Here is a 56405-nt window from a genome sequence, read left to right on the forward strand (position 1 = left end):
CGACCGAGGGCCGGGGGCGGATCCGCGGGATCGCTCGGGCGAAGAAGGCTCGGACGGCGGCGGTCGCGGAGGGGACGGGCTGTCTGCAGACGGTCTGGTTGACGAGTGCCTGACCGGCCAGTGGTTGTCAGGGCTGCGTCGGCTCGCGCGAGGCCGCCTCGGTCCGGGAAATCAGCCGAGGACGCGCACCGGGTCCCCGACCCGGATCGTGCCGGGGGAGCGTGGTACCAGGTTCTGGCCGAAGACCAGCTGATTGGCGAACCTGCGATGCCGTGCGAGCGTACGCAGCGGCTCCTTGCCGCGCTCGGCGGTGACCTGGTCGGTCGTGGTCACGACGCACCGTCCGCACATCTTCGTCACCCGGAACTCGACCTCGCCTATGGCGATCCGCGTCCAGTCGTCCTCCGCCCACGCCTCCGTGCCCCGCACGACCACGTTCGGCCGGAAGCGGTTCATGGGAAGCGGACCCTCCTGGGCGTGATCACCCTGCGCGATGAGGGCGTTGAGGGCGTCGAGCGAGGCCTGCGTGGTGACCAGCAGGGGGTAGCCGTCGGCGAAGCTCACGGTCTCGCCCGGCAGCGCGTGGTCCGGATCGATCGGGCGGCGGACGGCGGGATCGTCCATGTGGGCGAGGCGGACCTCGGCCCCGAGATAGTCGCCGCACCAGGCATGCGCGGCCTCCGCCGCGAGGACCGCCTCCACCTTCGTACCGAAGATCTCCACCGGCACCGTGGTCCCCGGCTCCGGGACCGGCACCGTCAGGGGCTCGCGCCCGGGCGCGGACAGCCGTATACCGCCGCCGGACAACAGCTCGGCGGCGGCCAGTGCAAGGCGCGGCTCCTCGCGCTGGGTGACGACCTTTCCCCCGTCGTCGACCAGCACCCAGCGCCGGTCACCGGCCAGCCCCCAGGGCTCCACGACGGCCTGCCGGGGCGAGAAGCCCCGGAACGCCTTGACCGGATGAACGTGAATCGACTGCAGTTCGGCAATCCCCATGACGCCATCGTGCCAGGCCGCACGGACATCCGGGGGTGCCGGTCAGTAGCCGCGGTACTGCTGCTGTTGCTGGTTGTTGTACGGGTCCTGGTACGGGGCCGACTGCGCGGGGCGCGGAGCCGCCGGACGCATTGCCTCGTACCCCGTGCCGCCCATCATCGGGCGCGGCGGCTGCGGCTGGGGCTGCTGCGCGGGGTAGCCGCGCGGTCCCGTCGCCTGCTGGGGGATGTACGCCGTGGGCGCCTGCTGCAGCGGCGCGGGCTGCTGCATCTGCTGCGGGTAGCCGTAGCCCGGGGCCGGCTGGGAGGGTCCCGCCGGGAGGGCGGGCAGTGCCGACGGCAGTGCGGGCAGGTTGCTGAGGCTGCTGCCCGTGTCGTAGGCGGGAGGGACCCGGATCGGGGCGATCTGCGGGGTGCCTCGCTCGGCCACGAGGGAGTCGTAGATCGGGGTGTCCGGGAAGGAGGCGGAGTAGTAGCCGCCGCCATAGGTGGAGCGGGGGGAGGTCATGGCACATAAGTTAAGCCCACGATGTGCTGGTTGGGGAGACCGATAAGAGGGTTGTTTTCCGTGTCGGCGGTGACGTCGGATCCCCAATCCGAGCGAACTCGGCAAAAAAGGACGACAATCAGCGTTCTGATCGTGTAAAGGCCGAGTTCCGGGCTGGTTACCAGGGGTTGGACGGGGATCTTCCTGTGCCGCTCGTGGGAGTTCCCTGTCCCCGGGAATAGGTTGTGCGGGTAGGGATGACCTGGGGCTGCCGGGGCGTGCCCGGCATGCCGACACGTGATGGGGGCGGACATGTCAATGTCGAAAGGATCGAATACGCCGGTGCCGACGACGGCGCTGCGTGTCGAATTGGGCTGGCACTCCGGCCCGGGTGTCCCCGACGCGGACGCCTCGGCACTGCTCCTGGTAGCCGGGAAAGTGCGCTCCGACGGCGACTTCGTCTTCTACAACCAGCCGGCGCACGCCTCCGGCGCGGCCCGGCACGAGGGCAAGCGGCGCTCCGGCGACCGGGTCACCGACACCCTTTTCGTCGACCTCGCGCGAGTGGAGGCCCCGATCGAGCGGATCGTCCTCGCGGCCTCAGCCGACGGCGGAACGTTCGGGCAGGTCCCCGGCCTCTACATCGAGGTCCGGGACGCGGCGGACGAGAGCACGGTCGCCCGGTTCGAGAGCACGGGCGCCACGGTGGAAACCGCTTTCGTGCTCGGTGAGTTGTACCGCCGCCAGGGCGGCTGGAAGTTCCGCGCCGTGGGACAGGGCTACAGCAGCGGCCTCGAAGGACTCGCCACCGACTTCGGGATCACGGTGGACGAACCACAGCACCAGGCGCCGTCCGCCCCGGTTCCGGCGCCCGCCCCGGTGGTGGTGCCCCCCGCCGCCCCGCCGCCCCCGGCCGGTCTCCCCGTCCCCCCGCGCGCCACGCCGACCTCCGGCGGCCTGCCCGTCCCGCCGCCCCCGTCGACCGCTCCGGCAGCGCCCGTACGGCTGTCCAAGGTGACGCTCACCAAGGCGGCGCCCTCCGTCTCCCTGGCCAAACAGGGCGGCACCTCCGGCGCCCTGCGTGTCAACCTCAACTGGCAGGTCCACAAGCAGTTCCCGGCCTGGGGCGGCCGGCACGGCGGGGCCGACCTCGATCTCGACCTGTGCGCCCTGTACGAACTAGCCGACGGCCGCAAGGGCGTCGTGCAGGCGCTCGGCAACGCCTTCGGCTCCCTGAGCCGGCCGCCGTACATCCACCTCGACGGCGACGACCGCACCGGTGCCGTGGCGAGCGGGGAGAACCTCACCGTCAATCTCGACCACAAACAGGACTTCCGGCGCATCCTGGTCTTCGTGACGATCTACCAGGGCGCCACGTCCTTCGCCGACCTGCACGCCACCGTCACCCTCCAGCCGCAGCACGGCGCCGCGATCGACTTCTCCCTGGACGAGTGCACGGTCCCCTCGACCGTGTGCGCCCTCGCCCTGATCACCAGCACCGGCGGCGACCTCGTCGTGCAGCGCGAGGCGCGCTACCTGGTCCCGGAGCGCGGGGTGAGCCCGCAGCGGACCGTCGACCGCGCCTACGGCTGGGGCATGAACTGGACACCCGGACGTAAATGACGGTGGGGGACAGGGCGGGGAACGAGGTCAGCCCTCGTCGCCCACCGTGCCGGGACGCGCGTACGTACGCCCCTTCCAGGCCGCCCCGCGCCCCCGGTAGTGCTGCACCGCCGAGTCGACCGTCATCAGGAGGTAGAGGAACGCGGTGAACGGCAGCAGCGGAGCGAGCCACAGCGGCTGCCGGTAGTAGTGGAGCATCGGCACATATGTCGCCGCCATCACCAGCCAGGCCGCCCCGCCGACGAGCGCCGCCGGCGCGCTGCCGGTGACCGCTCCCGCCACCACCGCCGCCGGGGGCACCAGGTACACGAGCGCGAGACCGGCGACCGTGCCGAGGAGCAGCAGCGGGTTGTGCCGCAGCTGTGCGTACGCGCTGCGGGAGACCATCCGCCACAGGTCGTGCAGCCGTGGATAGGGACGCACGCTGTCCACGCTGTCGGCGAGCCCCAGCCAGACGTGCCCTCCGGCGCCCTTCACCGCGCGGGCCAGCGCCACGTCGTCGATCACGGCATGCCGGATCGCGTCCGGGATGCGTGCCTTCTCCGCCGTGTCGGCACGAAGCAGGACACAGCCGCCTGCCGCTGCCGCCGTACGCGAGCCCTTACGGCCGATCCGCCGGAACGGATACAGCTGCGCGAAGAAGTAGACGAACGCGGGGACCACCAGCCGTTCCCACAGGCTCTCCACCCGCAGCCGGGCCATCTGCGACACCACGTCGAAACCCCCGGTACGCGCGGCCGCCACCAGCAGCCGCAGGCTGTCCGGCGCGTGCGCGATGTCGGCGTCCGTCAGCAGCAGATACTCGGGGCCACGCGCGCGTGCCAGACCGATGCCGTGCCGTACCGCCCACAGTTTGCCCGTCCAGCCCGCCGGCGGCTCACCGGGCGAGTCCACGGTCAGCGGCAGCCCGCCGTACCGCACGGCCAGTCGCCGGGCCAGCTCCCCGGTGCCGTCCGTACTGCCGTCGTCGACCAGGAACACCTCGGCCCGGCCGGGGTAGTCCTGCGCCAGCAACGACGGCAGACTCAGCGGCAGTACGGCGGCCTCGTCCCGGGCCGGGACCACCACGCACACATCCGGCCATTCCTCGAGGTCGCGTCGGGGCGGGAGCCGGACGTCGGTGCGCCAGAAGAAGCCCTGGCAGAGCAGCAGCCACAGCCAGGCGGCCAGGGATACGGCGGCGGTCCACACGATGGCGCTCACGCGCGAAGTCTGCCCCACCGGACCTGCTCCCAACGGGCCATCGTCTATCGTGGCCGGGTGAAGATCGCGCTCATGGACTCCGGAATCGGCCTGCTGGCGGCCGCCGCCGCGGTACGGCGGCTTCGCCCCGACGCGGATCTCGTCCTCTCCTTCGATCCCGAGGGCATGCCCTGGGGACCCCGCACCCCCGAGGATGTCACCTCGCGCGCCCTGGCCGTCGCCGACGCCGCGGCCGCCCGCCGGCCCGAGGCCCTGATCGTCGGCTGCAACACGGCGACCGTGCACTCCCTGCCCGCGCTGCGCGCCCACCTGGAACCCGGCATTCCCGTCATCGGCACGGTCCCGGCGATCAAACCGGCCGCGGCCGGCGGTGGTCCCTTCGCGATCTGGGCGACCCCGGCCACCACGGGGAGCGCCTACCAGCGCGGCCTCATCGAGGACTTCGCCGACGGCGTGCCGGTCACCGAGGTGCCCTGCTGGGGCCTCGCCGAGGCCGTGGAGCACGCCGACCAGGCGGCCATCGACGCCGCCGTCGCCGCGGCGGCCGAGCTCACGCCGGACGATGTGACGACCGTCGTCCTGGGCTGCACCCACTACGAACTCCTGGCGGAACGTATCCGCGCCGCCGTCCAGCGCCCCGGCGCCGCGCCCCTCGTCCTGCACGGCTCCGCAGGCGCGGTGGCCGCCCAGGGGCTGCGCCGGATCGGCGCCCGGCCCGCCCCCGACGCGCCGGCCACCGGCACGGTGACGGTGCTGCTCAACGGCCGCGAGGGCGAGCTGCCCGAGCCCGCGCTGACCTATGCCGAGGGCCGTCTGCTGCGGACGGTCAGCCCCGCCGCGTCCCAGTGAACCCCGCGGGGGCCCTGGATACCCCCGATGTGAGCAGTCACCCTCCGCGACGCGGTACCCGCGCAGCGAAACCTGAGTAATCTCGTAGACATGAGGGACCACCCCCACGACCGCTCCCCGGACGAGGACTCCTCACACCCCGACGTCTGGACCGGGCGCGCCACCAACCGGGTCCAGTGGCTGCTGGCACTGGTCGGCGCGGCCTGCATGGCGCTCGGCATCGAACTGGCCGTGGACTCCGCCTGGTCCTCCGGCATCGCCCCGCTGGTGATGTCGGTCGTGGGCTGTATCGCCGCCGGGCTGCTGGTCCTCTTCGGCACCCTCGCCTTCGTGCACGTCGATCTGAGGCTCGACAAGGAGTGCCTCGAAATCCGTTGCGGTCATATAGGAGTACCGCGCCGCCGTATTCCGCTCTCCCAGGTGGTCGGGGCGGACTTCACCCCGCAGATCACCCCGCGCCACTGGGGCGGCTGGGGCTACCGCTGGCGCCCCGAGAAGGGCACCGCCGTCGTGGTCCGCAGGGGCGAGGGCATCGTCCTGCGCCTGTGGGACGGCCACACCTTCACGATCACCGTGGACAACGCCGAGTCGGCGGTCCGTGTGATCAGGGAACGCCTGCGGACGATCACACCCGGTACGGCGCACTGACACAGGCCGCTGCGGTGTGTGGCGCGACCATGTGTGCCTCCGTATCTGTGCTTGGGCATCCGTGCCTGAGCACATGTGCGTGGGTATATGTGCATGGGCACATGTGCCGGGAGACATCTCAGCTCTGTGGGACACCCGCCGCCCATGGGCGTGCCGTCGCCAGGCCCGCCAGCAGACCGGCCCCCACCGACACGGTCGTGAAACTCAGCGCGTCGCCCACCGCGGCGATCACGGCCAGCGCCGTCAGCGCCGCGCCCGCCGTGAGCGCGACCGGTGTGGAGCGGGGTGAGCGCCACAGGGCGTACAGGAGCCAGCAGAACGCGGTGACCAGCAGCAGCGCACCGGCCAAGCCCTGCTCCGCCGCCTGCTGGAGCGGCGCGGAGTGCGGCTTGCCGTCGGGCAGCAGGGCCTCGGACGCGGTGCCGCTCAGCTCGCCGAAACGGCCCGGGCCGACACCCAGGGAGATGTTTTGGCGGGTGAGATGCACCGCGTCCCGCCACAACCGGACGCGGTGCTCGGTGAGAGGGCCTTCCAGGGCGGAGGTCAGGCCGGCGGGCAGGACGTTCGCGGCGACCGCCCACACCGTGCCGGTCACCAGCGTGGCCGTCAGGGCCAGCCCCGCGATGCCCGGACCACGGTGAATCACCCGGCCGGCCGCGAGCGAGCACAGCAGTACGGCGGCACTGGCCGCGCACCCGGGCATCGAGCCCATGACCGCCCCCGCCACCGCGATGCCGACGGCCAGCATCCGAAGCCCGAAGCGCAGTGCCGGAACCGACGTCGCCCAGGCGGCGCAGCACGCGCTGCCCGTCGCGAGGGCGAGCAGCGCGGCGACGGCACCGGCATGGCCGAGCGGAGTCGCGAACTGGGGACCGGGCGCCACATGGGGCATCGCCACAGCGAGTCCCAGCCCGGCCAGCGCTCCGACACAGGGCGCGGCCACCGGCAGCAGTGCCCCGGACATCCGGCCTGCGGCATAGCCCGCGGCCACGGCGAGCACCGCCAGCAGCACACCCTCGGGCCGTGCGTCGCGCCCGGCCGCCGAGATCAGCGGCCACACGGCACACGCCCCGAGCACCACGACGCCCACCGCGTCAGAAACGTTTCGTCTGTCGATGTCCGCTTCCGTACCGGCAGCGGACGTCATCCCGGTCGACCCCACCGTCGCCCCCCGTACCCGGTCCCCCGACCTGAGGCGGGCCCCGCCGCCCGCCTCGGCACACCGTAACCGCTGATGCCCACTTTGTGGACGACTTGAGCGGGAACGGTGCGATTCCTGCATGACGAGACCGTGCTGTCGGCCGCAAGGTCAACCGCCGTACACTCCCGGAGTGACCGTCACCGCAACTTCCGTGGACCAGTCGGACCAGCTCACGCCACGCCCCGTGCCCATCGCACGCGGCCTGCGCCTGCTCCGCCGCCTGGCCCCGGCCGCCGCCTCCGCGCTCTGCGGAGTGCTGCTGTACGTCAGCTTCCCGCCCCGCACCCTGTGGTGGCTGGCCCTGCCGGCCTTCGCCGGATTCGGATGGGTGCTGCGCGGACGCAGCTGGAAGGCGGCCCTCGGCCTCGGCTATGTCTTCGGCCTCGGCTTCCTGCTCCCCCTGCTGGTGTGGACCGGCGTCGAGGTCGGCCCCGGGCCCTGGCTCGCACTGGTGGCCATCGAGGCGATCTTCATCGCGCTGGTCGGCGTCGGCGTCGCCGCCGTCTCCAAGCTGCCCGCCTGGCCTGTATGGGCGGCCGCCATATGGATCGCGGGGGAGGCCGCACGCGCGCGTGTGCCCTTCCGCGGCTTCCCCTGGGGCAAGATCGCCTTCGGCCAGGCGGACGGTGTCTTCCTGCCGCTCGCCGCGGTGGGCGGCACCCCGGTGCTCGGCTTCGGTGTCGTCCTGTGCGGATTCGGTCTCTACGAGGTCGGGCGCCTTGTCGTCGAGGGGCGCCGGACGCGTGAGATCCGGCGCGGTGCGGCGGCCGCGGCCCTGCTGAGCGTCGCCGTCCCCGTTGTGGGCGCGGTCGCCGCACAGGCGCTGGTGAGCGACAAGGCGGAAGACGGTTCGGCCACCGTCGCGGTCATCCAGGGCAACGTGCCGCGGGCCGGCCTCGATTTCGCGTCCCAGCGGCAGGCCGTGCTCGACTACCACGTCAAGGAGACGCTGAAGCTCGCCGCCGACGTCAAGGCGGGCAAGGCGGCCAAGCCCGACTTCGTGCTCTGGCCGGAGAACTCCTCCGACGTCGACCCGTTCGCCGACGCCGACGCGGCCGCCGTGATCGACCAGGCCTCCAAGGCGATGGGCGTGCCCATCTCGGTCGGCGGCGTCGTCGAACGGGGCGGCAAGCTCCTCAACGAGCAGATCCTGTGGGACCCGGTCAAGGGACCGACGGCGACCTACGACAAGCGGCAGATCCAGCCCTTCGGCGAGTACCTCCCGCTGCGCGGTCTGGTCGGCGCGATCAACAAGAACTGGACCAGCATGGTCCGCCAGGACTTCAGCCGGGGCACCAAGCCCGGCGTGTTCGACATCGACGGCACCAAGGTCGGCCTGGCCACCTGCTATGAGGCCGCCTTCGACTGGGACGTGCGGGACACCGTCACCCACGGCGCCGAGATGATCTCCGTACCGAGCAACAACGCCACCTTCGACCGCAGCGAGATGACCTACCAGCAGCTCGCCATGTCCCGGATCCGCGCCGTGGAGCACAGCCGGACCGTGACCGTGCCGGTGACCAGCGGTGTCAGCGCGATCATCATGCCGGACGGGAAGATCACCCAGAGGACGGGCATGTTCGTGCCCGCCTACCTGGTCCAGAAGGTCCCGCTGCGCACCTCCGAGACGCCCGCGACCAAGCTGGGCATCCTGCCCGAGATCGCCCTGGTGCTGGTCGCCGCGGGTGGTGTCGGCTGGGCGATCGGGGCCGGAGTGCGCGGTCGGCGCGCCGGTGACGCGTAGCCGTACACCCGCCGTACGCCCCGTGGTAATCGTCGGTCCGGGGGAACCGGCCCGTTAGGGTCGGTTCCATGGCTACTCCTGACTTCATCCACGAGATTCGGGCCTCCGCCGGCCACCAGTTGCTGTGGCTTCCCGGGATCAGTGCCATCGTCTTCGACGACGAGGGCAGAGTGCTGCTGGGCAGGCGCGCGGACACCCGTAAGTGGTCGGTCATCGGCGGCATCCCGGAGCCGGGGGAGCAGCCTGCGGTCTGCGCCGTGCGGGAGGTCTACGAGGAGACGGCGGTGCGCTGTGTCGCCGAGCGGGTGGTCCTCGTCCAGGCGCTGAACCCGGTCACCTACCCGAACGGCGACGTCTGCCAGTACATGGACATCACCTTCCGCTGCCGGGCCGTCGGCGGTGAGGCACGCGTCAACGACGACGAGTCGCTGGACGTGGCCTGGTTCGACGTGGACGCCCTGCCGGAGATGAACGAGTCCGGCCTCTTCCGGATCAAGCAGGCCATGTCGGATGCACCCACATGGTTTGACGCTACGACTTTGAGCTGAAGTATGTGGACTGGCCCTATGCGATCCGGGGGGAGGGCCGCCTAGGGTCGGTTCATGAGTTCGCTCGGCGCCGTCCCCGGTCCCCACGCCCCCGCCCTCGACCTCCAGGGCCGTATCGCCCTGGTCACCGGTGCCGCCGGTGGTATCGGCCGCGCCTGCGCCCTGCGCCTCGCGGCCGCGGGCGCCCGGGTCAGAGCCGTCGACCGGGACGCGGCGGGACTGGCCGAGCTCGTGGAGCAGGCCAGGCGGGCACCGGACCCGGCGGGCGGTGCCGTCGAGCCGCACGTCGTCGACCTCACCGACCTGGACGCGGCCGAACAGGCGGCAGCCGGCACCGACGTCCTCGTCAACAACGCGGGCATCCAACTGGTCCGCCCCATCGAGGACTTCCCGCCGGACGTCTTCCACACCGTACTCACCGTGATGCTGGAGGCACCCTTCCGGCTCATCCGCGGCGCCCTGCCGCATATGTACGAGCAGGGCTGGGGGCGGATCGTGAATGTGTCCTCCGTCCATGGGCTGCGCGCCTCCGCCTATAAGTCGGCCTATGTGGCCGCCAAACACGGTCTGGAGGGACTGTCCAAGACGGCCGCCCTGGAGGGTGCACCCCATGGGGTGACCTCTAACTGTGTGAACCCCGGCTATGTGCGCACCCCACTGGTCGAGAAGCAGCTCGCCGACCAGGCCCGGGCCCACGGCATCCCCGAGGAGCGGGTGCTGTCCGAGGTCCTCCTGACCGACAGCGCCGTGAAACGGCTCGTAGAACCGGCGGAGGTCGCCGAGGCCGTGGCCTATCTCTGCGGCCCCCAGGCATCCTTCGTCACGGGCACCTCGCTGGTGCTGGACGGCGGCTGGACGGCCCACTGAACAGCTCATTGAACAGCTCATTGAACGGCAGGACAGCTGTCGGTGCGCGAGTTTTCCACAGGCCCGACGGGTCGGAGGCACGATGCGGAATCCTGTGACCATGTCTCGCGATCACGTGCAGTCCGCCAGGAGGCCGGCCCCGGCAGCAGCGGCCGACGCCCTCGACGAGGGCGCCGCCAAGGCGCCCGGGGACGCCGAGTTGCCCTACCTCGAACTGCTGGCCAGAGGCGCCTCGGCGGAGACGTACGAACAGCCGGTGCTGGTCGCCCGTGCCGAGGACCGGGCGCCGGAGCTGATCGCCGCGCTGGAGCGGGCCAAGCTCCTCGCGCTGCGGGTCCGCACCGAGCTGGAGGGCAGACGGCGGCGCGAGGCGGAGCTGTCCGCACTGTTCGAGACCGCCCACGACCTGGCAGGCCTGCGGGACGTGGACGCCGTGCTGCAGGCGATCGTCCAGCGCGCCCGCTCGCTGCTCGGCACCGACGTCGCCTATCTGAGCCTCAACGACCCGGCGCGCGGTGACACCTATATGCGGGTCACCGAGGGGTCGGTCGCCGCCCGCTTCCAGCAACTGCGGCTCGGCATGGGGGAGGGGCTGGGCGGACTCGTCGCACAGACCGCGCGGCCGTACGTCACCGACGACTACTTCAAGGACGACCGCTTCCAGCACACGCTCACCATCGACTCCGGTGTGCGCGACGAGGGCCTGGTCGCCATCCTCGGGGTGCCGCTCATGCTCGGGCCGCACGTCATCGGTGTGCTGTTCGCGGCGGACCGGCGGGCACGCGTCTTCGAACGCGAACAGATCGCGCTGCTCGGCTCCTTCGCCGCGCTCGCGGCGGCCGCCATCGACACGGCGAACCTGCTCACCGAGACCCGTTCGGCCATGGCAGGACTGGAGCGCGCCAACGAGATCATCAAGGACCGCAGCGCGGTCATCGAACGTGCCTCGGACGTCCACGACCGGCTCGCCGAACTCGTGCTGCGCGGCGGCGGAGTCCATGACGTGGCTGCCGCCGTCTCCCAGGTCCTCGACGGCACGGTCGAGTTCACCGACACCGCCGACACACGGGCGCTGGAGACATCGCGCACGGAGGGGCACGCGGTCCGGCACCGGAGCGACTGGATCGCCGCCGTCGCCGCGGGCGGCGAACTGCTCGGCGCGCTGGTGCTGCGCGGTCATCCGGAACTCGACCCCGTCGACCAGCGCACCCTGGAGCGCGCCGCCATGGTCACCTCGCTGCTCCTGCTGGCCCGTCGCTCGGCCGCTGAGGCCGAACAGCGCGTGCGCGGCGAACTGCTGGACGACCTCCTCGATGCCCGGGACCGTGATCCACGCCAACTGCGCGACCGCGCGGCCCGGTTGCACGCCGATCTCGACGCCACCCACGTCGTCCTCGCCGCCCGGCTGGAGGGCCCGGCAGCCGGCGCGGAGGACGCGGCGGCCGCCCGCCGCCGGCTGTGGTCGGCCGCCACCCACCTCGCCACCACCCGCCGCGGTCTGGCCGCCGCCCGTGACGGCGGCACCGTCCTGCTGCTGCCCCTGGACCCCGGCGACACCGCCACCGACGTGGCCCGGCGCACCGCCCGCCACCTCGGCACCGCCGTCCACCAGCCGGTGACCGTCGGCGCCTCCGGGCCCCTCCCGGACCTCGCCGCCCACCCCGACACGGTGGCCGCCGGGTACACCGAGGGCCGCCGCTGCCTCGACGCGCTGAACCTCCTCGGCCGGGGCGGAGACGGCGCCGCCGCCCAGGACTTCGGCTTCCTCGGCCTGCTGCTCGCGGGCGAACGGGACGTCGCCGGATTCGTCGAACGCACCATCGGCCCGGTCGTCGCCTACGACGAACGACGCGGCACGGAACTGCTGCGCACTCTCGACGCGTACTTCGCCTCGGGGATGAGCCCGGCCCGCACGAAGGACGAACTCCACGTCCACGTCAACACGGTGGCCCAGCGGCTGGAACGCGTGGCCCGCCTCCTCGGCGACGACTGGCAGAGCCCCTCGCGTGCCCTGGAAGCCCAACTGGCCCTGCGCCTGCACCGGTTGGTGACGCAGCCGGAACGCCGCTGATCCCGCCCGGGACCAGCGGCGCGCGCTCAGACGGTGTGTACGTCCCTGCTGCTCGCCGCGGCCGAGGCCGGCGCGCCGTCGTCGGCCAGGTCCCGCTGCCGGGTCTCCTTCGCCACGGCCAACGCGACCAGGGTGAGCAGGGACGCCGCGATCACGTACAGGGCGATCGGGGTCGAGCTGCCGTAGTCGGACAGCAGCGCGGTGGCGATGAGCGGGGCCGGCGCCCCGGCGGCGACGGAGGCGAACTGGGCGCCGACGGAGGCACCGGAGTAGCGCATCCGGGTCGCGAACATCTCCGAGAAGAAGGCGGCCTGGGGCGCGTACATCGCGCCGTGCAGGACCAGGCCGACGGTCACCGCCAGCACCAGGTACCAGAACCGCCCGGTGTCGACCAGGGCGAAGAACGGGAACATCCACACTCCGATCCCGGCTGCGCCCAGCAGGTAGACGGGCCGCCGCCCGACCCGGTCCGACAGCGCGCCCCAGGCCGGGATCACGGCGAAGTGGACGGCGGAGCCGATCAGCACGGCGTTCAGGGCGGTCTGCTTGGAGACGCCGGCGGACGTGGTGGCGTAGACCAGGATGAAGGCGGTGATGACGTAGTAACTGATGTTCTCCCCCATGCGCGCGCCCATCGCGATCAGCACATCGCGCCAGTGGTGCCGCAACACCGAGACGAGTGGCGGCTGTTCGGCGTCCCCGGCATCGCGCCGGGCCTCGGCCCGCGCCAACGCCTGCCGGAACACCGGCGATTCGTCGACCGACAGACGGATCCACAGACCGACGACGACCAGGACACCGGACAGCAGGAACGGAATCCGCCAGCCCCAGGCGGCGAACGCGTCGTCCGACAGTACGGCGGTGAGCAGCGACAGCACACCGGTCGCGAGGAGTTGCCCGGCGGGCGCACCGGTCTGCGGCCAGGACGCCCAGAAGCCACGCCGGCGCGCGTCACCGTGCTCGGACACCAACAGGACGGCGCCGCCCCACTCACCACCGAGAGCGAACCCCTGGACGAGGCGCAGGAGTGTCAGCAGAACAGGTGCCGCGCTGCCGACCGTCGCATGCGTCGGCAGCAGCCCGATCCCGAAGGTCGCCCCACCCATCAACAGCAGACTCAGCACGAGCAGCCGCTTGCGCCCGAGCCGGTCCCCGTAGTGCCCGAACACCAGGGCCCCGAGCGGCCGGGCGGCGAACCCGACCGCGTACGTCAGGAACGACAGCAGCGTGCCGACGAGCGGGTCGGAGTCGGGAAAGAACAGCCTGTTGAAGACGAGGGCGGCCGCGGAGCCGTACAGGAAGAAGTCGTACCACTCGATGGTGGTGCCGATGAGGCTGGCGGCGACGATCCGGGGGAGGTGGGACGGAGCGGGCGGGGAACTTGCCGGTGACGACATCGGCACCACTTCCTGGCGTTCGACGGGGACGATTGCGTGTCGCCATACCGTAGGAACGTGCAGGTGAGAGGCGTATGTGGCCGGACGCCATAGTTTCGAATGCGAGAGTGCGCGTGCCCACCATGAAGGCGCCGTTGAGGCCTCGCGACTGCTTCGGCACCGCCGCGAAGGAGGCTGTCCAAGTTGCGTCATTCGGGCATGATTCGGTGGCGTGGTGCTGACTCCCGTGCTGACTTGGTGCTGACTACGCTGCGGAGAACTCCGGCATGATTCGCAGATCGGACGCTGCGGTGCCTGGGGGCTGGCACCTGCGATGGCCGACTCCGTCGGCACCGTTGAATCGAGCGGGCTCGGTGTGGGCCCGTGCTCGTGCATCTGTCCTTCCGAAGCGCGTTGGGCGTATGAGATCGAGGCGGGTGAACGAATCCGTAGCCCGCGGGCAGGCTACGGATTGGCGCTCGGCGCATGCTCATCCAGGGCGATCGCCGGGCGCAGGCCCAGGAGTTGGGCGAGTATCCGGTCGCCGACGGGCGCCTGTCAGCGATGTGGTGCGTAACCCGGTCAAGAGGGATCGCCGGGAGCAGCACGCCGCCGACCGGTCGCGCGGAGTGCCCAGCAGGTTCTTCGTCTGCTGGTGGTACATCTACTTGCGTGGCTCTGACCAGCGCGAATGAGGGTTCGTGAGTCCAGCGTCGGAGTTATTGGCCGGTGCGTGGTCCGGATCTTGGTCATGGATCGGTCAGGGTTGGTGTGCGGTACTCACTCACACAACCGGCAAAGCCGTTGGCCGCTCACGGTTCCGCGGAAGTAGGTTGAGCGGATGTCGACGCTGCCGCTGATCCTTTTGCTGTCGGGGAGCCTGCGAGCCGGGTCCACCAATGAGGCCGTCCTGCGCACCGTGCACGCCGTGGCGCCGCCCGCGCGGATGCGGGCAGTCATGTACGACGGCCTGGCGAAGCTTCCGCATTTCAACCCGGATGACGACACCGACTCGTTGCCGGCGCCCGTGTCCGAGCTGCGCGCGGCGATCGACGGGGCGACCGGCATCCTGATCTGCACGCCGGAGTACGCGGGCACGCTGCCGGGTTCGTTCAAGAACCTGCTGGACTGGACGGTCGGCGGCACCGAGATCTGCGACAAACCGGTTGCCTGGATCAATGCAGCCGCCCCTGGGCGCGGTCAGGGCGCGGAGGCCACGCTGCGAACGGTCCTCGGGTACACAGGCGCGCACATCGTGGAGTCGGCCTGCGTGAAGATCCCGGTGGGCCGGGGGACAACGGGCAGGGATGGCCTCATCGACGACCCGGAGATCCGTCGCCAACTCGGCAACGCGCTGGGCATCTTGGCGGCAACGGCGTCCGGTGACCGGACCGCTGCGCCCGGCCGGGCGTAACTCTTCGTCGGGACTGACCCGCTCGCATGCTCAGGAAGGGATCAAGCTGTGCCGCACGTACTGAACTTATGGCGTCGACAGCTGGGCAAAGTACCCGAGTCCGTCTGACAGCGCACTGAGCTTCAGGTACTGATCCTCGCGGACAACGGGCTCACGGACCTGCCGCCCGAGGTCGGACGGCTGCTCCGGCTGACCACTCTGGACCTCGGCCACAACCACCTCACCTCGGTGCCCGGCGAACTCGGTGGCCTGGTCGACCTCAGCGGCTGCCTCTACCTGCGCGACAACGATCTGACCGAGATCCCCGACGCCCTGGGAAACCTGACGCGGCTGCGTTACCTCAACGTCGGCGAGAACACCCTCACCGCCCTACCCGAGACCCTCTGCCGGATGGCCGGCCTGATCGAACTCCGAGCGCAGCACAACCGGCTGACCACGCTGCCCGACGACATCGGCCACCTACACAGCCTGCGCGAGCTCTGACTCCGGGGCAACGCGGTCGAAAGCCTGCCGCCGTCCATGGCCGACCTCCGTGAACTGCACCACCTGGACTTGAGGGAGAACGCCCTCGCCGAACTCCCGGAAGCGCTGGCCGACCTGCCCCGACTACGCCAGGTTGACGTAAGAAGCAACCGCCTCGCACGACTGCCGGACTGGGTCACCGACATGCCTGCGCTGGAGAAGTTGGACCTGCGCTGGAACGCCTGCGAGCCGTCGCCGTCGCTGCTGACCGCACTGGAGCAGCGAGGATGTGTCGTCCTCTTGTAGGTCGAAAGTCGCTGCTCAGGGGCACATCGTGCGTGAGCGACGCGTGAGCGGACGATGTGCCGGAGGCCATCACGGCATGGATTGAGCATGTGGCGGCACCTGCCCTGACCAGGTGGTTCCGGCCCCCGAAGCGGCGTCCGGAACCACCCATCAAGATCGCGTCAGGACTTTTGATCCATTGGGTGTCTGTTCGAGTCCCCCAAGCCTTCCGGGCGGCCCCAGAGGAAGGCGGCAGAGTCGACAGGTTTGTCAGTGGCGCAGCGCAGACCGGATACCGTGACGGCACCCGACGTCCGAGGGCCGCAGCAACTTGAGAACTGCGCCCTGTGGCCTGTGCGGAAGAGAAGCTCCTGTGGAGCACCCTCTGCGCCGCGACCACCATCGGCACAATCACCCGAAGCCCGCGCTCACGGCCGGCCAGAGCCCAGCCGACTCCGCCGGCCCCGACGGCACCCGCACTCAGTGCCCACCAGGGCACCGGTGCACCGGACATCATCGTGTGGGCCAGGGCGGCGAGCAGCACACAGACGGCCGCGAACAGCGCGGCCCGTACCGTACGTGTGCACCACCCGGCAGCCATGACAGGCTTCATCCTCGCATTCGACGTCGGGTCATTACGGATCAGTACACAAAATGGCCCGGTCTCATGCTCAATCCGAAGCGTGATACAGCGTTCGGTGAAATGCGGGAACTCATCGCATGCACCAACCGACTTATTGGAGGGGGTGTTTGATCAGGCGGTGGTGGCAGGGCGTGGAGGAGTGACAGCGGCTTGAAGCCTTCCCCGATCCGGCCGCTCGCTACGAGGCTACTGAGCCTCTTTCATCCTGTGCCGGCGGGTGAAATGGGCCGGCCAGTGGGTGTGGTGACGAGGCAGGGGCCCCTCGTCGTCGGCGTGGTGATTCCACGCAGTACAGCGGCGACCGAACGGGCCCTGTTTCCCCCTACCCTGCCACGCTCGACGTCCCGCACAAGGTCGTCGAGCATGTTGCCTGGCTGCTGCACGAGCACCGCCGGACCCGCGATCGCCGCCGGCGCAAGCTCGGCCTCCGGAGCACCCCAGCGCCAGCGGGGACCGCACTTGGCGACTTGCGCCTCAGCGGTCGGTTTGCCGACTTCCGCGACAGCCTCGCCCCCAAGTCCGACCAGCAGAAGTCACACACGAGCCCCGGAAAGAGAACGACCTTCAACAGGGCCCTGCTAGGGCGCGGAAGGGACGGCGGAGGGCACCGGGGACGGGACGGAGGAGGTAGGGGTGGCGGTGGGGCTGGAATGTCGTGCGGGCGGTGCCGGGCGGGGGCGGTCCGGGGTGTTGGAGGACAGCACGAGGATGACGGCGGCAGCGGCCGCCGCGGTGGCGGCTGCGGCAACGTACAGCACCCGCCGAATCCTGCGTGTGCCCCAGGTACTTCCGGCAGGCGGGCGGGCCGGTGACAGGTCGTGGGCGCTGATGAGCTGCCCGCGCGCCTCCAGCGCGGCGCGCAGCCGTTCCTCGATCGCTGCCCGAGTACTCATCGGTCCACCTCCAAGAGTTTTTCCAGTGTGGCGAGCGCGCGGCTCGCGGTCGACTTGACGGTGCCACGGGACACGCCGAGGGTCTCGGCGATCTGCGCCTCGGTCAGGTCGGACCAGTAACGCAGGACCAGTACCTCGCGCTGGCGCGCGGTGAGCTGTGCCAGCGCGTCGAAGACCTGCCGGTGCTCCTCGGCGAGCAGCAGCAGCTCGTCGACCGGCGCCCCCGGACCCTGGTACGGCGGGGTGTAGGCGCGCGCGGTGCGCCGCCGACGCAGCACCGAGCGGGCGGCGTTGACCACCGCGGTGTGGAGGTAGGCATGCGCGTCCTGGAGGTCGTCCAGCCGTTCGCCGTGCCGGCGGCAGACGGCGGCGAAGGCATCCTGGACGACGTCCTCGGCGGTGTGCAGGTCGTCCACCAGGAAGACCGCCAGCCGGACCATGTCGAGCCGCCGGGTCCGGTACAGATCGGCGAGTGTGGGGGAGTCTTCCTCGCTGCCCCGGTCGGCCACCGAACGCAGGTGCCGGAATCGTCGGCCGGGGAGCGGCGCGCCCGACGCCGGAGTGGAGGAGGTGGTCCGGGCGCGGCGCAGTAGCCGGGCCCACCAGGGCAGGGCAAGGGTGAGCTGCATCGTCCTCGTTCACATCAGGGGTACGGCGGGGCCGGCTCCTGTCCGGCCCCGCCACATCTATGGTCGGCGGCTCAGCGGCTGGTGTTGCCCGAGTAGGGCTTGCCGTTCGCGTCGCCCGGGACCGGGGTCGGGTCGGTGGAGGTGTGCTTCCCCGGGGTGGAGGGCACGGCGGACGGGTAGGGCTTGCCGTTCGCGTCGCCCGGGACCGGGGTCGGGTCGGTGGAGGTGTGCTTCCCCGGGGTGGAGGGCACGGGCTTCGGGTCGACCGTGGCCGACTTGGCCGGGTGCGCGTGGCCGGCGGTGGCCGCCTGAGCGGCGATGCCGCCGCCCACCACCAGGGCGAGACCGGCAGTCGACCCCAGCACCCAGGTGCGGAGGGAACGGTTTGACTTCTTGGCGCGGACGTGGCGCATAGGAAACGACTCCATAGAGTTCATGGACAACGCTGACAGGTCAGGCAGCACCGGGACTGAAAGTCCCGTCCCGGAAACCGCCTTTCACCCCACCAGACGTGCGGCCCCATCCGAGGTTGTCGCGATCCGCAAAAAAATCCGCAGCCTTCGTGGGGCCAGCCGGCCGTCTCCTCGTCATGGGCATTGCGGCCCCGTGCGTGATGCCTCCTGGGCTCGAACTCAGGCTGTCGTGGGCGGGAGTGACAGCGCGGTTCCGGCGAGGCGCCCGTCGATCAGGCTGGGGCGGTGGATCGTTCTCAGACCGCGGCGGATGGTCTGGATCAGCTGCTCGGACGTGGTGAATGCCGTACCCCGGTGGTGAGGCTGGTGTGCGGTGATGAGCAGGTCGCGGCAGTCGGTCCAGGCGAAGCTCGGCGACGGGACCGTGTCTCGCGTGCCCGATGACGCCATTGCCGCCTTCGCCGACTCCCTCACCGATTCCGTCGGCGTACAGGGGAAGCGGCCCATCCGCGGCGTCTGGACTCGATCGAACGGGTCCTGTTCCCTCTCGCGCGTGCGCAAGGCATCGATCCGGACACCTTCCGAGCCTGACCGTTGTGCGTGGTCAGACGGTCTCTGGATGCCGTGTCGCAGCGGCGGGGCGGATCAGAACGCGACACAGTTTCTGATGCCCGCACGGTCGCCGGGGTCAGTGGCTCCAGTCATGGCCGTGCGGGTCCCCGGGGACCGTCACCGGCGTCCCTCGGAAGCATCCGATCGAGTACGGGTACTCGCCGTTGAGGTGGTAGTGGTACATGACGACCCGCTTGCCGTCCCACATGATCGCGTGTGTGTGGCCGTGGCAGACGTCGAGGTCCTTGTTCCTGACGATCTTTCCGTGCTCGCCGCGCGGCCCGTAGATCCCGAAGCCGTCGATGGCGTATCCCACGAGCGGCGAGTGCCGGGAGCGACTCGCGTTCACGAACCCGCGGGAAGCCGCCTTACCGAAGCAGGTCTGTGAGGGGCCGTGGTAGTGGTACTGCGTCTCGTACGGGTGGCCCCAACAGCGGTCGAGGGGCAGGGCCGCGTTCGGGTCGACCGGGCGGTCCTCCGCGTCGGTGGCCACCTCCAGGTGGAAGGTGCCGCCCGCCAGCGCCATGCCGGTCGTGAGCTGGGAGATGCACGTGGGCGTCGCCCGGGCGATCGGATTGCGGGGAACAGTGACATCGAGGTGCCATGGCTTGATGGGGATCGCGGCGGCGTTGGGGTACCCGGGTGAGGGAATCTCCGCGTAGTACTTGTAGGCGGGAGTGCCCTTCTGCACGGGGAAGCGCCCGGTGGCGTGACCCGGGAGACCGTTGCCTTCGAAGTGCCTGGTCGTCGCGGTCGTCGTCACCCGTAGAACCTTGTGCCAGTGCATGGTCCCCGAGACGAAGGGGCGTTTGAGTACGTCGATCACGCCGTGGGCATCGATCCACGGGCGGTCGGGCCGGGTGAGCGTACCCCCTCGGCAGGCATAGAGGGTGTCGTGCTCGGGCGAGGCGATCGACGTGCCGGTGGGAGGCGTGTGCAGGCGGGTGATCAGGGTGCCGTCACCGCCTCCTCCGCCAGTTACGTTCATGGCCGCCGGCCTCGGACGAGGCACGGCTTCGGCCGCGGATCCGGCCGGAGCCAGTGAGGAGCCAAGAAGCGCGCAGGCGGCACTCGCTGCGATGGCAGCGAGTCCGGGTGCGCCGATCATGAATACTTCCCACTCGACAAGGACACCGCCTCACCTCACCACGCAGGCATGTCGTTGTCTCGCTGACACGAACGGGCAACCGAGTGAGTATCCGCTTTCCCGGAGCAGCGGAACCCGGCGCCGACCCGACATGTCAGCCGGGCCACTGACCTGCTCCTCCGCCGCGTGTGTTATGTGCGGTGTGGGCCTCAGGGGCGATATCTTGACGCTGAGATGACACTCTCCGAGGCACCTTGACGCTCGTTCGACGCCCGTTCTGATGGGGTGTCGGGTGGCTTGCGGTGCAGATGACGAGTGCCGTTTTGTTCGACAGGGCACCGGCGGACGGGAGTCCGGACCGCATCCTCGACGAGGCCCGGCACACCGACGGCCCCATCCACCCCATCCGCCTTTTCGGTCTCTCTCCCCGCACCGCAGTCAGCCCGACTGAGTCATGTCGCGAGCAGTGGTGACTGAACATCCCAGCCCTCTACCGAACCCGGAAGGGTTCAGAGTGCGAGAGGTCCCGCTGCCTGGACGGCGGCGGGACTTGGGTGACTGATCGGCCCTCGGCGCGCAGGTTAGGTCTGGGGCGCCTCTCCGCACAGCAGGTCGCGGGCCTCTCGCGCTCCCGGGTAAGTTCCGAGCTGCCGACCGTACTTGATCACGTTCTGGCTCTCTCCGTAACAGGTGGTGACGGTGGGGGGTTTGCCGTCCGGGTTGGTGACGTACCGGGTGGTGCTGGTGCCGTCAGTGTCCCAACGGCGTGTGTTCCGCCGCTCGTTGTAGTAGTTGGTCTCGGTGGAGGCGGTGGTCCAGGTGCCGTGGCGGTGGCACTGCTGAAGGCGTCGTAGGTGTAGTCGCTGTCGCTGTCGCTGATGCGGCCCGGCGCGTCGACGTCTGTCCTGACACCACAGTACCAACGCATCGCGGAGGTACGGGGGTTGGACGCAGGCCCGGCAGGCCCGCGGTGGCAGTAGCCGGCTGTGTTCCTCGGGGCTGGGGCGGGCTCGGTGAACTCCCCCCTTCCCCGCACTGGGGACTCTGCTCTCCATGTACTGACCTGGGCCCTGCCGGGCTGGGCGGTGGGTCAGCCGAGGGTGAAGTAGGCCAGGCTGCCGAGTCCCGCGAGTGTGCAGTAGACGGCGAAGGGGATGAGGGTGCGGTGCTCGAAGTACCGGACCAGGAAGCGGGTCGCGAGGTACGCCGCGACGAAGGCTGCGATGCTGCCCGCCAGCAGCGGGCCGCGCAGGCCGTTGCCCTCGGGCCCGAGCAGTGGGGGCAGCTTGAGCAGGGCGGCGCCGCCGATCACCGGTGTGGCGAGCAGGAATGCGAAGCGCGCGGAGTCCTCGTGGCCCAGGCCCTTGAAGATGCCCGCGCTGATGGTCGAACCGGAGCGGCTGATCCCGGGAAGCAGGGCGAGGATCTGGGCCGCGCCGATGCTCATGGCCTGCTTCATGGTCATCTTCGTGATCCTCAAGTCCGACAGCTCGTCCGGGCTGAGGTGTTCCGCTCCCGCGGGGACGGCGTCTTCGGCACGTCGTCGGCCCGACCCGCCCCGCCGCAGCTGCTCGGTGACGAAGAGCACGATGCCGTTGAGGGCCAGGAAGATGGCGGTCGGCACGGGCTTGCCGAGCGTGGTGCGGAATACGTGGTCGAGCGCGAGGCCGGCGACGCTCACCGGGATGGTGGCCATGATGATCAGCCAGGCGAGTTTCTGGTCCACCGTCTGGATGCGCCGCTGGGTGATCGACGTCGACAGCCCGCGGATCACGCGGATCCAGTCGCGCCAGAAGTAGACGACCAGCGCCAGCGCTGTGGCCAGGTGGAGACCGACCAGCTCGTTGAGGTACAGCGAGTCTTGGGCAGATACATCCAGGTCGGACTTCCAGTGCCCGCCCAGGAGGGCGGGGATCAGGATGCTGTGCCCGAGGCTGGAGACCGGGAACAGTTCGGTGACGCCTTGCAGCAGGCCGACGCCCACGGCTTCGGGGTAGGTCAGGACGGACATGCGCCCGAAGCTACTACACGCGTGTAAAAGCCAACCCAAGTCAACGAGTCTGTCCATCTCGTCGGCCCTCGCCGTTCGCGGCCCCGCAGTCGGCGCGGGAACCCGGGCCGAGCGGTTGCCGCAGCGGTTCCGCGTCCGCATCCGGCAAGCTGTCGGTGAAGCGGGCGGGCACGACCAAACCGGTCGCGGCGCTCCTCCGGGACCGTGCCCATGCGGCGCGCGGCCTCAGAGCCCCCGCACGGGTGTGTCGCCGTCCATGGGGTTCGTCGTTTCCCTCGCCTGTCTTCCGTTGCCGCACCAGACGTCTACGGCGGTGTAAAGGCTGAGGCCTTCTGGACCCGCCGCTCCCCGCGTGTCGACCTCGTGTGCAGGGGCAGCCGGTGCCCGCGGCCCCAAGGTTTTACAGTTGCGCAATATAGCAATGATGCCAGACGGTGCGCGCGGTGCTGTGCGCACCGCTGGCCGGCAAAGGGGAGGAGGTGGGCGGGATGCTCCGCAACGGACTGGAATCCTGGCACCTGCCGCTCGTCGCGGTCGTGATCATCTTGCTGTTCGGGTCGACCCTCTCGTTGAAGCCGTGACCACACCGTTGCCCGCACCTGCGGGTCATCCTGGGCGGTGGATGTGAATCCGATGAGACGTTGGCATTGGAAACGGCCGCACCGCAGCGGGTGGCCGACCGTTGCGGTGTCGCCGGCCCACGGTTCTGCGACCTGGTGATCTGCTGCGCTTCATCACGGGCTTCGGGGTTCTGAACGCCGTGGCGGACCTGGCCGCCTTCGGTGTCCTGGCGTTCGTCCTGCATGGTCTGGGGACGACCGAGGACGAGGCGGTGTTCCACTCCGGCTGGTTCACCGAAAACCTGCTCACCCAGGCCCTGGTGATGCTCCTGCTGCGACCGGGCCGGGCCGATACCGGGCGGCGCAGGCCCGGCCCCGTGGCCCGCGCGGCGGCGGCCCTGGCCGTGATCGGACTGCTGCTGCCGCCGTCACCGCTCGGCCTGACAGCACTGCCCGCGGTCTGCTACCCGTTGCTCACGGCCGTTCTCGTGCTCTACACCGCCGGACTCCTGGTCGCCAGGAGCCGCTACGCGCGACGAGGTCCGGCGTGGTGAGACGCTGCTCAACGAGCCCTGTCCCTGACCGCGGCGCCTCACACGGTTCCCAATCCGCCTGTTGGCAAGGGTGACTGGTCGAGGAGCCGGGCGGAGAAGGGGCAAGGAATGTCCGATCCCCCGGCATCGAGGCGCCGACGCCGGATCACGTGGTACAAGCCGGACGCGGCCTTAGGTATCGCCAACATGTACCGAGCCACCTTCGACGAGGTCAAGCAGGGGCGGGACTTCGCGAACCGGGGCTGGGACGAACTGCCCGACGACCGGGAGCTGGCCGTCGAGGCCGAAGCCCGGTGCCTCGACGAACCGCATGCGAAGTGGAGCAAGGCCGGAGGGGTCATAGGTACGGCCTGACGTACGGCGGAGCGTGGTGAGCGCCGTGGCGGTTGCGATCGATGCCCCCGGCCACCTCCCGGTGCAGGATGGATAGATTGCAGAGTTGCGCAATAATGGAAGTCAGCGGGATCCGGTCCTGCTGTCGGGGAGGAAGGACGTGCATGCCGCACGGGGGCATTCGGCGGATGCGTGAGGTGAATCTCCGGCCGGGTGTCGCCCTGGCCGAGGTCGAAGGTCTGTACACGGCGTTGCCGAAGGCCGACTCGCCTGGCCGTCGTCGACGGCTTCAGTCCGAACCGGCCCGCGCGGCCGCGCGGTTGACCGAACGAGCTGCTGCACTGCCGGGATCGCCGTCCCCAACAGCAAGTGTGCGTTACTCGCGTTGGGGGCGGCGGAGAGTCTTGGCCGGGCGTGGTGCCGCGTGGATCGCCGCCCGCTACAGGCGTGACGCGCCCTGACCTGGGTGCGGTGTCCGGGCGAAGGTCCCGGCCTGTGAATTGGCAGTGGATCCGATCCCTTCTCGCCGTACGTTTGCTAGCTTGCGCAATCGCGCAACTAGTGCATGATCGGGCCCGTGCGTTTGTGGGAGTGGGAGATGCGCGCTCGCGCTGAGAGGGAGTGCGCGGGATGCTCCGCGACGGACTGAAAGCCTGGTACCTGCTGGTCTGGGCGATCGTGATCATTCTGCTGTTCGGCTCGAAGAAGCTGCCCGCCGAGGCGCGTGGCCTCGGCAAGTCGATGCGCATCCTCAAGAGCGCGGCCAAGGCTCTGTATGAAGGAGTGTGATACTCGTTTCTAGGTGGCGTCCGGGTCGAAGGCCGCCGCGTGGGCAGGTGATCCGGTCTTTGTGTCCTTCGTCAGGGACACGTGCTCCGGCGGCACCGTCTCCCGTGACCCCTCATCGGTGGCTTCGCGCACCGCGTCGGTGACCTGCGTCAACTCCGCCCTCGGGTCGAGGGCGCTGCGGATCTCGTCCAGTCCGAGGCCGTCGCCGTTCAGGACGTGCTTGCGTACGAGCGTTTTCGGGTGAAGGTCCTCGAACTCGAAGTCCCTGAACTCCGGACCCAGTTCGGAGCGGATCTCCTCTTTGGTGCTGTCGGAGAACGCCCGCACCTTGCGGAGGAACCCGCCCACGTTCTGAATGATCTCGGGGAGCTTGTCCGGACCGAAGAGCAGGACGGTGAGGATCGCCAGTGTGAGGAGATCCAGCGGGCCCACATCGAAGAACACCTGACACCACTCGCCTTCGTCTTCGCTCACGCCGATCGCCCGTTGCGGGTCGCCGCACAACACTTTAGATGTTGCGCAACTATGGGAACCATAGTGCCCGGTACGGCGTTGGTAAGCGATGGCAGGACAGACAGTGTGAAGTCGGGAGGATCGGTCGTGGGGATTTCGCTGGCCAAGGGCGGCAACGTGTCACTGAGCAAGGAGGCGCCGGGTCTGAGCGCGGTCGTGGTCGGCCTGGGCTGGGACGTGCGGACCACCACCGGCGCCGACTACGACCTGGACGCCTCCGCCCTGCTCTGTGACGAGGCCGGCAAGGTGGTCTCCGACCAGCACTTCGTCTTCTACAACAACCTCACCAGCCCGGACGGTTCGGTGGAGCACACCGGCGACAACCTGACGGGTGAGGGCGAGGGCGACGACGAGTCGATCAAGGTGAACCTGGCCGCGGTGCCGGCGGGGGTCGCGAAGATCGTGTTCCCGGTCTCCATCCACGACGCGGACGCGCGCGGGCAGAGCTTCGGGCAGGTGCGTAACGCGTTCATCCGCGTGGTGAACCAGGCCGGCGGTCAGGAGATCGCCCGCTACGACCTGAGCGAGGACGCCTCCTCGGAAACCGCGATGGTGTTCGGCGAGCTCTACCGGCACGGCGGCGAGTGGAAGTTCCGCGCGGTCGGCCAGGGTTACGCCTCGGGGCTGCGCGGCATCGCCCAGGACTTCGGGGTCCACGTCTGAGCTTGTTCTTCGACCTCCCGTCTGCGCCGAACAGCGGACGGGAGGGTTCGGGCGCCGTCCGCGAGGGGACCGGCTCATGGTCACGCGCGAGGGGAGAGCTGTTCGCGGACCCACGCCGGATCGGGGTTGGTGTGCGGCCGGCCGTCCACGACGACGGTCGGCACGGTCTCGTTGCCGCTGTTGGCCTCCCTGACCGTTGCCGCTCCAGCCGGGTCACGCCAGATGTTGACCCAGTGCAACCGGCGGGCGTCTCGCCCCAACCGGATACGCAGGCGCAGACAGTATGTGCAGCCCGGCCGCCAGAAAACGACAGGTCGGCCGTCGACCGTACTGCGGTGCTGTGCCTCCAGTGCACCGACCGACCTGGGGAAGATCAGGGGCGAGTTCACGCCCGCGAGCAGCATGAACACCAGCAGGAGTGCCACAGCCGCACCTGGGCTTCCCTTGAAGAACAGCCCGGTCGCGGCGGCAGAGCCGCAGAGCACAAGCAGCATCGGTGGGATCCAGGGGCGCATCATGGCCACGCAGACTACCGATGAGCCGAAACGGTCCTCGAACTCGCACGCGGAGCTGGGCGTCCGCGCCGCGCCCGCACCGCAACTCCGCTCCCGCCACCTGTGTGGTCGAAGGTCGCGAAACTTCGGAATGTGTGACGTGCGGGCGCCGGACGGTTGCGGGAACCTTGAAGTGAACTGGGTCGTTTCTCAGATCCGCACCGCTGTTGGAGCAGTACCAGCCTTGTCCGCCGACGGACCCCTCGGGGCACAGTCCCCGACCTGATCTGCTATCGCCGACTGGACGGGGCGGCCGGTTCAGACGGCGCCGAGACAGCCAGGCCGACCCCGTGAAGACGTCGAGGACCGAACGCGGCACCGCGAGGTTGAAGGTCGCCGCTGCCGCGGAGCCGAGTACCAGGAAGCCCCCGGCGTGCAGGAAGTCGTGCTGCAGCCCGGCAACGAAGGCACCCGCGCGGGAGGTTCCGGATCCCGTCGGACGTGTCTTCGGCAGCCGCAGCCACTCCTCCCTCCCGAAGCCTGCCCACAGCCAACCCATCACGACGGCGGTCGCGAGCGAGGCGACGAGCCGGGCCGCGACCATCATCGGCTGCCCGGGGAACGCGATCGACGTGGCGACGAGAACAACGGGGTTGATGGCCGGCGCGGACAGCAGGAACGCGAGCGCGGCGGCCGGGGTGACCCCGCGCCGCATCAGACTGCCGGCCACCGGTACCGAGGCACATTCGCATCCGGGCAGTACGGCGCCGGCGGCGCCCGCGACGGGCACGGCGAGGCCGGGGCTGCGCGGCAGCGGTCCGCTGAAGACGCGCTCCGAGACGAAGGCGCCGATGGCGGCCGAGACGAGCGTGCCGAGCAGGAGGAGGGGACGCCCTGGACGACGACGGCCGTGAAGACCGTCCACCAGGCGGCGACGGGCCGGGTGCAGAGGTCGAGTGCGAGCATCGGCCCGAGGACGCTTGCGACCGTGGCGATCGCAGTGAGCGAGAGGCCGCCGCCGACGACGTACACGAGCGTCCGCACGACGAGGCGCACGGCGTCGGCGAACCCGCCCGGGCCCTCCGCATACTCCTGCTCGCTCACACCACTCGCTTCGCCGTACGACGCCACGGATGCAGCGCAGGCCAGCCACGACGGCTGTGCGCCGGCCGGGCCCCGGCCCGCAGGAACCTGTCAGGGCGACGCGCCACGCCTGCGCCCTCGGCGCGCGAGGGGAGTGATCGTCGTGGACACCGGGGCCTGCCTCGCGCGGGTAGCCGTGTGCGGCGAGTTCCCGGGCGACCTGCATGTGGGAGCTGGCGGCCTCCAGGCTGATGACGTCCGCGTCGAGGTCGTCGATGTGCTGGGACGGACGGATCTGCTGCCGGTTCCGGGCGGCGGCGTCCTGCTGGGCTCGGGTCAGGACCGCGCGGAGCGGGGTGTCCGCGGACGGGGGCGATGGTCTGCGTCCGCCGAGGGAGATGGGTGTGTTGCTCCGCCGTGTCCATGACGTGAGAGGGGTCACAGTCTGAATTCGAGGGGGCCCTCATGTTAGCCTCGATGCATGAGCCAGCAGCACGTCCTGTCCGCGTCCCAGGGGCCGGCCAAGCCGCTGCGCCGTGACGCGCAGCGCAACAGGGACGCGATCGTGGCCGCCGCCCGCAAGGCCTTCGCCGAACAAGGGCTGGACGCTTCCCTGGAGGGTGTTGCCCGTGAGGCGGGCGTCGCGATCGGGACGCTCTACCGGCACTTCCCCCGCAGGCTCGACCTGGTCGAGGTGCTGTTCACCGCGAAGTTCACGGATCTGCTGGCCGCCGCCGAGGAGGCCGCGGCCATGGACGACGCCTGGGACGGCTTCTGCCACTACCTGGAAAAGCTCTGCGAACTGCTGGCCTGTGACCGTGCCTTCAACGACCTTGTGTCGGCCCGGCTGCCGATCCACGCGCTCAGCAGGGGATTGTTCGAGCGCACGGAAGAACGGGCCGCTCAGATCTTCCGCAGCGCCCAGGAGCAGGGTGTCCTCCGCGACGATGTCACCCCGGAAGACCTCGCCTTCGTGGTCTGGTCCCAGGCCGGGATCATTCAGGCCACACGTGCCGTCGCTCCCAACGCCTGGCGCCGCCACCTTCACCTGATGCTCGACGCCTTCCGTGCCCAGTGCGCCCACGAGCTGCCAGAGCCGCCGCTGACGCCCGAGCAGGTCGATCAGACCCTCACCACTCTCGAATGCCCCGAAGAGGAATGCCGCGAGTGCGACGAGGGGGCATGAGCCCCGGCAGGTGAGGCCGCCGGGCAACGGGAGACGCCGGGCAACGGGACACACATGGTGAGCCCGGTGCCGCTGTCGGCATCGGGCTCACTCAGGCCTGCGAGGGCGTCTCCGTCAGGGGGCCGCGTTCAGCTTTCCGCCAGCAGCTGTGTCAGCTCGGCGTCCAGGTCGAGCCGACCGGATTCGGTCCCCGGCGCGACCACGGACCACGTCTCGCGCAGGAAGGATTCCACGCCCTGCGCGGGGAACGCGAGCAGGGCCGATCCCGCGGGTGCGTGGAGAGCGATGTACACCACGTCGCGTCCCGAGCCGACGGCCGGCCACATGCGGACGTCTCCGTGCCCGGTGTGCTCCCTCAGGGCCTGAGTCAGCATGTCGCGACCGAAGAACCACTCGACCGTTGCTCCCTCGCCCAGGGGCTGGAAGACGGCGCGGACGGCATAGGGGTCATCCGCTTCGTATCGCAGTGCTGCATGCATCGGCACCGACAGGTCGTGTGACACGACAAACTGCACGGGCAGCTCGTGCGCCACGGCTCTGACCGATCTCACTGTCCCTCGCTCCCATGTCCTGCTCGCCCGGCACTGCGCTCGCTCTCCACGTGCTTCGACGCACGGTTCGGCGAGGAAGCGACTTCGCCGGCCCGGGACCGATGCCGGATCGGCGCGCGGTCGGCTTCTCGCGGTCGGCTTGACGAGTCGCAACGACGCAGTCCCCGGCCACGCCGTTGCAGCTCGTCAAACCGACCGTGATGACCTGCGGCCCCGTCACCGCTGCTGCAGGTACCACGCGACCTGGTCCACGTACCAGCGGCCGCCCCCGACGCCGTACCACGTCGTCGTCTCGTCCCGACGGTGCCCGTCCCGGACGTACAGGTGGCGACCGTCCCGACGCTCTTCCCCGGCGCGGTGGTGCTCCTGGTACCGGTCGTCGTGGTGACCGTTCTGGTATTCGTCCGCACGGAGAGTGCCGCGGTCGCTGCCGGAAGCGAAGGCGGCGCTTGAGGACTGTGCGTGCTGCACCGGTTCCGGGGCCGTCGCCGCCGACGCCGAGCCGCCGGCTCCGAGAAGGGCTCCGCCGGCCAGTGCCGTGGAAGCAACAGCGATCGAGGCGCGCCTGATCCACTTGTTCATAGTCGTTTCCTTGTGATGTGCCGCGGTTCCGCCGACGTGGCGGCCGCTGTCATGTCCGTGTTGTGCGAACCGGGAATTCCGGATCAGCCGGGTGCCGAACTGTGCGGGACATCCGGAGGGGGTCCTCATGTTCGGCGCGATCCACCGTACCCGAGGGGTGCCTCATGTTTACGGTGAAGCCCATCACAGCACGTCGGGAAGGAGCCGGGCTCGGTGATCGTGGTCGAGCCGCACTGCCCGATGGCGCAGTCGGGGACGGCTCCGGCGCTCAGCGGGGCATACGGCGACGCGGACTCTGTCTGTGTCGCCGGACGGCTGGTGTTCGTCAGGGTGTACCGAGGTGCGGGCCGTCCGCCGGTCTGTCGTGCGCCGTGCCGGCGGACCCGGTGTCCGAGAGTGCGGCGAGGAGCCGCAGCTTCTCGTCGCTCTCGCTGTCCTTGTCGGGGTAGTAGACGACGAGGATGACGTCGTCGACGGGGAGTTTGTCGCGGTGGAGGCGTAGTTCACCGACGACGGGATGGTGGAGTGTGGTGGTGCCTCCGTCGAGGCCGCGTATGTCGTGGCGGGCCCACAGAGTACGGAACCGCTGGCTGGACAAGGCGAGTTCGCCGACGAGTTCGACGAACCGGGGGTTGTCGGTGTCGTCCCCGACGGTGGTGCGAAGGGCGGCGACGAAGTCGGCGGTGGCCTTGGTCCAGTCCTGGTGGAAGGCCCGTTCCTCGGGATCGAGGAGGAGGGAACGGAGCCGGTTCTGTCCGGGCCTCAGGCGGGGGGAGAGCGCGACGGCCATGGCGTTGGAGGCCAGCACGTCGAACGCGCGCCCTTCGACGAACGCGGGGATCTGAAGGTGGGCGAGCAACTCGTACACGCGCGCCGGTACCTGCTCGGGCCGCTTGCGGCGCGGCGCCCTGGGGCGTGCCGCGGCCAGGCCGAGCAGATACGTCTGTTCGATGTCGTCGAGGTGCAGGACGCGCGCGAGTGATGTGAGGACCTGGGGTGAGGGGTTCTTGTCACGGCCCCGTTCCAGGCGCAGGTAGTAATCGGGGCTGATTCCGGCGAGCAGGGCGACTTCCTCACGGCGCAGGCCGGGCACGCGGCGGTTGCCGCCGGGCGGGAGTCCTGCCTGCGCGGGGGAGACCAGCTCACGCCGGGCGCGGAGGTAGCTGCCGAGCCGGTTGCCGGAGTCCTCGTCCTTCATACCGACACCGTAATGCGGTGCGGGTGCCTCAGCGGGGGCCCTGACAGGACCAGGGAAGGCGGGGGACCTGCCCCGGCCGGTGGATTCCGCCAAGACTGCGGTGACATCGTTTCGAGAAGGGAAGATCTCGTGGACCTCTCCAACCGCACCGTTTTCATCGTCGGCGGAACCTCGGGCATCGGGCGCGAGCTGGCCCGCCGGTTCGCCGCGGCGGGCAGCACCGTCGCCGTCGGCGGCCGGAGTCCGCAGGCACTCGCGGCGCTCGCCGGAGAAGGTTTCGGCACGTTCGCCGTCGACGTCACCGACCACGCCTCCGTCACGTCCGCCCGTGACGCCGTGCTCGCCCGGTACCCCGAACTGGACACCGTCGTGACCATGTCGGGCGTCATGCTCCTGGAGGACCTGCGCGACCCCGCGCACTTCGAGGTGGCGTTGACGACCATCGACACCAACCTGTTCGGCACCATCCGGGTCGTCGACGCCTTCACGCCCCATCTGGTCCGGCGGGGCGCCGGCACCTTCGTCACCGTCACCTCCGGCATCGCCTTCCTGCCGTTCCCGCTCATGCCCAGCTACGCCGCCTCGAAGGCCGCGGTGCACGCCTACTCAGAGGCACTGCGTGTGCAACTCGACGGCACCGGTGTCGGCGTCGTCGAGCTCGTCCCTCCGGCCGTCGCCACCGCGGGCCAGGAGAAGGTGAACCCGCACGCGCTGCCCCTCGACGACTTCACCACCGAGGTCATGCACCTGCTCTCACAGGACCCCACCCCTGACGAGATTCTGGTCGAGCGGGTGCTTGTGCACCGCTGGGCCGAGCGCGACGGCACGTACGACGGCCTCGTCGCACAGCGTTCCCAGGCCCTGGCCATGCTCCCCGGCCGCCAAGCCTGACCCACGTGCCCGCTTACTCACTCACCCACTCACCCGCTCACCTGGCTTTGCGTACGAGTTCTGGACCGTTCCCCTGGATGCCGACATACGGCGCCGGGCCCCGGTCGGCGCGACCCGATGCCCGAGGCCGAGGAGGCGTCAGCTCGTAAAACCCGTCAGCTCGTCAGGATCGCGTTCGCGACGACTTCGAGGAGGTGATCGGCGCGTGGTGCGAGGGAGGGTTGGTCGGCGAGCCAGGCGAGCGCCGCGATCAGTGCGAACAGGTCGGTGCCGTCGATGTCGGTCCGTGCTGTGCCGGCGGTCTGGGCGCGGGTGAGGAGGCCGGTGCCGGCTGCGCGCATGGTGACGCACGAGGCATGGAGTGCGGACTCGGGGTCCTCGACGGCGGCCGCCATCAGCTCCGTAACGCCCCGGTATTCGTGTGCGACGGCGACGCAGTCGCGCAGCCAGGAGACGAGGGCGTCTTCGGGTGGGCTGGACGCTTCGAGTTCACCCGCCCGTGCCGTCAGCTCGTCGAAGCTCGTGCGGAGCAGGGCGTCGAGCAGTGCCTCGCGGGTGGGGAAGTGGCGGAGCAGGGTGGCGAGCCCCATGTCGGCCCTGCGTGCGATGTCGCGTAGGGATGCCTCGGTGCCCTGCTCGGTGATGACGGTGCCCGCGACTGCGAGCAGGTGGTCGCGGTTCTTTCTGGCGTCGGCCCGCATCTGCCCCTCCCGGCTATCCGGAGCGATGGTTCGGTTGACGATCCGGATCAGTGGTTCATATATTCGGATCAGTGATCCGGATAACCGGATCGCTGATCCGCTAAGCGTACCTCCAGGCAGGGGCAGGAGAAGACGATGCAAGCACGCACGATGAAGGCGATCCGGCTGCATGAGCACGGTGGCCCTGAGGTTCTCGGTTACGAGGAGGTGGCGGTGCCCGAGCCGGCGCCGGGTGAGGTGCTCGTCCGCGTTCACGCGGTCGGCGTCAATCCTCCGGACTGGTACCTGCGCGACGGGCTGAGCAACATTCCCCCGGAGGTGCGGCCGAAGTTCGACCTGCCCGTCGTCCCGGGGACGGATGTGTCGGGCGTCGTCGAGGCCGTCGCCGCGGACGTACAGGGCTTCTCCGTCGGCGACGAGGTCTTCGGCCTCCTCCGCTTTCCCGGCTTCGACGGCCAGGCGTATGCCCAGTACGTGGCCGCACCCGCGTCGGACCTCGCACGCAAGCCGGCCGGTATCGATCATGTGCACGCCGCCGGGGCGCCCATGTCCCTGCTGACGGCGTGGCAGTTCCTGATCGAGCTCGGACACGAGCACCCCTCGCCCTTCCAGGAGGCCCGGCACCGCCCGGTGGCCCTCGGCGCCGGTACGACGGTGCTGGTCAACGGGGCCGCGGGCGGCGTGGGGCACTTCGCACTGCAGCTGGCGAAGTGGAAGGGCGCCCATGTCATCGCGGTGGCGTCGGGCGCACACGAGGCGTTCCTGCGCGAGCTGGGCGCCGACGAGTTCATCGACTACACCGAGAGCCGTCCCGAGGAACTCGTGAACGGCGTGGACCTGGTCCTCGATGCCGTCGGCGGCCGAGAGAGCAGCCGTTTCCTGCGCACGCTCAAGCGCGGCGGTGCCCTGTTCCCGGTGTTCTTCGGTGAGTACGACGAGGAGGAGACCGCGAAGCTGGGTGTCACGGTCTCGGGCACCCAGGTCCGCTCGCACGGCCCGCAGCTCGCCGAAGTGGGTCGCCTGCTGGACGCGGGCACGGTTCGCGTCGCGATCGACAGCACGTTTCCGCTCGCGGGCGCCCGCGCGGCGCACGAGCGCGCCTCCCGTGGGCACATCCAGGGCAAGATCGTACTCACCGTCGCCTAGGAACGAACCCCCCGTTCCACCTGCGCGTCCGGCGGCCCCCCCTCGGGTACGAGTGCCCGCCGGGACGCCCATGCGGAGACCTTGAGGGCGCCTCCGGCGACCAGGCGGCCGCGATGCCCGCAGCGGCGAGCCGAACCGGCCCCTTCGGTCGGCGCGCCTCGGTTCGATTCGATTCGGTTCGGTTCGGCTCGGTTCGGCTCGGTTCGCCGCAGGAAATCACCGAGACGGCCCCATCGCGGACGCCCAATGGCGGAGTACCTGACATGAGCGGCATGCGCTGCGCCCTTAACCGGCTGCTGCGCGGCCGTTTCCACCGACCGCGCCCCGGCTTTCACCCGACAACCGAACCCAGCGAGGTTTGACACGACGACATGTGCGCCCGACGGTTGGGGAAGCACCTACCTCGACGCAACGCCTGCGGCGGCATGTCTCGGGGCGGGGGCGGAGCCCGCCGGGGAGACCCGGGTGGCGGCGACACCGGGCGCGGTGGAGCAGTTGACGGCGCTCGGGTACGAGGGCGTGGTGGAGAAAGGCGCGTTGCGGGGGTGGCCCCGGCCGGCGGTGGCGTGTGCGGGGTGAGCAGAGCCCCGGTGCCGGGCGGGTTGAGTGCGGCCGTCACCCGAAAAGCCGAACGCAGCACGAGTGGCAGCACTGCAGTCGCTTTCGGACAGTAGGAACCATGAACCGTCACCGACGCCCACATCGGCGGGCCCCGTGGATCGCGGGCGGTGCAGCCGTGCTCATCTTCGGCGGCATCGGTATCTGGGCGTTGGTGACGCATGAGCACGGCACGCCCCGGCCGACGCCGTCGGCCATCACACTGCCCACGCCTCCCCGAACGCCGCAGCCCACCCCGACACCGTCCAGCAGCCCTCCCCAGCAACCGACACCGTCCAGCGAACGACCCCGGCCGACACGGGGCACGACGACAGCCGCCCCACCGCCCCCACCGAGGCCGAAGCCGAGGCCGAAGCCGACTCCGGCACAGTCCGCGGCAGCCAAGCCGTCGGCGATGACCCCACCGACGTCCACACCAGTGCCTCCGGTGCCTCCGGTGCCTCCGGTGCCCCCGGTGTCACCAGTGTCGCCGGTGACACCGAGCTCGCCTCAGAGTTCGCCGTCTGCGCAGCCCCCGGCGTCGCTTCCGAGCTCGCCGTCGGCACGACCCCTGACGTCGCTTCCGAGACCGTCCCCGTCGGCACAACCCTCGACGGCCCCTCCCAGACCACCGTCGACACCGACACTGATACCGGCATTGCCATCGGCATCGCCATTGCCACCGTCACCGCAGCCGACACCGTCGCCACCCTTGGCACCGTCGACACGGTGGTACACGAGCCAGGCGGCAACTGCCGCTGCCAGGCGCATGGCGGACGCCGGGGTGGTCGGCGACTCCGCCTGCTCTCTGTCGGCCTTCGGCCAGCCGGATCCGGCGCTGATCCCGAGCGGCCTCACGTCGGTGGGCACCGGACGGGCCGGCAACTACTGGTGCCTGATCTGGAACCGGGACCCGTGACGGCAGTTGGCCGGCATCTACGAGGCCATGCGGCTGCTGCCCCCGTCCTGGAACATCCTGCGTTACGCCTCCGCCGAATACCCTGCCGCCGACCCGCGGATCACCCCGGGCGACGGTGTGCTCCTGCTGCCCCTCCTCTCGCACCGGAATCCGAAGCTGAGCGAGGACCCCTCGGAGTTCCGTCCGGAACGCTGGGACACCCTCGACCCCGACACAACATCGCCGTCATGCTGCGCCGCGCCGTCCGGCGGGGCGCTCTTCCCGACGGCCTCGACACGGACCTCGTCCAGGACGTCTGGGCCGGGACCATCCTCTACCGGCGGCTCATGACCGGCTCCCCCTCGACGCCGACCTCGCGGAACACCTCGTCCACCTTGTTATTGACAAGCCCGCGCGGCACGCTGGCGGCTGAAAGAGCCGCCTCAAGAGGTTCTCGGTGCCACCGAGTTCACGGCGTCCTTCGCCCGTGACATGGGCGAAAGGTAGGAGAATGTCAAGTAGGCGGCTATGACGGTGTCTTGACCGCAGCCTCCTGGATCAGGCAGGTTTGAGACACTTCACGTCATCCGTGGGCTTGCTGGGAAAGCTGTGTGCTATGGGCGCCTACCTGTGTCCTCCGGTCGTACTGCACGGCGAACACGCCGTGGAGACAAGCCAGATCCTGGCGGAGGTGCGGACGCGGCACCCACAGGCACCGTGGCTGTCGCGGATCGACGGCATCGCCGCGAGTACGGGGATCGCCTCGCGAGGCTGGATGCTGCCGCTGGAGACGGCTGCCGCGCCCGGCAGCGGGAGCGGCCTGCGAACTCCCGGCGCCGGTCAGGCTCGTGAGGCGCTGGCCGGCCGCGGGTTCACCGACGAGGAGGTGAACCGCGTGATCGCCGCACTGGAGGCGGTACCGGCGCCGCAGACCGTCCAGGAGCGCACCGCGCCGGCCTGGGCGGCCGTGCAGACATACGGCGAGCACGCGGCGCGTCGGGCCCTTCGAGCCGCCGGACTGGAATCCGCCGACGTCGACTGTCTGATCACCAGTCACTCCACCACCCCGGCCCTGCCGGGGCTGGACCTGTCCCTGCTCAACCGCCTTCCGCTCCGTGCCGACGTGCTGCTGCTCCCCGCCACCCAGTGGGCCTGTATCGCCGGTACCCGATCGCTGGCGCTGGCGGCCGACCTGGTCGCCGCGGACCCGGACCGGGTGGTGCTGGTGGTGATATCGGAGGCGCTGAGCACGACCTACCAGCCTGCCGACGACACCCTGGAATCGCTGATCGTCCGGCTGCTGTTCGCGGACACCGCCGCCGCCGTGGTGGTCACAGGGCACCCCAGGACGGAGTCCGTCCTGAGACTGGACGCGGTCTGGCACCACACACTGCTCGGCACCACGGACCTGCACCGGCTGGAAACCCGGGCCGACGGCACGCACTTCGTGATGGACCGTCGTGGGCCGCGTGCCGTCCAGCAGACGGTCGCCGCGATGTGGGAGTGGCTGCGCATACGCCACCAGGACGACCGGCAACCCTGGCATCCCGATCTGCTGCTCGCGCATCCCGGCGGGACACGAGTGCTGGAGTACATGGAAGAGACGATGCCCGACGCGTGGCCCACGGGGCTGCTGGACTACAGCCGGGACAGCTACACCACGGGCAACCGCGGCGGCGCCGCCGTGCTCGACATCCTGCGGCGCGCGCACGACGCCGGCCAGAAGTCGGGCAGCCGCACCCTCCTGTACGCGGCCGCGCCCGGACTGACGGCCACGGCCGTGGAAGGGGAGTGGCTGTAACCGGAAGCACGCCACCGCCCCGCGCATCCGGGCTCTGTTCCGGTCTCGGCTCTGGGCTCTGTTCCGGTCCTGTCTCCGGGCCCTGTCCCGGTCTCGCCCCGGCGCGGGCGTCATGTCTCCAGTTCCGCCCACACCGCCTTGCCGGTCTCGGTCCACCGCACCCCCCAGCGGGTGGTGAGCTTGTGGACGACGTGCAGACCCCGCCCGCTGTCGTCGAGCAGCCCACCACGGTGCAGGCGCGGCCGGCCGTTGCCGGCGTCGCCGACCTCGCACGACAGCAGACTCCCGCTCTTCACCAGCCGCACCGTGACCGGCCCGGCGCCGAACCGGACGGCGTTGGTGACCAGTTCACTGATCACCAGCAGCGCACTGTCCCGGGCCTGGCCGCCGATGTGCCAGCGCCGCAGGAGGGGGGAGGCCAGGGCGCGGGTGCGGGCGGCGGTGTCGTCGCGGGCGGGCAGCTGCCAGGTGGCGGTGTCCCGGCCGCGGCGGCCGGTCATCCGGGCGAGCAGCAGGGTCACATCGTCCCGCAGATGCCCCGGCGGGGTCAGACCGGCGACCACGCGACGCGCGGCCTGCTGCAGATCGTCCCAGGGATGCACCTCGCGCACCGCGTTCGTCAGCCGGCCGAGGCCCTCGTCGATCGAGGCCGCCGGATCCTCCACCAGACCGTCGGTGTAGAGGACGAGGAGCGAGCCGGGCGGGGCGGCGAACTCCTGGACGTCGAACGGCTCCCGTACGACGAACTCGGCTCCCAGCGCCGGGTGTGGCTGCGCCGCGACCGTCTTGGCGGACCCGTCGGGATGGACCAGGACCGGGGGCAGGTGCCCGGCGTTGGAGATCGCCACCTGGTGGTCGACCGGATCGTAGACCGCGATGCAGCACGTCGAGCCCAGCGCGCTGTAGCCGGCCGCCAGGCCCGCGTCCGAGTCGTCCAGCAGCGTCACCGTCTCGTCCAGACGCTCCAGCACCTCTCCGGGGCCCAGCCCCGCCGACAGCAGCGCACGGGCCTCCATGCTCAGCTGGCCCATGGCCGCCGCGGCCCCCAGGCCGTGCCCCACCACGTCACCGACCACCAGCGCGGTACGGTCACCCGGCAGCGGAAAGCTGTTCACCCAGTCACCGCCGACGCCCGCACTGTCGGGGGTGGTGGGCTCGTAGACGCTGGCGACCTCGATGGTGTCGCTGCCCGCCCGAGGCAGCAGCCGCCGCTGCAGCGCCAGCACCTGGGCGTGCTCACGCTGATGCTGGCGGGCCAGGTCCACATGACGGGCGGTCTTGGCCACGAGTTCCTGCAGGTCGAGCAGCTCACCTTCGTTGAAGAGGCGATCCGGCCGCCGCCAGACCTCCGTCACGCCCAGTACGACGGCCCCCGGTGCGCCTTCGGGTCCTTCCACGACCAGCGGGATGCAGGCGACACTCACCGGCCGGTCTCCGGGCACCATCGCGCGCACCAGGTGCGGATCGGCGAGAGTCTGCTCGATCGCCTCACGGTCGGACATGACGATGGCCCGGGGAACGTCGTCACGCATCACCGCACCGGCCAGCAGACGGCTCGCCTCACGGGGAAGGTTGTCCCCAGGGGTCAGGTACCCCTCGGGCCAGGCCCGGTCCGGCGCCAGGGCCGCGCGCCGCAGCCGGATGCGCTCGTGCGTCTGTTCGGTGACCGCCTCGCCCGTCCACACGGCGTAGTCGAGGTCCACGGCGGCCACGTCCCCCCACGCCAGCAGGGACTGGGCCAGGGACTGCGCGGTCTCCCCGATGTCCAGCGACATCCCGATCGCGGTGGCGGAGGCGTACAGGTGCAGCCGCTTGGCCATCGCGATCAGGGAGACCGTCAGGCCCTGCTGCGGTGGCGCGGCGGGCAGGATGCTCAGCGAGACCAGCAGCTCGGTGCCGTCGTCCCGCCGCAGGCTCTGGACCCGGGCGACGTGCGCCTCCTTGGTGTCCAGAACTCTCCGGAGCCGTTGTGTCACCGTCGGGACGTCCCCGGGCGGCAGCAGGTCGACGAACGCGGACCCGGGCGCGACACTCACCCCCGTGAAAGGCGCGGCGTCCAGGTTGCAGCCGGTGATCCTCAGCTCCCGGTCGAGGTTGACCACCCCGAGGATCTGTTCCTCGTCCTCGCTCTCCTCGCCGGCGCCCGAGGGCCGGCGCGCGTGGTGGCCCCCCGACGGAGCGGCACGACCTGCGGCCGCCGTCGTTCCGGCCCTCGGGATGTAGTCCGCCAGGGCCCCGCTCACCATGTCGTACGGCGAAGCGGAGGAAGAGGGGGGAGGGGAGGGCGTGGGATCCATGCGCCTCACACAGTTCGTTGACTCCGGCGCGCGCCGGAAGACGTTCCCGAGTTCATGCGGTCGAGCCCCGAGATCCCGCACCGCACATCTCATGAGTAGCACAAATACCCTGCTCGCCGAAGGGGTGAAGGCTGCTGGAAGGGCATGGGCCATGACGTCCGCACCTGCATTCGATCATGGGATCGGAGACGTGACGCGCCGTGAGTTGTCGGGCGGGGCGGCAGGTTTCCGGCGCAGGACCGCAGGAACACCCGGTTACTGAACGTGCCGAGTCGGACACTTTCGGCTTCCTTCGGTCGGGCCGCTGTGCGCATGCTGCGATAAACTATGACAAAAGTTTCAGTGGCCGGTAGGTCGGTTCTCATGGACCTCAACACCATCACCGAAGTGGTCCGGCGACCGCCCGGGCGGCCGGGCACCGACTGGCGCGAGGGCGACGCCTGGCTCGCCGGCGGAACATGGCTCTACTCCACCGAGCAGCCGGACCTGCGGCGCCTGATCGACCTGACGGCGTTGCGCTGGGAGCCTCTGGTCGTGACGGACGTGGCCCTGGAGATCGGCGCCACCTGCACCATCCACGACCTGTACGCCTTCCCCTGGCCGCAGGAGTGGACCGCCGGGATTGTCTTCCGGCAGAGCTGTGAGGCGTTCCTGTCCTCGTTCAAGGTCTGGAACGCGGCGACGGTCGGCGGCAACATCTGCATGTCCCTGCCGGCCGGCCCGATGATCACGCTGACGGTCGCGCTGGAGGCGCGGTACGAACTGTGGGCGGCCGACGGCTCCATACGCTTCGTCGACGCCCTCGGCTTCGTCACCGGCGACCACCGCAACATCCTCGCCCCCGGGGAGATCCTCCGGCGCATCATCGTCCCGCGCCACGCGCTGTGCAGACGCACCGCACACCGTCGTTTCACGCTGACCCGGCTCGGCCGTTCGACGGTGTTCCTCGTCGGCACCCAACGGCCGGGCGGGGGCGACCTGTTGCTCACCGTCACCGCCGGCACCACACGGCCGGTCCGGATCGCCTTCGACCGCCTGCCCGATGCCCGGACCGTGCGGCGGCACATCGACGCGGTGCCCGACGACGTCTGGTTCGCCGATCCCAACGGGACCCCCGACCACCGTCGCCATCTGACCCGGCACTTCGCCGAGGAGATCCGCCGCGAACTCACGGCTGGGGACCTGGCATGAGCTACCTCGTGAACGGCAGGGGATTCGACCGGGAACCGGCCCCCGGCCAGTGCCTGCGCACCTTCCTGCGCGAACTCGGCCACTTCGGCGTCAAGAAGGGATGCGACGCGGGCGACTGCGGCGCCTGCACGGTGTGGCTGGACGGCGCACCGGTGCACAGCTGCATCACCCCCGCGTTCCGTGCCGACGCCCGTGAGGTGACCACGATCGAGGGCCTGGGACGGCCCGGCGTCCCGCACCCCATGCAACGGCAGTTCGAGGACGCCCCCGGGTTCCAGTGCGGTTTCTGCACCGCAGGGATGATCATGACGTCGGCGACCTTCACCGAGGAACAGAAGGCCGATCTGGCACGGGCGTTGAAGGGCAACCTCTGCCGCTGCACCGGATACCGGGCGATCGAGGACGCGGTGAAGGGCGTCGGCGCGGTGGAGACGGCGGCACCGGGCAAGGCCGTCGGGACGAGCGTCGGCGCGCCCGCAGGCCACGACGTGGTGACGGGGCATGCCGAGTTCACCATGGACACCCACATCGACGGCATGCTGCACCTGAAGGTGCTGCACTCGCCCCACGCACACGCCCGGATCCGCTCGATCGACAAGGGCGCGGCCCTCGCGGTGCCCGGCGTGCACCGCGTCTACACCTGGCAGGACGTGCCCCGCAGGCGCTTCACCACGGCGATCCACACCGACCACCTGGTCGACCCGGACGACACCCGCATCCTCGACGACACGGTCCGCTTCGCCGGCCAGCGCGTCGCCGCGGTCCTGGCAGACACCGTCGGTGCGGCCGAGGAGGGCTGCCGTCGTCTCGTCGTCGAGTACGAGGTGCTGCCGGCGGTGTTCGACCCCGAGGCCGCGATGGCCGACGGCGCACCTCAACTGCACGGCTCCCACGATCCGTTCGTCCGCGACCCCGCCCGCAACATCCTTATCGAACTCCACTCGCACATCGGCGATGTCGACGAGGGGTTCGCCGCGGCCGACGTGATCCACGAAGGCACGTACTTCTCCCCGCGGGTGCAGCACGCGCACCTGGAGACCCACGGTGCCATCGCCTGGATGCAGGACGGCAGGCTGAACGTCCGGACCAGTTCGCAGTCACCGTCGATCGCGAAGGTCAAACTGGAGTACCTGTTCGCGCTCCGCCCGGACCAGGTGAGGGTGTTCTGCAAGCGCGTCGGCGGCGGATTCGGCGGGAAGCAGGAGGTGATCGCGGAGGACCTGGTCGCGCTCGCCACCCTGGACACCGGGCGGCCCGTCTGCCTGGAGTACACCCGTGAGGAGGAGTTCACCACGGCCTCCCCGCGGCATCCGATGACCCTGACCGTCAGGCTCGGCGCGAAGGCCGACGGAACGCTCACCGCGTTCCAGGTGCGCAACGTGTCGAACACCGGCGCCTACGGCAACCACGGCGGCGAAACGCTGTTCGCGGGCGGAGCCGCCGTCATGATCTACCGCTGCCCCAACAAGAAGTACGACGGGTACTCCGTCTACACGAACACCGTGCCGAGCGGGGCGCTGCGCGGCTACGGCATGACACAGCCGGCGTTCGCCGTGGAGTCGGCGATGGACGAACTGGCCCGCGCCCTGCACATCGACCCGCTGGAACTGCGCCGGCGCAACATCGTGCGGCCGGGCGAACCCCTGGTCGCCCTGCACGACGGCCCCGACGACGTGGTCTTCACCGACGACGGGCTCGCCGAGTGCATCGACCTGGTGGGCGACGCCCTGGCCCGTACGGCCGGCCCGCCGTCCCTGGGCCCCGAGTGGCTCGTCGGTGTCGGCGTCGCGAGTTCCCTGCACGAGACCGCGCCCCCGACCGAACACCTCTCCGAGGCCTGGGTCACCCTCGGTGACGATCTCATCTACGAACTCGCCGTCGGGACCGTCGAGTTCGGGGAGGGAACCTCCACCGCGCATGTCCAGATCGCGGCCGGCCAGCTGGGCACGACGCCGTCCCGGATCCGCCTCGTGCAGTCGGACACCGACCGCACGGGATTCGACACCGGCGCCTTCGCGAGCGCGGGCCTCTTCGTGGCGGGCAACGCGGTCCTGCGGGCGGCGGGCGCCGTACGCGACCGCATCCTGGAGTTCGCCGCGAGACAGACCGGCGTCCATGTCGTGCTGTGCACGATGGACGACGACGGTGTCCGCTGTGGGGACCGGCGGGTGTCGCTGGCCGAACTCGTCGCCTCGGCCCGCAGGCGCGGCATCCGCTTCACCGCCGCGCGCAAGGCGTACGGCTCGCCCCGGAGCGTCACCTCCAACACCCAGGGGTTCCGGGTCGCCGTGCACCGTGTGACCGGTGAGATACGGATCCTGTACAGCGTGCAGGCGGCCGACGCCGGAGTGATCATCAACCCGGCGCAGGTCCGGGGACAGATAGAGGGCGGTGTAGCCCAGGGGATCGGCTTCGCGCTGACCGAGAACCACCACGTCGACGACAACGGCGTCATGGTCAACCCGAACCTCCGCAACTACCGCATCCCCACCTACGCCGACATCCCCCGCACCGAGGTGCTGCTGGTGGGCTCGGCGGACTCGGTGGGTCCCGTGCGGGCGAAGGGGATGGCGGAGTGCTGCATCAACCCGGTCGCCCCCGCGCTCGCGAACGCGGTGCACGACGCGACGGGCGTCCGCTACCGCGCCCTGCCGCTGACCCCGGAACGCATCTACGGCCGGCTCCCCGCGGAGCAGTCGGTGTCGGCAGGCTGAGCCACCATGAACGCCGAACGGAACCTCGCCGCCGCGGCGACGGCGATCATCGGTCAGAAGGTCCTGCCCGGGATGGAGCGGCAGTTCGAGTCCTGGCAGGAGGATCTCAACACCGCTGCCTCCTACTACCCCGGTTTCCTCGGCGCCGAGGTCTCCCCGCCGACCCGGCTGCAGACCGACTGGGTGGTCGTGTACCGGTTCGACTCGGTGGCTCATCTGCAGGCGTGGATCAACAGCGCGACCAGGCAGACCTATCTCGACGTCGGTGCCGGGTATTTCGACGGTCCGGCGACCCAACAGGTGGTCAGCAGCGGCACCCGGTCACTGGATCCGCTGGTCACCGTGGTGGTCACGCACCGCGTCCACCCGAACCAGGTCGACGACTTCCTCGACTGGCAGCGCCACATGGTCGAGGAGGAGAGCAGGTTCGAGGGGTTTCGCGGGACCGAGCTCTTCCGCCCCATCGAGGGACTCCAGGAGGAGTGGACCACGCTGTACCGCTACGACAGCGCCGAGCACCTCGACGCCTGGCTGACATCGCCCCAACGGCAGGAGGTGCTGGCCGAGGGCAAGAAGTTCAGCGACTTCGACCTGCGTACGATCGACAACTCGTTCGGCAGCTGGTTCGCCTTCGAGGGCAACGGCAAGGAGACACCACCGCCGCCCTCCGAGACCAGGACCTCCCTCGCCATCTGGGTCGGCCTCTACCCGACCGTCGTACTGCTGACCCTCGCGCTGTCCCCGCTGCACCTGCCGCTCTGGATCGGTCTGCTCGTGGGCAACCTGCTGTCGAGTTTCATCATGAGTTTCCTGACCATGCCCTACTACGTGAACCCGCTGCTCGGGCGGTGGCTGCGGCCGCCGCCGGAGGAACCGGCGAGGGCCGGCCTGCGTGGCCTCGGCATCGTCGTGGCGGCACTGGCCTGCTGGGCTGTCGTCTTCTACGTCGTCACCGTCCGAATCTGGACACTGCCCTGACCGGCGACACCGATCCGCAACCAGTTGGTCCATGAGCCGGTGGCCTGCCGTTGCTCTGTCGTTTGCGCAAGTCCGGAACCGTTAGACTCGCGACTCCCCGCCGCGAGCGTCACCGCTCGGTGACGGACCGTGAACGGCGGGCCTTCGAGCATCGGGGGATGCGTGACGGGTCCTGGACGGCCGCTGCCGGAGTTGAACGCGGTGTTCGAGCGGATGCTGGATCGGGCCCTGGGGCTCGAACAGGTCGCCGAGGCGATCGGCGGGGGCGTCGGTCCGCTCGGCTGTGAGGAGTTGCGAGACCGGGCGCTGCGGGCGCGGGCGGCCATCGTGGCGTTCGCGGACATCGAGTACCGCGCCTATCTCGAAGCCCTGGCCGCGGCCCGCGAGGGCGGGCCGCCGGCCACCGGACCGCCGGCTGCGGCCGTGAAACCGTCCGTGCTCCCGGTGCGCCTGTGGCGGGTGCCGGCGGTGACCGGGCTGGCGCTGCTGCTGTCCGGATTCGCCGCGCGTTGCTACGGCGGCCGCCCGCATGCCGGGGTCGGCCTGGTCGCCGCCGGGCTGCTGGTCGCGGCGATCGCCGTCGGAGCGGCCGTCGGCGATGCCGTGCGGGTCTCGGTGGCGGCGGCCCGGGGTCGCACCGAAGCCGAGCGCGATACGCCTTTGGATGCGACCGGGGCCCGGCAGACCTGGGAACTCGCTCTGCTGGAGCGGGGGATGGTCCCGTTCCTCCTCGGGCGCATCGAGGAGGAACGGATGGCGCAACGGGGCGAGCGCGTCGCGCGTTAGTCCTTCCGGACGTAAACGGTGGTCCGGACGTAAACGGTGGTCCGGACGTAAGCGGTGGTGCGGACGTAAACGGCAGTTCGGGCGCAAATGGCGGTCGCTACAGCGGTGTGGCCGCGTGGAGGAGCAACACCAGGGTGAGGGCCGAGTTGGCGGAGAACATGGCCGACAGCGCGGCGCCGGCGGTGGCGGTCCACAGGGCGAGTCCGGCGGTGGTGAACGGGGACGGCCAGTCGCGCAGGGCGGGCGGCGGGCCGAGCAGGGCCGCGACCCGGCGGGGGAGCGGCCCCGGTACGGCCAGGCCGGCGAGTGTGGGGGCGGGGGTGCCGCGGGAGACGAGGGCGGCCGTGCCGATCGCCCGGGCGACGGTTCTGCGACTGCCCACGGTCTGTGCCGCCTCCTCGTCCGCCCAGCGTTCCGCGCTGTAGGCGACAGCGGTCCGCAGCGGCAGCAGGAACGGGTTGGCGCGGGCGGCGAGCTGGACGGACAGCAGATGGCGGTGGTGCCGGGCGGTGAGATGGGCGCGCTCGTGTGCGAACAGGGCGCGGCGCTCGCGGGAGGTGAGGCGGGCGAGCATCGCCGTGGACACCACGATGCGGTCGCGCGGGCCGCCGGGCAGCGCGTAGGCGTAGGGCTGGGTGTCCGGCAGGACCGCGACCTGGGAACGCGGCAGGCCTGCGAGGGCCTGATGGGCCCGTCGCCGCACCCGGCGGTGACGCGCCAGCGCGCGTGCGCAGCCGGCCAGGACCGCGAGGAGCGCCGGGATGGCCGCTTTCCCGGCGATCTCGTGCCGCGGCACGCTCTCGCGCACTTCGGGGTCCGACCAGCCGTCCGGGAGCGGGTTGCCGGGCAGTTGCGCGGTGCCCACCACCATCAGCAGGGCCAGGCACACCGTGCTGCACAGGGCCATGACGGTGGCGACCGTGGTGAGCAGTACGGTCGCGGTGCGCGGGTGGAGACGCTGTTCGGCCAGCCGGGCGATCGGCCAGGCGGTCAGGGGCAGGACGAGCGGCAGAAGGACGAAGATGCCCACGGACGTGCTCAGTCCTCCCCGTCCGCGTCGCGCAACAGCCTGCGCAGCAGCTGCTCGTCGTCCTTCGGCAGGGTGGTGATGAAACTGGCCAGCACGGCCTGCCGGTCCTGCTCGCCGTCCAGGACCCGGCGTATCTTCAGCGCGGCGAGACCCGCCCCGTCCGCGGCCGGCGTCCAGAGGAACGACCGGCCCTCCCGCCTGCGGGTGACGGCGTTCTTCGCCAGCAGGCGGGCCAGCACCGTCATCACGGTGGTGTAGGCGAGGTCGGCGGCCAGCCGCTCCCGCACCCAGCCCGCGGTCACCGGACCCCCGGCGGTGTGCAGTGCGGTCAGCACCTGAGTCTCCAGTGCCCCTTGCGCCCTGCGCCGGCCACGCCGATCCGCCTCGACCACGCGCCCCCTCCCGTTCCGGCCGGTCCCCGCCCCGCTGCTCGTGCCGGGGAGTGTCACATCGTACAAAGCGGTGTTCGTCGCCCTGGCCGGCCAGGGCGACGAGTGCCGTGCCGCTGCGGTCCGTCCCGGCGTGGCGACACGCGTCGAGCGCCCGAGGTTGTAAGTTGCTTGTTTGCGCAACCCATAGCACAGTCATGAGGGTTGGCGAGAATCCCCGGGCAGCCGGCGAACTGGAAGGAGCTCGGCCGCATTGATCGCGAGAGACACGGAAAGCCGTCGCGGAGGACGCGTATGAGTACGTCCCTGGCCAAGGGCGGCAACGTCTCACTGAGCGGGCGGGCTCCCGGGCTGACGGCCGTGACGGTGGGGCTGGGCTGGCAGGCGGACACGGGCTACGACCTGGACGCCAGTGCCCTGTTGTGCGATGCCTCCGGCAGGGTGCCGTCCGACGACTGCTTCGTCTTCTTCAACAACCCGAGCAGCCCGGAGGGATCGGTCCGCCGTATCGCCGGCGGCAGCCCGGTCGACGGCGACGCTCAGCGGATCCAGGTCGACCTCGACCGGGTCCCCGGCCAGGTCGAGAAGATCGTCTTCCCGGTCTCGCTCTACGAGGGTGCGGCCCGCGGCCAGAGTTTCGGGCAGGTGCACCGCGCCCACATCCGCGTCCTCGACCGGGACTCGGGAACCGAACTGGCCCGCTACGACCTCGCGTCCGGCCGTCTCTCCGGTGAGACCGCGCTGGTCTTCGGCGAGTTGTACCGGCACGGCCCCGAGTGGAAGTTCCGCGCGGTCGGCCAGGGCTACGCATCCGGACTCGCGGGCATCGCCGCCGACTACGGCGTGGACGTCCTGCGCGGGACGACGCCCGGCCCGGCCGACCCCGGCGCTCCCGCTCCTGCGCCGCCCGTGGCCCCTGCCCCCACCGTCGTCCCGCCACCGCCGCCTCCGCCGGCCTACGCCCCCGCACCACAGCCCATCGGGAGTCCCGCCATGACCTGCTTCTTCGACCCGGCCCACGGCCCCGGCCAGACGACCGTCACCTGGTCCCCGCAGTGGGGTGTGCCGCGCCCGGTCCAGGCCTGCCCCGGATGCGCCCAGCGGGTGCAGACCACGCCGCCGCCGTTCTACACACCGCCTCAGCAGGGCTATCCGCAGACGGCGCCGCAGGGCTATCCCCAGCAGGGCTATCCCCAGCAGTACGGCTATGGGCAGCCGTACGGGGACCAGCACGACCACGGTCAACAGCAGGGCGGCGGGCGCCGGTTCGGTGCCGGTGCGCTGATCGGTGCCGGCGCGGCCGGTCTGGTCGGCGGCGCGCTGCTGAACGAGGCGTTCGACGACGACGAACCCGACGTGATCGTCAACAACTACTACGAGGAGTGACGGACCGGGCGGCTACACTGGGTCGCCGTACGGGTGTTGATCGTGACGCGCCGTGACAGCACAGGGAGGGGGCGGACCGTGGCGGGGAAGGCCGGTGGCGCCGAGGATCCCTCGGCAGAGGTACTGACGGACGCGGCAGCGGTGTTCGGACTGCTCGCGTCCTCGGCCCGGCTGCACCTCATGTGGGCGCTGGCCCAGGGCGAGAGCGATGTCACGCATCTGGCCGACCGGGTGGGCGGCGCGCTGCCCGCCATCAGCCAGCACCTGGCCAAGCTGAAACTCGCCGGACTGGTGCAGGCCCGCCGGGAAGGACGGCGGCAGATCTACTACATCGACGACCCGGACATCGTGACCGTCGTACGGGTCATGGTCGGCCAGCTGACCGCGCGTTCGCACCAAGTCCCCGCACCGGCACGCCGGTTGCACGGGACCGGTGGCTGAGACCACTGCGGCCTCGGGGCAGGGTGCCGAGTGCCCCGGCCCCATGGTCGTACCAGCCCCCGGAGCCGGCGAACCAGGGCCGGAGGCCGGCGTGCCGACGCTGCTCGCGGTGCTGCGACGTCTGGACAGCGGTCCACGCGGCCTGACGGAGGCCCAGGCCGAGGAGCGGCTGGCCCACTTCGGCGAGAACACGGTGCCGGCCGCCCACGAGGCGCCCTGGCCGCGGCTGTTCGTCCGCAGCCTGCGGGATCCCTTCACCGCGGTGCTGGGGTGCCTCGGGCTGGTGTCAGCGGCGGTCTCCGCCTGGGGGACGGCGTCGGTGATCCTGCTGCTGGCCGTCGTGAGCTGCGTGCTGCGGGCGACCGGCGAGCACCGGGCGGACCGGTCGATGAGCGGGCTGCGGGAGCTGGTGGCCACCACGGCCACCGTGCAGCGGCGCGCGGACGAGGGCGCGGCGCCGGGGACCCGTGAGATCCCTGTGGCCGACCTGGTTCCCGGAGACGTCGTCCGCCTCGGTCCGGGCGACCTGGTCCCGGCGGACGTACGGCTGTTGCGCGCGACGGGCCTGACCGTGCACCAGGCCGCACTGACCGGGGAGTCGGCCCCGGTCGGGAAACACGCCGATGACCTGACGGACGGGCGACGGGCCGGTGATCCGGCGGCCGGAACCGGTGACGGGGTCTTCGAGCAGCCGCAGTTCTGTTTTCAGGGCAGCAGTGTCGCGTCGGGCAGTGCCACGGCGGTCGTCATGGCGACGGGAGTCCGTACTCGGTTCGCTGCTGCCCGGGGTGGGACGGTCGGGTGTGCGGCGAGTGCGTTCGACCGTTCGGTGCACGGTATTTCCTGGATCCTGATCCGGTTCATGCTGCTCACCCCGCCTTTGGTCCTGATCGCCAATGCGGCCTTGCGTGATCGTGGCCTGGAGACGTTGCCGTTCGCGGTCGCTGTGGCGGTCGGGCTGACTCCGGAGATGCTGCCCGTTCTCGTGACCACGTGTCTGGCTCGCGGGGCTGCGTTGCTCGCCCGGGGCCATGGGGTGATCGTCAAGCGGCTCCCGGCGCTGCACGATATCGGTGCGATGGACGTGCTGTGCGTGGACAAGACGGGGACGCTCACCCAGGACCGTCCGGTGGTCGATCGTGCTCTGGGCCCGGACGGCCGGGACGATCCCGAGGTACTGAATTGGGCTGCTGTCAACGCCTGGTGGACCCTGCAACTCGCCGACCTGCCGAGCCCGGATGCCCTTGACGAGGCGATCCTGGACGCGGCGGGCGAGGACGACCTGATGGCGTACGACGGGGTCGCCGCCGTCCCGTTCGACCCGCTGCGGCGGCTGGCGACCGCGGTCGTCCGTACACCCGGCCGGCTGGGCAGGCACACCCTGGTTGTCAAGGGCGATGTGCAAGCGGTACTGGAGCGCTGTGTACTCGACGAGGATGAGCGGATCCGGCTGAGCGCTCTCGCTGCTTGCCAGGCTGAGGCGGGGTTGCGGGTGCTGGCGGTCGCCACCGCTGAACGTCCGGCCCGTACCCGTGACTACACGCCGGCCGATGAACGCGGCCTCGGATTCCTCGGCCTGGTCACTCTGCGGGACGCGCTCGCGCCCACGGCGGCCGAGGCGCTGGCGGTCTTTGCCGCGCGGGGTGTCACGGTGAAGGTGCTCACCGGGGATCATCCGGGGACCGCTGCCCGTGCCTGCCGTGATCTGGGCATCCCGGTGGCCGGGGACCAGGTGCTCACGGCGGGCCGTGTCGACGGTCTCAGCGACGCCGAACTTGCCGCTCTGGCCGGCCGTACGACGGTCTTCGCGCGCTGTACCCCCGAGCACAAGGCTCGGATCACCCGGGCTCTGCAGTCCGGCGGGCACACTGTCGGTTTTCTCGGTGACGGTGTCAACGACCTGCCGGCCCTGCGCGCGGCCGACGTGGGTATCGCTCCGCGTGAGGCCGCGGATGTGGCCCGTGAGACTGCCGATGTGGTGCTGGCGGAGAAGGATCTCACCGCGATCGCCCATGCCGTTACCGCGGGCCGGCGTGCGAGCGGCAATATCGCCACCTATCTGCGTATCACCCTCTCGTCCAATCTGGGCAATGTCATTGCCATGCTCTGTGCGGGTCTGCTGCTGCCGTTCCTGCCGATGCTCCCGGCTCAGGTCCTCGCCCAGAACCTGTGCTTCGACGCGGCCCAGCTCGCCTTCGCCTACGACCGCCCGAGTTCCTCGGTGCTGCGTCGGCCGACCGTGCTCAGGCCTGGTGATCTGCTGCGCTTCATCACCGGCTTCGGTGTTCTCAACGCCACTGCGGACCTGGCCACCTTCGGGGTCCTCGGGTTCGTCCTGCACGGCCTGGGGACGGCCACGGAACCGGCGTTCCACTCCGGCTGGCTCACGGAGAACCTCCTCACCCAGGCCCTGGTCATGCTCTTGCTGCGGCTCGGCCGGACCGGCGCGGAGGGCCGGCGGCCCGGTCCCGTGGCCCGCGCGGCGGCGGCGCTGGCCGTGATCGGGCTGCTGCTGCCGCCGTCACCGCTCGGGCCGCCGCTCGGCCTGACCGCGCTCCCGGCGCTCTACTACTTGCTGCTCATGGCTGTTCTCGTGCTGTACGCCGCTGGACTCCTGGTCGCCCGGGCATGCCGAGGGCGCCGGGAGGCCACCTGGTGAGCCGGCATCCGAAGCCCCTCGGACACAAGGCCGCCTCACACGGTTCTTAGTCCGGGTGCGGTAGAAGAGAGCAGGATCAGGGTGGGAGAAAGGGCGATAAATGTCCGATTCCCGGACATCGAAACACCGGCGCTGGCTCTCCGTGGCGGTCCTCGCCCTCGCGCTGTACGTCATCGTCCGGGCGGTGCACTCCCAGCAGGGCGCCGCGCCTCCTCCGGCCGGGGCCTCGACGGCCACCCCGTCCCCGTCGGCCGACGCCTCGACCTCCGCCGCCTCCCGGGCCACCGGATCGCCCACCCCGTCCGCCGCCACGGCCCCTTCGTACGATCCCGCCGACTACGCCACCCAGGTGCGCACTCGGGCGCGGCAGGCCGGTGTCAGCGCCCAGCTGCTGATGGCGATCCTCTACAACGAGGCGTACAAACCGCACGATCCGGCCTTCGAACGGGCCTGGCAGAAGCTCAAGCCGGACGCCGCCTTCGGTATCGCCAACATGCACCGGGCCACCTTCGACGAGGTCAGGCAGGGGCGGGACTTCGCGAACCGGAGCTGGGAGGACCTGCCCGACGACCGGGACCTGGCCATCGAGGCCGAAGCCTGGTATCTGCACGACCTGTCCGCACAACTGCCCGCCACCTGGCCCGCCTCGTACACCAGGAACGACCTGCTGGCCCTCGGCTACAACACGGGCCCGGCCAACATGCTCGCCTTCGCCCGCGGTGCCACCCCCGGCAGCCAGGCCCGGACCTACCTCGACGAACTGCACGCCGACTGGGCCAGGGCCGGAAGGGCCGTGGGGGCGGCGTGACCGAGTATGCGCCCACTGGGACTTGCGATATTGCGCAATAATGGAAGTGAGTGGGGCAGGGTTCTGAGGTCGGGGGAGGAAGGCGTGCATGCCGCACGGGGACATGAGGCGAGTGCGTGACACGAATCTGCGGCTGGGTGCTGCTCTGGCCGAGGTCGAGGGGCTCTATTCGGCACTGCTGAGAACGGCGTCACCCCGGCGCCGCCGACGGCTCCAGGCGGAACTGTCGCGGGCCGCGGGCCGACTCGCCGAACTGGCCGCGGTGTCGAAGGGGCGGCCCGAGGGTGCCGCGGTGCGGCGTTCGCGCTGGGGGCGGCGCCGGGTCCTGGCCGAACGCGGCGCGGCCTGGATCACCGCGAGATACGGGCGCGAGACGCGCTGAGGCCTGAGGGGGCGTTCGGAGGGTTCACCTCCGTCCGCCCCGTCACAGCCGTCGGTCACCAGGCGCGGTGAGCCGCCGCCGGGACCGTCAGGGGCTGGCGATGTCGAAGCCGTACCGCAGTGGCTCGCTGTCCACCGCGTAGTCACGGCGGTACACATACACCGCTTCCGCCCGCACGCCGTCCGGTGCGGTCTCCAAGCGGCAGGGGTACGTCACCTGGATCACCCGCGGCCGGTCGAGGACCTTCATCCGCAGGCTGTCCGCAGGGCCTCCGTCGAGCACCGCGGTCTCCCATCCCGTCACGTCGGCCGTCTCCTCGTTCGATGGTTGTCTGGACTCCTCAATACTTTAGAGGTTGCGCAACTGTAAGGACCATATGGTTCGCCGGGGCCGTGTTCCGGGGTGGAGGCGTGCGCGCCGGAGGGTGCAGGTGAACCGCCTACAGCGGGGCCGGTGAGGATGCGCCCGCAATCAGCAGGCGCGGCTTTCCGGTGCCGTCGGCGGGGACGCTCCACAGGTCGGTGCTCTTCACGTTGCCGCTGGTCGGCAGCGCGTAGGCGACCGTGCGGTTGTCGAGCCAGGTGGCCTGGTCGTCGACGCTGTGGCGTTCGGCCAGCGGTGTCTCGCGCAGGGTGCGCAGGTCGAGGACGTACTCGTGCCAGAGGTCGGTACGGGACAGCACCCGCTTCTTGAAAGCGACCCGGGTCCCGTCGGGGGAGAGCGAGGGGCACTCCACGTTCTCCACCAGCGTGGTGACGGTGCGCCGGGACAGTGAACCCCGCACCAGATAGGTCTTGTCGGCGGTGTTGAGGGTGGCGTAGAAGGTGTCGTCGTCGGAGGCGAAGGTGACGCCCCAGAAGTTGATGTCCGAGGCGTGGTAGGACTCGCCGTCCTTGATGACGGAGAAGGTCTCCAGGCTCGGCGTCAACCGCATGGTGCGGGTGTCCAGGATCGAGGTGCGGGTGGAGAAGAAGGCCGAGGAATAGGACTCGCCGGAGACGAAGACGGTCCAGGCGACGAAGCGGCCGCTGGGCGAGACCCGGGCCCGGCTGGGAGTGCCCGCGAGCGGGAAGGTGCGCTCGGTGCGCAGGTCGGCGTCGAGGAGCAGGGCGCGGTTGCTCTGCTTGAGGACGCCGGGGTTGGACTGGAGACAGACGCCGGTGCCGGCCGCCGCGTAGAAGCGGGCGCACTTCAGGGACGAGGCGGTGCGTGAGCCGTTCGGTTCCGTCGACGGGACCGAGGCGACCGCGGTGCGGTGCGGGCCGGGGGCCGCGTTGACGAACATCACGCGGCTCTTCTGGCCGAGCGAAAGCCTGCCCGCGCTGACCGTGGGGTCGCCCGCGTGCGGCTGGTCCGCCCGGTCCGCCCGGTCGGCGGCGTGCAGGACCACGCCGGTGCCCACGCCCGCGAGCACCAGGACCGCCGCGACGAGTACGAACAGACGGCGGCGCATGGATGTCATCTGGTTCCCCTGGTTCCCCGTGGTGTGCGGTGTGGCCTTCGGCCTGGTGTCCGGTGTGGGCGTGGTGGTCATCGGTGCCCGCCCGCCGGGCGCAGCACCATGCCCGCGACGGCCGCGCAGCAGAGCAGGCCGACCGCCGAACCGGCCAGCGCCGGTCCGTCGCCCCACATCGTCCAGGCGGCGCCGAAGGCCAGCGAGCAGCAGAACCGGGCCAGCGCCTGGCTGGTGCCGACGATGGCGAGACCGCTGGCGCGCAGCTGCTCGGGCACGACGGCGGCGAGGGCGGCCGGGAGCACCCCGTCGGTCGCCGCGTAGAACGTGCCGTGCAGGGCGAGGACGAGAGGAACGGCGACCGGAACCGCGGGCGCCCACAGGAGGAGGGCGTAGGCGGTGAGCAGCGCCGCGTGTCCGGCGAGGAACACCGTGCGCCGTCCGATGCGGTCGGCGAGCGAGCCGACGGGCACGGCCAGCAGCAGGAACACCACCGCGGTGCCCAGCGGCAGCAGCGTGAACCACTGCTCGCCGACGCCGGCCCGCCGCTGCAGGAGCAGATAGACGAAGGCGTCGCTGACCGTGGTCAGGCCGAGCAGCGCGGCACAGCCGGCGAGCGCGCGCAGCCGGGGGATGCGCAGCAGCGCGAATGCTTCGCGCAGGCGGACGGGCGGTTCGGCGTCCGGCCTGTTCTCTTCCTCGGTCCGGGACTGCTTCTCTGCGGCCCGGGTCTCCTTCGCCTTGCCGGGCACGAACAGCACCAGCACCAGTACGCCCAGCGCGGCGACACACGCGCTCACGCCGAACACCGCGTCGTACCCGTCGGCCGCCGCCCGCAGGATGAGGAAGGCCGCGAGGGGGCCGAGCATCGCGCCGGTGGTGTCCATCGCGCGGTGCACGCCGAAGGCGCGGCCCTGCTTCTCGGCCGGGGTGGACAGGGAGATCATCGCGTCGCGCGGGGCGGTGCGCAGGCCCTTGCCGGTCCGCTCCAGAGCGAGGACCGTGCCCAGCGTGCCGATGCTGCCGGCGAACAGGAGCAGCGGCTTGCACAGCGCGGACAGGCCGTACCCGAGCCCGGCCAGCAGCTTGTGGTTGCGGATGCGGTCGGCGAGGTGGCCGCCGGTGAGCTGGACCAGGGCGCTGACGCCGTTGTAGACGCCGTCGAGGGTGCCGAAGCCCAGCGGGCTGAAGCCGAGCGTGGTGACGAGGTAGAGCGGCAGGACGGCGGTGACCATCTCCGAGGAGATGTCGGTGATCAGGCTGACCGTGCCCAGCACCAGCACGACCGGGGCGACCCCGCGCCCCGGCCCGCGTCTTCGGTCCTGGCCGGGGTCCGCCTGGGCGGGCTGGGAACGGTCGGTGAGATACAAGACAGGAACTCCAGGTGCGGTGCGGTCAGTTCTGCCGGCTGCTCTCGTCCCGTAGCCAGGTGCCGAAGTCCTGTGCGCGGATGGCCTTTTCGGCCTTTCTGCGAGCGGCGAGCGCCGCCGCGACGAAGACCACCAGAGGCACCAAGAGCTTCGGTTCGCCGCGGAGCATCGCCTTCAGGTCGGCCTTGCCGGTGCGCGCAGAGGCGCCTTCCGGCCCCTGATGCTGCTCGACCTGGGCGGTGGAGACCGCGGCCCGCACCCGCCGCTTGATCAAGTCCTGCCAGGTGCGCGGCGGTTGGATCTCCACGCGGGCCGTGTCGACCACCCGCCGTTCCTCCGGCGTGAACGCGAGGGACGCGGCGAGGTCGTCCGCCATCAGCGGCGGCAGCGCGGCGATCCGGGCGTGCCCGGCCTTGGAGACCGCGATGACACCCCGGCCGAACAGCCCTTCGCGTACGGCGGGCAGCCGCTGCCAGACCTGGTAGTAGGCGCGCACCCGCCAGGAGCAGGCGGACAGCGGGATCCGCCGTTCGGGGGCGGTGGCGAGGACGCCGGAGGTCTCGTCCTCCAGGGGCTCCGTCAGTGCCCGCACGTCGGCGTCCGTGATCACGACGTCGGCGTCCACGTAGAGGCGCGGGAAGCCGCGCGCGTGATCGTCGCCGGCCCGCAGCGCGGCGTGCTTGGAGGGCACGGGGATCTCCACCACGCGCACGCGCGGGCCGCGGGCGGCCGCGATCCGGGCGGTGTCGTCCGTGCAGCCGTTGCACACGACCACGATGTCGGTGCCGGTGTCGTCCGCGGGGTCCTCGTGGTCCCCGGGAGCGGAATCGGCCAACAGTGAGTCGAGGAGCCGGCCGATGACTCGGGCCTCGTTGTGGGCCGGGATCACGATGCTGGTCACGGGGGCAGTATGCCGTCGGCGTCACTATTGCGACATGTGTTTCGTCCAACTGTTCCCGAGACTGCGCCGCGTGGTCTAGATTGATGGCCGCCGGACCGGTTTGGGTGGGGAACTCGTTCTTGACTGCACGTCACGGACCGGCAGTTGAACGGATCTGAACAATCGGAAGAACCAGTACGTACCAGCATGCCGGGGGCATGAGGCGGTTGGGGAACCGCTGAAGCTCCCTCGCTTTCCAGTGCCGCTGTGACAGGGCACCTCGGTCAGGGCTAGCCGCGCATGTGGTGGGGGGCGCATGACCATTGAGGTCACGCATGAGCAATCGGTTGTGGAACGCAGCAATCCCCATGGCCGCCGAAGACGTTGGGAACGGAAGTACCGCATCGTCCTACTGGTCGCGGACGGCCTCGCCGCCGTCGCCGCGGCTTTCCTGATCCACGCGGCGTACGGCCGCTGGGCGGTGGCCCTGGTGCTGCCCCCGACCTGGATCGTGGCCATGCTGGTCCACCGTTCCTACGACCGCAGCACACTGGGGCTGGGGACCGAGGAGTACCGACGGGTGCTCCGTGGGGCCGTCGCGCTGCCGGCGCTGGCCGCCCTCGCGTACTGGCTGTTCACCCAGGATTCGGACCTCCTCCATGACATGATCATGGCGGCTGCACCCGCTGCCGTGATCGCCCTCGCGATCCGGTACACGCTGCGCCGCCGGCTGCACCGGCGCTGGGCCCGCAGCCGGGACGGGAGCGCGACGCTCCTGGTCGGGCCGTCGCACGGCATCGTGGAGCTGGTCGCGGTGCTCAGACGCGGCGGCACCCCGAAACTCCAGGCCGCCGGCGTGTGCCTGACCGACCCCGAGAACGCCCCGCAGATACGCAAGTTGGGGCTCCCCGCTCTCGGTGGCGTCGGCGGCATGAACGACGTCGTTCGGGCCCTCGGCATCAACACCGTGGTGGTGCTGCCCGCGCCCGAGTTCGACGCCTCCGTCCTGCGCCGGATGTCCTGGACGGCCGCCGTGCAGG

The 56405-nt window shown here is 70.6% G+C and carries 50 protein-coding genes and 8 pseudogenes (1 of these 58 only partly in view); 33 read left to right on the top strand and 25 right to left on the bottom strand.

Annotated elements, in window-relative coordinates; genetic code table 11:
• Positions 1-171: 171 nt before the first annotated feature.
• Both ACIRR9_RS42310 and ACIRR9_RS42315 read right to left on the bottom strand, forming a co-directional pair.
• Positions 172-996, bottom strand: coding sequence for an MOSC domain-containing protein (locus tag ACIRR9_RS42310; protein WP_403763859.1), 825 nt, complete (start codon positions 994-996; stop codon positions 172-174).
• Between the two features lie 42 nt (positions 997-1038).
• Positions 1039-1503, bottom strand: a complete 465-nt coding sequence (locus tag ACIRR9_RS42315) for a DUF6643 family protein (protein ID WP_365341718.1) — start codon at positions 1501-1503, stop codon at positions 1039-1041.
• Between the two features lie 279 nt (positions 1504-1782).
• Between ACIRR9_RS42315 and ACIRR9_RS42320 the strand changes: the two genes are divergently transcribed.
• Positions 1783-3105 (top strand): TerD family protein, encoded by a 1323-nt coding sequence (locus tag ACIRR9_RS42320; RefSeq protein ID WP_403763861.1) that lies wholly within the window; start codon positions 1783-1785, stop codon positions 3103-3105.
• Positions 3106-3132: 27 nt separating this feature from the next.
• On the opposite strand, the gene ACIRR9_RS42325 is transcribed toward ACIRR9_RS42320, so the two are convergent.
• Positions 3133-4326: a glycosyltransferase gene (locus ACIRR9_RS42325; protein WP_403763863.1), complete on the bottom strand. Its 1194-nt coding sequence runs from the start codon at positions 4324-4326 to the stop codon at positions 3133-3135.
• Between the two features lie 39 nt (positions 4327-4365).
• Here ACIRR9_RS42325 and ACIRR9_RS42330 point away from each other — a divergent pair, with 39 nt between their 5' ends.
• Both ACIRR9_RS42330 and ACIRR9_RS42335 read left to right on the top strand, forming a co-directional pair.
• The gene (locus ACIRR9_RS42330) at positions 4366-5157 is read left to right on the top strand and encodes an aspartate/glutamate racemase family protein (protein WP_365341723.1); all 792 of its coding nucleotides are present in this window, start codon (positions 4366-4368) and stop codon (positions 5155-5157) included.
• A gap of 90 nt (positions 5158-5247) precedes the next feature.
• Positions 5248-5805 (top strand): hypothetical protein, encoded by a 558-nt coding sequence (locus ACIRR9_RS42335; RefSeq protein WP_365341725.1) that lies wholly within the window; start codon positions 5248-5250, stop codon positions 5803-5805.
• 118 nt (positions 5806-5923) lie between these two features.
• On the opposite strand, the gene ACIRR9_RS42340 is transcribed toward ACIRR9_RS42335, so the two are convergent.
• A complete protein-coding gene (locus ACIRR9_RS42340; protein WP_403763865.1) occupies positions 5924-6952 on the bottom strand; it encodes an O-antigen ligase family protein in 1029 nt (342 codons plus the stop codon).
• Between the two features lie 184 nt (positions 6953-7136).
• Between ACIRR9_RS42340 and lnt the strand changes: the two genes are divergently transcribed.
• The 4 genes from lnt to ACIRR9_RS42360 all read left to right on the top strand — a co-directional run bounded on the left by lnt (position 7137) and on the right by ACIRR9_RS42360 (position 12236).
• The gene (gene lnt, locus ACIRR9_RS42345) at positions 7137-8750 is read left to right on the top strand and encodes an apolipoprotein N-acyltransferase (protein WP_403763867.1); all 1614 of its coding nucleotides are present in this window, start codon (positions 7137-7139) and stop codon (positions 8748-8750) included.
• Positions 8751-8818: 68 nt separating this feature from the next.
• Positions 8819-9298: an NUDIX hydrolase gene (locus ACIRR9_RS42350; protein WP_403763869.1), complete on the top strand. Its 480-nt coding sequence runs from the start codon at positions 8819-8821 to the stop codon at positions 9296-9298.
• 54 nt (positions 9299-9352) lie between these two features.
• Positions 9353-10165: a 3-hydroxybutyrate dehydrogenase gene (locus ACIRR9_RS42355; RefSeq protein ID WP_403763871.1), complete on the top strand. Its 813-nt coding sequence runs from the start codon at positions 9353-9355 to the stop codon at positions 10163-10165.
• 100 nt (positions 10166-10265) lie between these two features.
• Positions 10266-12236 (top strand): helix-turn-helix domain-containing protein, encoded by a 1971-nt coding sequence (locus ACIRR9_RS42360; RefSeq protein ID WP_403763873.1) that lies wholly within the window; start codon positions 10266-10268, stop codon positions 12234-12236.
• 26 nt (positions 12237-12262) lie between these two features.
• Here ACIRR9_RS42360 and ACIRR9_RS42365 read toward each other — a convergent pair whose 3' ends face one another.
• Positions 12263-13633: an MFS transporter gene (locus tag ACIRR9_RS42365; protein ID WP_403763875.1), complete on the bottom strand. Its 1371-nt coding sequence runs from the start codon at positions 13631-13633 to the stop codon at positions 12263-12265.
• An 820-nt stretch (positions 13634-14453) separates the two neighbouring features.
• On the opposite strand from ACIRR9_RS42365, the gene ACIRR9_RS42370 reads away from it, so the two are divergent.
• From ACIRR9_RS42370 to ACIRR9_RS42385, 4 genes and pseudogenes are all read left to right on the top strand, one after another.
• Positions 14454-15026 carry an NADPH-dependent FMN reductase gene (locus ACIRR9_RS42370; protein ID WP_403763877.1) on the top strand — a complete coding sequence of 191 codons (573 nt, stop codon included), beginning with the start codon at positions 14454-14456 and terminating at the stop codon, positions 15024-15026.
• A gap of 126 nt (positions 15027-15152) precedes the next feature.
• Positions 15153-15509, top strand: a pseudogene (locus tag ACIRR9_RS42375) (leucine-rich repeat domain-containing protein); the annotation flags it as partial.
• 12 nt (positions 15510-15521) lie between these two features.
• Positions 15522-15794, top strand: a pseudogene (locus ACIRR9_RS42380) (leucine-rich repeat domain-containing protein); the annotation flags it as partial.
• Positions 15795-16689: 895 nt separating this feature from the next.
• Positions 16690-16841, top strand: a pseudogene (locus tag ACIRR9_RS42385) (IS5/IS1182 family transposase); the annotation flags it as partial.
• Positions 16842-16994: 153 nt separating this feature from the next.
• On the opposite strand, the gene ACIRR9_RS42390 reads toward ACIRR9_RS42385, so the two are convergent.
• The 5 genes from ACIRR9_RS42390 to ACIRR9_RS42410 form a co-directional block, all read right to left on the bottom strand.
• Positions 16995-17309 carry a hypothetical protein gene (locus tag ACIRR9_RS42390; protein ID WP_403763879.1) on the bottom strand — a complete coding sequence of 105 codons (315 nt, stop codon included), beginning with the start codon at positions 17307-17309 and terminating at the stop codon, positions 16995-16997.
• Entirely contained in the window at positions 17306-17938 is a 633-nt protein-coding gene (locus ACIRR9_RS42395; protein WP_403763881.1) for a SigE family RNA polymerase sigma factor, read from the bottom strand. The genes ACIRR9_RS42390 and ACIRR9_RS42395 overlap by 4 nt, the downstream gene beginning before the upstream one ends.
• Positions 17939-18009: 71 nt before the next feature.
• Positions 18010-18351, bottom strand: coding sequence for a hypothetical protein (locus ACIRR9_RS42400; RefSeq protein WP_403763883.1), 342 nt, complete (start codon positions 18349-18351; stop codon positions 18010-18012).
• Between the two features lie 688 nt (positions 18352-19039).
• Positions 19040-19951: a YHYH protein gene (locus ACIRR9_RS42405; protein WP_403763885.1), complete on the bottom strand. Its 912-nt coding sequence runs from the start codon at positions 19949-19951 to the stop codon at positions 19040-19042.
• A gap of 1189 nt (positions 19952-21140) precedes the next feature.
• Entirely contained in the window at positions 21141-22061 is a 921-nt protein-coding gene (locus ACIRR9_RS42410; RefSeq protein WP_384557549.1) for an undecaprenyl-diphosphate phosphatase, read from the bottom strand.
• Between the two features lie 434 nt (positions 22062-22495).
• On the opposite strand from ACIRR9_RS42410, the gene ACIRR9_RS42415 reads away from it, so the two are divergent.
• The 4 genes and pseudogenes from ACIRR9_RS42415 to ACIRR9_RS42430 form a co-directional block, all read left to right on the top strand.
• On the top strand, positions 22496-22642 hold the full coding sequence (locus ACIRR9_RS42415; protein WP_403763887.1) for a hypothetical protein: 147 nt from the start codon (positions 22496-22498) through the stop codon (positions 22640-22642).
• Positions 22643-22740: 98 nt separating this feature from the next.
• A pseudogene (locus tag ACIRR9_RS42420) lies at positions 22741-23175 on the top strand (magnesium-translocating P-type ATPase); the annotation flags it as partial.
• Positions 23176-23283: 108 nt separating this feature from the next.
• Entirely contained in the window at positions 23284-23529 is a 246-nt protein-coding gene (locus tag ACIRR9_RS42425; RefSeq protein WP_403763889.1) for a hypothetical protein, read from the top strand.
• Between the two features lie 609 nt (positions 23530-24138).
• Positions 24139-24288: pseudogene (locus ACIRR9_RS42430) on the top strand (twin-arginine translocase TatA/TatE family subunit); the annotation flags it as partial.
• An 18-nt stretch (positions 24289-24306) separates the two neighbouring features.
• Here the strand turns inward: ACIRR9_RS42430 and ACIRR9_RS42435 are convergent.
• A complete protein-coding gene (locus ACIRR9_RS42435; RefSeq protein WP_403763957.1) occupies positions 24307-24741 on the bottom strand; it encodes a sec-independent translocase in 435 nt (144 codons plus the stop codon).
• Between the two features lie 156 nt (positions 24742-24897).
• Here ACIRR9_RS42435 and ACIRR9_RS42440 point away from each other — a divergent pair, with 156 nt between their 5' ends.
• Positions 24898-25473: a TerD family protein gene (locus ACIRR9_RS42440; RefSeq protein WP_403763891.1), complete on the top strand. Its 576-nt coding sequence runs from the start codon at positions 24898-24900 to the stop codon at positions 25471-25473.
• 80 nt (positions 25474-25553) lie between these two features.
• Here the strand turns inward: ACIRR9_RS42440 and ACIRR9_RS42445 are convergent, their stop codons facing one another.
• From ACIRR9_RS42445 to ACIRR9_RS42455, 3 genes and pseudogenes are all read right to left on the bottom strand, one after another.
• Positions 25554-25991, bottom strand: coding sequence for a glutaredoxin domain-containing protein (locus tag ACIRR9_RS42445; RefSeq protein WP_403763959.1), 438 nt, complete (start codon positions 25989-25991; stop codon positions 25554-25556).
• A 307-nt stretch (positions 25992-26298) separates the two neighbouring features.
• Positions 26299-27071: pseudogene (locus ACIRR9_RS42450) on the bottom strand (permease); the annotation flags it as partial.
• A 121-nt stretch (positions 27072-27192) separates the two neighbouring features.
• Positions 27193-27492, bottom strand: a pseudogene (locus ACIRR9_RS42455) (hypothetical protein); the annotation flags it as partial.
• A 39-nt stretch (positions 27493-27531) separates the two neighbouring features.
• On the opposite strand from ACIRR9_RS42455, the gene ACIRR9_RS42460 reads away from it, so the two are divergent.
• Entirely contained in the window at positions 27532-28236 is a 705-nt protein-coding gene (locus ACIRR9_RS42460) for a TetR/AcrR family transcriptional regulator (RefSeq protein WP_403763893.1), read from the top strand.
• Between the two features lie 128 nt (positions 28237-28364).
• Here the strand turns inward: ACIRR9_RS42460 and ACIRR9_RS42465 are convergent, their stop codons facing one another.
• The 3 genes from ACIRR9_RS42465 to ACIRR9_RS42475 form a co-directional block, all read right to left on the bottom strand.
• Positions 28365-28769 carry an SsgA family sporulation/cell division regulator gene (locus ACIRR9_RS42465; protein ID WP_403763895.1) on the bottom strand — a complete coding sequence of 135 codons (405 nt, stop codon included), beginning with the start codon at positions 28767-28769 and terminating at the stop codon, positions 28365-28367.
• 234 nt (positions 28770-29003) lie between these two features.
• Positions 29004-29369, bottom strand: a complete 366-nt coding sequence (locus ACIRR9_RS42470; protein ID WP_403763897.1) for a hypothetical protein — start codon at positions 29367-29369, stop codon at positions 29004-29006.
• Positions 29370-29694: 325 nt separating this feature from the next.
• The gene (locus ACIRR9_RS42475) at positions 29695-30567 is read right to left on the bottom strand and encodes a helix-turn-helix domain-containing protein (protein ID WP_403763899.1); all 873 of its coding nucleotides are present in this window, start codon (positions 30565-30567) and stop codon (positions 29695-29697) included.
• 129 nt (positions 30568-30696) lie between these two features.
• Between ACIRR9_RS42475 and ACIRR9_RS42480 the strand changes: the two genes are divergently transcribed.
• The gene (locus ACIRR9_RS42480; protein ID WP_403763901.1) at positions 30697-31458 is read left to right on the top strand and encodes an SDR family oxidoreductase; all 762 of its coding nucleotides are present in this window, start codon (positions 30697-30699) and stop codon (positions 31456-31458) included.
• A gap of 155 nt (positions 31459-31613) precedes the next feature.
• Here ACIRR9_RS42480 and ACIRR9_RS42485 read toward each other — a convergent pair whose 3' ends face one another.
• Entirely contained in the window at positions 31614-32159 is a 546-nt protein-coding gene (locus ACIRR9_RS42485) for a TetR/AcrR family transcriptional regulator (protein WP_403763903.1), read from the bottom strand.
• A 135-nt stretch (positions 32160-32294) separates the two neighbouring features.
• Between ACIRR9_RS42485 and ACIRR9_RS42490 the strand changes: the two genes are divergently transcribed.
• From ACIRR9_RS42490 to ACIRR9_RS42510, 5 genes and pseudogenes are all read left to right on the top strand, one after another.
• On the top strand, positions 32295-33305 hold the full coding sequence (locus tag ACIRR9_RS42490) for an NADP-dependent oxidoreductase (RefSeq protein WP_403763905.1): 1011 nt from the start codon (positions 32295-32297) through the stop codon (positions 33303-33305).
• 1366 nt (positions 33306-34671) lie between these two features.
• Positions 34672-34821, top strand: coding sequence for a hypothetical protein (locus ACIRR9_RS42495; RefSeq protein WP_403763907.1), 150 nt, complete (start codon positions 34672-34674; stop codon positions 34819-34821).
• A gap of 15 nt (positions 34822-34836) precedes the next feature.
• Positions 34837-35037 (top strand): annotated as a pseudogene (locus tag ACIRR9_RS42500) (cytochrome P450); the annotation flags it as partial.
• Positions 35038-35048: 11 nt separating this feature from the next.
• Positions 35049-35291, top strand: a complete 243-nt coding sequence (locus tag ACIRR9_RS42505) for a TetR-like C-terminal domain-containing protein (protein WP_403763909.1) — start codon at positions 35049-35051, stop codon at positions 35289-35291.
• Between the two features lie 125 nt (positions 35292-35416).
• On the top strand, positions 35417-36601 hold the full coding sequence (locus ACIRR9_RS42510; RefSeq protein WP_403763911.1) for a type III polyketide synthase: 1185 nt from the start codon (positions 35417-35419) through the stop codon (positions 36599-36601).
• 110 nt (positions 36602-36711) lie between these two features.
• Here the strand turns inward: ACIRR9_RS42510 and ACIRR9_RS42515 are convergent, their stop codons facing one another.
• On the bottom strand, positions 36712-38898 hold the full coding sequence (locus ACIRR9_RS42515; RefSeq protein WP_403763913.1) for a SpoIIE family protein phosphatase: 2187 nt from the start codon (positions 38896-38898) through the stop codon (positions 36712-36714).
• A gap of 363 nt (positions 38899-39261) precedes the next feature.
• Between ACIRR9_RS42515 and ACIRR9_RS42520 the strand changes: the two genes are divergently transcribed.
• From ACIRR9_RS42520 to ACIRR9_RS42535, 4 genes are all read left to right on the top strand, one after another.
• Positions 39262-40089: an FAD binding domain-containing protein gene (locus ACIRR9_RS42520; RefSeq protein ID WP_403763915.1), complete on the top strand. Its 828-nt coding sequence runs from the start codon at positions 39262-39264 to the stop codon at positions 40087-40089.
• Positions 40086-42803, top strand: a complete 2718-nt coding sequence (locus ACIRR9_RS42525; protein ID WP_403763917.1) for a molybdopterin-dependent oxidoreductase — start codon at positions 40086-40088, stop codon at positions 42801-42803. Before ACIRR9_RS42520 ends, ACIRR9_RS42525 begins: the two co-directional genes overlap by 4 nt.
• A 6-nt stretch (positions 42804-42809) precedes the next feature.
• Positions 42810-43781 carry an antibiotic biosynthesis monooxygenase gene (locus ACIRR9_RS42530; protein WP_403763919.1) on the top strand — a complete coding sequence of 324 codons (972 nt, stop codon included), beginning with the start codon at positions 42810-42812 and terminating at the stop codon, positions 43779-43781.
• A 162-nt stretch (positions 43782-43943) separates the two neighbouring features.
• Positions 43944-44567, top strand: coding sequence for a hypothetical protein (locus ACIRR9_RS42535; protein ID WP_403763921.1), 624 nt, complete (start codon positions 43944-43946; stop codon positions 44565-44567).
• A 97-nt stretch (positions 44568-44664) separates the two neighbouring features.
• On the opposite strand, the gene ACIRR9_RS42540 is transcribed toward ACIRR9_RS42535, so the two are convergent.
• Together ACIRR9_RS42540 and ACIRR9_RS42545 are read right to left on the bottom strand one after the other, a co-directional pair.
• Entirely contained in the window at positions 44665-45597 is a 933-nt protein-coding gene (locus ACIRR9_RS42540) for a M56 family metallopeptidase (protein ID WP_403763923.1), read from the bottom strand.
• 8 nt (positions 45598-45605) lie between these two features.
• Positions 45606-45989, bottom strand: coding sequence for a BlaI/MecI/CopY family transcriptional regulator (locus tag ACIRR9_RS42545; RefSeq protein ID WP_403763925.1), 384 nt, complete (start codon positions 45987-45989; stop codon positions 45606-45608).
• Between the two features lie 291 nt (positions 45990-46280).
• Between ACIRR9_RS42545 and ACIRR9_RS42550 the strand changes: the two genes are divergently transcribed.
• The 5 genes from ACIRR9_RS42550 to ACIRR9_RS42570 all read left to right on the top strand — a co-directional run bounded on the left by ACIRR9_RS42550 (position 46281) and on the right by ACIRR9_RS42570 (position 51662).
• Positions 46281-47372 carry a TerD family protein gene (locus ACIRR9_RS42550; protein WP_403763927.1) on the top strand — a complete coding sequence of 364 codons (1092 nt, stop codon included), beginning with the start codon at positions 46281-46283 and terminating at the stop codon, positions 47370-47372.
• Between the two features lie 78 nt (positions 47373-47450).
• Entirely contained in the window at positions 47451-47813 is a 363-nt protein-coding gene (locus tag ACIRR9_RS42555) for an ArsR/SmtB family transcription factor (protein ID WP_403763929.1), read from the top strand.
• Positions 47806-50472, top strand: coding sequence for a magnesium-translocating P-type ATPase (gene mgtA / locus ACIRR9_RS42560; RefSeq protein WP_403763931.1), 2667 nt, complete (start codon positions 47806-47808; stop codon positions 50470-50472). The genes ACIRR9_RS42555 and mgtA overlap by 8 nt, the downstream gene beginning before the upstream one ends.
• Before the next feature lie 100 nt (positions 50473-50572).
• Positions 50573-51280, top strand: coding sequence for a lytic transglycosylase domain-containing protein (locus ACIRR9_RS42565; protein WP_403763933.1), 708 nt, complete (start codon positions 50573-50575; stop codon positions 51278-51280).
• A 112-nt stretch (positions 51281-51392) separates the two neighbouring features.
• Positions 51393-51662 (top strand): hypothetical protein, encoded by a 270-nt coding sequence (locus tag ACIRR9_RS42570; protein WP_403763935.1) that lies wholly within the window; start codon positions 51393-51395, stop codon positions 51660-51662.
• Between the two features lie 87 nt (positions 51663-51749).
• Here the strand turns inward: ACIRR9_RS42570 and ACIRR9_RS42575 are convergent, their stop codons facing one another.
• From ACIRR9_RS42575 to ACIRR9_RS42590, 4 genes are all read right to left on the bottom strand, one after another.
• Complete coding sequence (locus ACIRR9_RS42575; protein ID WP_365347602.1) at positions 51750-52007, bottom strand: hypothetical protein; 258 nt, start codon at positions 52005-52007, stop codon at positions 51750-51752.
• Between the two features lie 94 nt (positions 52008-52101).
• Entirely contained in the window at positions 52102-53124 is a 1023-nt protein-coding gene (locus ACIRR9_RS42580; protein ID WP_403763961.1) for a TolB-like translocation protein, read from the bottom strand.
• Positions 53125-53192: 68 nt separating this feature from the next.
• Complete coding sequence (locus ACIRR9_RS42585) at positions 53193-54485, bottom strand: MFS transporter (RefSeq protein ID WP_403763937.1); 1293 nt, start codon at positions 54483-54485, stop codon at positions 53193-53195.
• Between the two features lie 25 nt (positions 54486-54510).
• A complete protein-coding gene (locus tag ACIRR9_RS42590) occupies positions 54511-55386 on the bottom strand; it encodes a glycosyltransferase (RefSeq protein WP_403763939.1) in 876 nt (291 codons plus the stop codon).
• A gap of 295 nt (positions 55387-55681) precedes the next feature.
• Between ACIRR9_RS42590 and ACIRR9_RS42595 the strand changes: the two genes are divergently transcribed.
• A protein-coding gene (locus ACIRR9_RS42595) for an exopolysaccharide biosynthesis polyprenyl glycosylphosphotransferase (protein WP_403763941.1) crosses the window boundary here: on the top strand, positions 55682-56405 show its 5' portion. The gene runs 716 nt beyond the window's last position; the window shows 724 of its 1440 coding nt (coding positions 1-724); it begins with the start codon at positions 55682-55684; the stop codon falls past the right edge of the window.

Origin of the sequence: Streptomyces sp. NPDC101234 (assembly GCF_044767525.1) — a bacterium.
Taxonomy (GTDB): domain Bacteria; phylum Actinomycetota; class Actinomycetes; order Streptomycetales; family Streptomycetaceae; genus Streptomyces; species Streptomyces sasae.

Coding starts and splice junctions, on each gene's coding strand:
- ACIRR9_RS42410 (WP_384557549.1), bottom strand. CDS start 22,061: ATGTCCGTCCTGACCTACCCCGAAGCCGTGGGCGTCGGCCTGCTGCAA.
- ACIRR9_RS42425 (WP_403763889.1), top strand. CDS start 23,284: ATGTCCGATCCCCCGGCATCGAGGCGCCGACGCCGGATCACGTGGTAC.
- ACIRR9_RS42520 (WP_403763915.1), top strand. CDS start 39,262: ATGGACCTCAACACCATCACCGAAGTGGTCCGGCGACCGCCCGGGCGG.
- ACIRR9_RS42360 (WP_403763873.1), top strand. CDS start 10,266: ATGTCTCGCGATCACGTGCAGTCCGCCAGGAGGCCGGCCCCGGCAGCA.
- ACIRR9_RS42390 (WP_403763879.1), bottom strand. CDS start 17,309: ATGAGTACTCGGGCAGCGATCGAGGAACGGCTGCGCGCCGCGCTGGAG.
- ACIRR9_RS42445 (WP_403763959.1), bottom strand. CDS start 25,991: ATGATGCGCCCCTGGATCCCACCGATGCTGCTTGTGCTCTGCGGCTCT.
- ACIRR9_RS42335 (WP_365341725.1), top strand. CDS start 5,248: ATGAGGGACCACCCCCACGACCGCTCCCCGGACGAGGACTCCTCACAC.
- ACIRR9_RS42490 (WP_403763905.1), top strand. CDS start 32,295: ATGCAAGCACGCACGATGAAGGCGATCCGGCTGCATGAGCACGGTGGC.
- ACIRR9_RS42350 (WP_403763869.1), top strand. CDS start 8,819: ATGGCTACTCCTGACTTCATCCACGAGATTCGGGCCTCCGCCGGCCAC.
- ACIRR9_RS42310 (WP_403763859.1), bottom strand. CDS start 996: ATGGGGATTGCCGAACTGCAGTCGATTCACGTTCATCCGGTCAAGGCG.
- ACIRR9_RS42515 (WP_403763913.1), bottom strand. CDS start 38,898: ATGGATCCCACGCCCTCCCCTCCCCCCTCTTCCTCCGCTTCGCCGTAC.
- ACIRR9_RS42460 (WP_403763893.1), top strand. CDS start 27,532: ATGAGCCAGCAGCACGTCCTGTCCGCGTCCCAGGGGCCGGCCAAGCCG.
- ACIRR9_RS42550 (WP_403763927.1), top strand. CDS start 46,281: ATGAGTACGTCCCTGGCCAAGGGCGGCAACGTCTCACTGAGCGGGCGG.
- ACIRR9_RS42400 (WP_403763883.1), bottom strand. CDS start 18,351: ATGCGCCACGTCCGCGCCAAGAAGTCAAACCGTTCCCTCCGCACCTGG.
- ACIRR9_RS42565 (WP_403763933.1), top strand. CDS start 50,573: ATGTCCGATTCCCGGACATCGAAACACCGGCGCTGGCTCTCCGTGGCG.
- ACIRR9_RS42320 (WP_403763861.1), top strand. CDS start 1,783: ATGGGGGCGGACATGTCAATGTCGAAAGGATCGAATACGCCGGTGCCG.
- ACIRR9_RS42505 (WP_403763909.1), top strand. CDS start 35,049: ATGCTGCGCCGCGCCGTCCGGCGGGGCGCTCTTCCCGACGGCCTCGAC.
- ACIRR9_RS42365 (WP_403763875.1), bottom strand. CDS start 13,633: ATGTCGTCACCGGCAAGTTCCCCGCCCGCTCCGTCCCACCTCCCCCGG.
- ACIRR9_RS42405 (WP_403763885.1), bottom strand. CDS start 19,951: ATGAACGTAACTGGCGGAGGAGGCGGTGACGGCACCCTGATCACCCGC.
- ACIRR9_RS42370 (WP_403763877.1), top strand. CDS start 14,454: ATGTCGACGCTGCCGCTGATCCTTTTGCTGTCGGGGAGCCTGCGAGCC.
- ACIRR9_RS42580 (WP_403763961.1), bottom strand. CDS start 53,124: ATGACATCCATGCGCCGCCGTCTGTTCGTACTCGTCGCGGCGGTCCTG.
- ACIRR9_RS42525 (WP_403763917.1), top strand. CDS start 40,086: ATGAGCTACCTCGTGAACGGCAGGGGATTCGACCGGGAACCGGCCCCC.
- ACIRR9_RS42510 (WP_403763911.1), top strand. CDS start 35,417: ATGGGCGCCTACCTGTGTCCTCCGGTCGTACTGCACGGCGAACACGCC.
- ACIRR9_RS42395 (WP_403763881.1), bottom strand. CDS start 17,938: ATGCAGCTCACCCTTGCCCTGCCCTGGTGGGCCCGGCTACTGCGCCGC.
- ACIRR9_RS42475 (WP_403763899.1), bottom strand. CDS start 30,567: ATGAAGGACGAGGACTCCGGCAACCGGCTCGGCAGCTACCTCCGCGCC.
- ACIRR9_RS42470 (WP_403763897.1), bottom strand. CDS start 29,369: ATGAACAAGTGGATCAGGCGCGCCTCGATCGCTGTTGCTTCCACGGCA.
- ACIRR9_RS42340 (WP_403763865.1), bottom strand. CDS start 6,952: ATGACGTCCGCTGCCGGTACGGAAGCGGACATCGACAGACGAAACGTT.
- ACIRR9_RS42530 (WP_403763919.1), top strand. CDS start 42,810: ATGAACGCCGAACGGAACCTCGCCGCCGCGGCGACGGCGATCATCGGT.
- ACIRR9_RS42485 (WP_403763903.1), bottom strand. CDS start 32,159: ATGCGGGCCGACGCCAGAAAGAACCGCGACCACCTGCTCGCAGTCGCG.
- ACIRR9_RS42315 (WP_365341718.1), bottom strand. CDS start 1,503: ATGACCTCCCCCCGCTCCACCTATGGCGGCGGCTACTACTCCGCCTCC.
- ACIRR9_RS42355 (WP_403763871.1), top strand. CDS start 9,353: ATGAGTTCGCTCGGCGCCGTCCCCGGTCCCCACGCCCCCGCCCTCGAC.
- ACIRR9_RS42495 (WP_403763907.1), top strand. CDS start 34,672: ATGGCGGACGCCGGGGTGGTCGGCGACTCCGCCTGCTCTCTGTCGGCC.